A 57,671-nucleotide genomic window follows, 5' to 3' on the forward strand; every position below is an offset into this window, starting at 1 on the left:
CCGCCCTGACTCGTGCTTCTGCCTCTGCCTTTGCTCGTGCTTCTGCTTCGGCCTTGGCCCGTGCTTCCTCTTCTGCTTTAGCTTGAGCTTCTGCTTCGGCCCTGGCTCGTGCTTCCTCTTCTGCCCTGGCCCGTGCTTCCTCTTCCGCCTTGGCCTTTGCTTCCTCTTCCGCCTTGGCCTTTGCTTCTTCTTGTAATGCTAATTCATTTTCTCGAGCTTTTTTATTATTTTTTTTAATCGATCTGTATTCAGACTGCATATCCCGCTCAGGCTTATTTAATTTGGGCTGGATAATATACATAAATGGTTTTTGATCCTGAGGTCCCTTCTCGGTGCTCATGCCAAATCCCTCCTGGTGTGTATTCTCACATCAATATCATGATTCTACTCACTATCCTTATGAAGGAAACACCAGAAATATGACAAACAGAAGGCGTGAATTCATATAGTAAACACTGTGTTTGTGTTATTAGAAAAAGAAATGGCCCCACTCCCTTAGAAAGTCAGCAAAAAAGAAAAAGAGAGGCGTTATCACCTCTCGTTCCATTTTCTATAAAAGCCTGTTCAATTCTTCAACTAGTCCTTCAAATACTTTCAATGCATTATTGACTGACTCTCCTGTTTCCAGAACTACTCCTGTTTTTCGCAATAACTCGAGCGGATAATCCGAACCCCCGCTTTTTAGGAAGGACAAATAATTCTCCAGCGTTTCCGAATCACCGTTCAGCAGCCGATCCGCAATATCGATAGCGGATGTAAAGCCAGTTGCATATTTATATACATAAAAAGGACGATAGAAGTGTGGAATACGAGACCATCCATACTTCACTTCATCATCGAAAACAAGAGATTCACCATTATATTGCCTAAACAAGGATTCATATATTTTATTGAATTCCTCTGCATTCAGCGGCTGTCCGGCTTCTGCTTTCTCATGGGTTATTTTTTCAAACTCAGCAAACATAACCTGAGTAAAAAACGTACCCCTAAATTGGTCAATAAAATGGTTAAGCAGATACGCCTTCATTTCCTGATCTTCCGTTTGTTTAAGCAGGTATCGAATTAATAAAACTTCATTTACAGTCGAAGCGACCTCAGCCACAAAAATCGAATATCTGGCTGAGATATACGGCTGATGCTTATTGCTGTAATAACTATGAGCTGCGTGGCCTAGCTCGTGAACAAGGGTAAACAAGCTGTCAAGATCATCCTGGTGATTCAGCAATACATAGGGATGGACACCATACACTCCAATATTGTAGGCACCCGACCTTTTCCCCTTTGTCTCACGCACGTCAATTATCCGGCCATTTTTGAATTCCTTTAAGAGAGAGATGTATTCCTCTCCCAGCGGCTGCAAAGCAGATAGCATTGTACTGTATGCCTCTTCATAGGAAATCTCTTTCTTTTGTCCTGGAATGAGAGGCACGCTCATGTCATAAGCCCGAAGTTCTCCCACTCCAAGCCTCTTTTTTCTCATTTCCAGATAATTGGCCATGCCTTTAAGGTGCTCCTTAGCAGAAGAGATTAAGTTTTCATAAACAGATACAGGGACTTTATCGCCGAACAAACCTCTTTCCAGAGCTGATGGATACCCTCTTAGCCTTGAAGTTGTAACATTGTTTTTAATGGAAGCAGATAGCGTAGAAGCAATCGTATTTTTCAGCTGGAGATAAGGCTTGTAATATGCCTTATAAGCTTCTTTGCGCTTTTCACGGTCTTCATCCTCAATCAGTTTGGAATACATACCTCTGGTTAGCTGGACTTTGCGGCCATCATCATCGGTTACTTCCCCAAATTCTATATCCGCATTATTGATCATCCCGAATGTATTTCTTGGCGCTGATAGTGCTTCGCCCAAATGAGAAAGAATTTCCTCCTGTTCCTTCGACAGTACATGTTTCTTATACCTGAATGAATCCAGAAGGTCTTCTTCAAAATATTTCAAACCATCTTCTGCGGCAATATAGCCTTTTAGTTTATCTTCATCCATTTCCAATAGAAAAGGCATAAAGAAGGACATAGCAGTGCTCAGTTTTGTTCCTAATTGCTGTGATCGTTGGAGCAATGCCTGCGAACTGGATACCCGAGTATCCTCATCATTAAGCAGCATCGTATAGATCTGGAGATGGCTGAATGTTTGGCTAACCTTTTCAGTTAGTGTTAAATAATTGAGCAGTGAATGTGCGTCCTTTATGTTCCCTTCGAATTGACGGATTTTATCTACTTGCCTGGAAACCTCTTCATAGTCCTTTTCCCAAGCCTCTAAATCCGAATAAATATCTGACAAATTCCATTTCTCCGAAGCCTGAACATCGTCCCTTGTCTTTGGTTGAGCCATATACGATAAACTCCTTTGCAATGTGGGTGAAATTACCTTTTTCTATTATACCTAACATCTTTCGAAAACCATTGTTTAAGGATTTTTTTACAAAAACGAATAAGTATTATTTACTTTTATAACGAATTGTGTTATAATAAAATCTTTATTTTGACTAACCATCATTAATGTAATAACCTATACATAGAATCTCATTAATAAGACCCCGCAACAGAAAAAATATTCTTCTGACCTATTAATGCCCAACTGGCTATTTAAATTTATAGGTAAGTTATCCTTTTATGATACCCTGACATACTAAGGTTACGCTGTATAGAGCTTAAATCTTAACTGAAGATGTTCCATTAGAGATGCTTTCATACTTTAAAAAATACCTACAGAGTATTATCTTTTTTGCCTTTTTAATAAACTTCTCTTACTATGTATGAAGTTTTCTGATTAAAAATGAGTAAGGGAAATGCAAACTTGAGTGAAATTTTTATACAATAATAAAAACGCCGGGAAAATAAATTCCGGCGCTTCTAATTTATCTGCTCTTATCCCATCACGTGATATCCGGAGTCCACATGAATGTTTTCACCCGTTATACCGCGTGCAAGGTCGCTGAATAAGAATAGAGCTGTATCGCCGACTTCTTCAGGCGTTGTGGTCCGGCGAAGCGGTGCTCTTTCTTCAATCTGCTTTAAGATGGAGTTAAAGTCGCTTATTCCTTTAGCAGATAGCGTTCGAATTGGACCGGCAGAAATGGAATTTACCCGGATTCCGAATTTGCCAAGGTCGCTCGCTAAGTATCTTACGCTGGCCTCAAGTGAAGCCTTTGCCACACCCATGACATTGTAATTAGGGAGCACACGTTCTCCTCCAAGATATGTTAGGGTTACAATGCTGCTTCCTTCCGCCATTATCTCTTTTGCGCCCTTTGCAACAGCAGTCAAGGAGTACGAGCTGATATTATGGGCAAGCAAAAAGCCATCCCGTGTTGTGTTCATATAGTCGCCTTCCAGCTCTTCTTTATTGGCAAAAGCGATACAGTGAGCTATCCCGTGAATGGACCCTGCTATTTCCTTAATCGATGCAAAGCACTTTTCGATATCTTCATCATTTGTAACATCACATGGCAATACAGGGGATGTTGTGCCCTCTAAAGATTCCGCAAGTTCCCGGACGCTTTTCTCCAGGCGTTCTCCAGCATATGTAAAAATTAAATTAGCACCCGCATTGTGGAGAGAACGAGCAATTCCCCACGCGATACTGCGTTTATTTGCTACACCCATTACAACAAATGTTTTTCCTTCTAAAGAAAAAGTCATTAGATTGATGCCCTCCTGTTTAACACAAGTTATTAGTACCTAGTACTAAATCTATTATAAACAAAAAGGCTGTATTAAAAAAGCTTAATTTCATATTCATGTTCTTTTCAATACAATCAGTTTCAGGAAACAGCAGCATCTTTTCTGTAAGCTTTACATTTACTTGTTAATACTCATTCTAACAACATGGGACATGGTATACTATTCGAAAACGAAAAGCGGGGATTTAAGATGGTTTTTCCTGAGCTAGAAACAAAGCGGCTCCACCTGATCGAAATAATAGAGGCTAACGCAATGGCTTTATATAATATTTTTTCCTTAGATGAGGTTACAAGGTTTTACGGTCTGGATAATCTTACATCCATTAAAGAGGCATTCCATATTATTGAATCATTTAAAAATAACTTTCACAGTAAACGTGGCATTCGCTGGGGTATCATCCATAAACAAACGGATCAATTTATAGGGACGGTGGGTATAAACAACTGGAGCTCTCCAAACAAACGTGCAGAAATTGGCTATGAGCTGCACCCTCATTTTTGGAGAAACGGATACACAACGGAAGCAGTCAGCAAGATTCTGTCGTACGCCTTTAATGACCTAGGACTACAGCGGATCGGCGCTGTCGTTTATCCAGAAAATATTGCCTCAGCCAATATGCTTAAAAAAATAGGATTTCAGCATGAAGGACTGTTAAGGGATTATATCTACCAGGGTGGACGTTCTCATGAAGTTAATGTTTTTTCCCTATTGAAGAAAGAATTTCTGGAATCTTCCATAAAAAAGGCTGGCTCACAAAAATGAGCCAGCCCTTTCTGCTTTACCATTTTTTTAATGCAAATAGCTCATGAACATAGTGGCCATCCCAAAGTAAATTAAAATACTAATGATATCATTTATCGTGGTTATGAAAGGCCCGGATGCGACAGCAGGGTCGACTTTCATTTTATGCATAATAAGCGGAACCAAAGAGCCTGCAAGTGTTGCCACGATGAGCGTTATAAGAATAGATAATCCCACAAGGAAACCCAGAAACCAATCCCCGTGCCAGAAGTATACAACAATAGTGATGAGTACACCACATGTGGCACCGGTTATGAGGCCTGTACCCGCTTCCCGGATAATCAGCTTCCACTTGCTTCCGTCATCGAGTTCACCTGTTGCAATTCCGCGCACGGCCACGGCTAGAGCCTGAGTTCCAGTATTTCCGGCCATGCCGGCTATTAGCGGGATAAATACAGCCAAAATCGCCTTTTGGTTAAGTGTTTCTTCAAACCGGCCAATTAGGCTGGCTGTCAGCATGCCAAGAAAAAGGAGAATCACCAGCCAAGGCAAACGTTTCTTTGCCGCAGCGAATGGTCCTTTATCTACCCGGTCCATATCGGAAACACCGGCCAGTTTGGAATAGTCGTCTGAAGCTTCCTCTTCCATTACGTCAATGATATCATCGACTGTGATAATTCCAAGAAGATGGTCTTGAAAATCGACAACCGGAACAGCGAGGAAATTATAATCTCTCATTAACCTGGCAACTTCCTCCTGATCTTCGCTGACAGAAACAGATACGACACGGTCGTTCATAACCTCAAGTATCATCGTATCATCGTCTGCCACAATTAGATCCCTTAAAGATATAACGCCAACAAGCTTTTTCTCCTCATCCACTACATATATATAATAAATAGTTTCCGCCTCAGGTGCTTCTTTTTTCAGTATATACATAGCTGACCGGACTGTCTGATTAGCTTCAATGGCAATAAACTCTGTAGTCATGATACTTCCGGCAGTGTATTCTTCATAGTGGAGCAGCTCTTTAATTTCCTGAGCCGCTTCATTATCCATGATCGTCAGATAGCTTACAGCCTGATCTTTATCAAGTTCATTTAATACGTCAACCGCATCATCGGTGTACATTTCTGAGAGCATGTCTGCAACATACGCTGGAGCCATTTCAGACAGGATATCTTCGTAATCTTCTTCTTCATTTTCGATATTTTCAAAAAGGGCGGCCATCTCTTCCGGCGACAGATATAGATATACTTTAGCCCTTACATTCTTATCCAACATCGTAAAAAACTGTGCCTGGTCGTATGGATGCATATCCAAAAACTCTTCACGGAACAGTTCGATATGTTCATTTTCAAGAGATTTGATCAGCAGGTCAGAATTGTAATTATTCCTTTCATGCTCCCTTTGTTCTGTCATCAGATGCCCCCCTCCCTACAACACTATTTTATATAAGCTGCTGCCGTTCCCATAATCCCATTCATCATTATCCTTCAAGCCGGCCGTTATGACAAGACAGGCAAGTTTTCCAATTTCTCATGGTTTCACTTTGTTTAATAGTGATACTATCATTCGTACCCGTAAATACTAAAACGTATGCGAATATATCTTTTTAAGTAATGCTCTGCTTCATTTCAAAATGTTATCATGGGTTAAACGTGTTTATACTGTCAACAAGTATGATGGAAAGCTGTAAGGGGGGAAAGACAATTTGAAATTGGATATTATCGGAGACATCCACGGATGTTATCAGGAATTATATGATTTGACTGTAAAACTGGGTTATTCATGGGAGTCAGGCTTACCCTTCCATCCGGATGGAAGGAAGCTTGCGTTCGTTGGTGATTTAACCGATCGGGGGCCTGAATCCCTTAAAGTAGTAGACGTTGTATATCGGCTGGCTGTTGAGCAAAATAATGCTTTCTATGTGCCAGGAAACCATTGCAACAAACTGTACCGCTTTTTCCTGGGCAGAAATGTCCAGATTACACACGGGCTTGAAACCACCGTTGCGGAGTATGGAAGCCTATCAGTTCGGGAACAGAAAAAAGTAAATAAAATGTTCAGGGACCTCTATGAATCTGCGCCCCTTTACCGTATCCTTGATAATCGCAAGCTTATCATTGCCCATGCGGGAATTAGGGCCGATTTTATAGGGAACACCTCGTCAAAGGTAAAAACGTTCGTGCTGTACGGAGATATTACAGGAGCAACGAATCCGGACGGAACTCCGGAACGAAGGGATTGGGCCCTTGCCTATAAAGGGAACACCTGGGTTGTATACGGGCATACGCCTGTAAAGGAACCTCGCAAAATTAATAACACCTATAATATTGATACAGGCTGCGTTTTTGGCGGCAAACTCACGGCACTTCGGTACCCAGAATTCGAAATTGCAGATGTACCCTCCTCCATGCCGTTCGTGCCTGAAAAATTTCGTTCCTTTGAAGAAAAATAAATATGTTTCATTAATAACGTATTCCCGTTACCATCAATTCGTTATTACACTCGTCCATTAATCCCTGCAAAATGAAGGAAAAGGGCGTATTCACGAAACAAAAGCGCAAGCGCCCTGAATGAAGAAGGACATAAGGTCTCCAGGTCCTCACAAAGCTGCCGCTTTGTTTCGTGCGATTTATCGGCAGCCGTAGCTGTCCATGTCCTGTGGCAACGTCGGCACTGGCAGTCGTATGCGTCGTGGATTTATTTTACTACGTAAAAAAAATTGCTTTATTTTTACTGCGTAAAAAAAAGTTGCTGGGCGCTGGAGCTAGAGATAGACATTCTACTTTAGTTATCCACAACTCTTACCTTACTATTTCCAAAACAGAAAGGGCTGAACTGCCATTGGATAATTCAACTGGCGTTCAGCCTTTGGTTTCAAGGTTTGGATAATAATTCACGAATATCTTGCGGAAGCGGTTCAGTTAACGTAATCAGATCATTCGTAATGGGATGAGTAAAGGAAAGCTGGCAGCAATGCAAAGCTTGCCTGGCTATTTCTTCATTACTGCCCCCATATAAATCATCACCGCATAGCGGATGTCCGGCATAAGCCATATGGACTCGAATCTGATGTGTTCTGCCGGTCCGCAGTTGAAGCCCTATATGCGTCCGAGATTCCAGGCGGGAAATAACAGTAAATTCCGTGCAGGCATATTTGCCGTCCATTCGGACCTCGCGCTCGATGATACTTGTTGGTTTCCTTCCTATCGGTACCTCAATAATTCCCTTATCGGCTTCAAGGTTCCCATGCACGATCGCTTCATAACGCCTCTGCACCAGCCCTTTTTTTTGCTGCTCACTTAGGAGATGATGAATATGTCTATGCTTGGCTATCAGAAGCAATCCTGATGTGTCCCTATCGAGGCGGGTAACAATATGTACGGTGGAAGAAAGCCCTTTTGCCAGATAATATCCTGCCAGTGCGTTGGCAAGGCTTTCTGATGGATGCTCCCGAGAAGGGATCGTATTCATAAAGGGCGGTTTTACGACTGCAAGTACGTAATCGTCCTCATATTTAATAGTTAGCGGAATGGTTTGCGGTATAAGGCCTTCACTCGGCTGCTCCGGCGGGAATGTAAGCCTGATTCGGTCACCTGCTTGAATCGGATGCCGGACAGTCACTTCCCTCTCATTCACTTCTATCCGTCCGCCCTTAAATTTTATGTCTGTTAAAGCACTCCGCGATACGCTATTTTCCTGAAGAAAACTGCGCAGCAATATTCCTTCGTACTTAGCGTCAGCAGTCCATTCAAGCTGAAATGAGTGCTGAAGATGTTTGCCCTTCATAGTCTCCATTCCCTTTAATTAGAAATAAATGAATCATGGACGCGCTTCCAAAACGGGAAGGGCCTAAAGCGGGCAAAACGAATTTTTTCATCGGCTACCCTATATTGTATCGATTTGACATCCTTGTGAAGGAGAGTCAAATGGTCAACTGTAATCTGAAAATCAACGTTATTGACCGGTTTAAGCATACAGGTATGATGAGCCGGCAAAATGAGCGGAGATCCGACGGTCCTAAAAACCCGATTATTGATCGAAGCCATCTCTGCCAGCTGAAGTGCATCAATAGCAGGATGAATGATCGCTCCGCCTAGCGCCTTATTATAGGCAGTGCTTCCTGATGGAGTAGACATGCAAAGCCCATCCCCGCGGAAGGTTTCAAAATGCTGGCCTCGGATTTCCACGTCCATTACAAGAGTCCCTTCAACGCTTTTAACCGTCGATTCATTCAAAGCCAAATAACGTGTTTCCCGGCCTCCATGCTGATAACGGACGATACTTTCGAGAAGAGGATATTCAACAATTTGAAAGGGAGTTTTGGCCAGGGCGATTACTAATTTTTCAATTTCATCGGGTGTCCAGTCTGCATAAAAGCCCAGATGGCCAGTATGTACTCCGACAAATGCCGTCTTATCCAGCCTGTTTTTATAGCGGTGGAAAGCATAAAGCAGAGTCCCGTCACCTCCGACAGAGACGACAATATCAGGCTGGTCCTCATCATATTCCAGATTAAAATCTAATAAATACGTTCGCATCTTATGCATAAGGGTATTAGATTTGGAATCTCCCTTTGAAGTGATAGCAAATTTCATTTCGTCCCTCCTTTAAGTCAAAAATCCGGATTATCCTTTTTAGTTGTAAAAATCCGCTGTGCTTCCTGTATTTCATGGCGTATTTTAGACATTTCCTCATCGAGATGAAAAGCGGCCTCAGCGGCACCCTTCAGCCTAAGCCGGATGTCTTCAGGAAATTGGCCCTTATACTTATAATTTAAAGAGTGTTCAACAGTCGCCCAAAAATTCATCGCCAGCGTACGAATTTGGATTTCCGCCAAAATCTTTTTTTCGCCATGTATAGTCTGGACCGGATAGCTGATAACGACATGATAGGAACGATACCCGCTCGCTTTCTTGTGTGAAATATAATTCCGCTCCTCGACTATCTCAAAATCATTTCTATTGCGAAGGAGCTCCACCACCCTGCGAATGTCATCAACAAATTGGCACATCATCCTTAATCCCGCAATATCCTGCATTTCCGTATCCAATTTATCGAGCGGTATATTTTTTTGCGCAGCTTTATCAAGTATGCTTACCACGGGCTTCACTCTGCCAGTCACAAACTCTATAGGGGAATGGATGTGATCACGCTCGAATTGTGTTCTCATTCCTTTAAGTTTCACTTTCAGCTCTTCAACTGCCTGCTTGTAAGGAGCTAAAAAATCATCCCAATGCACCATTGTTTCGACACCTGCCAACGAAGCTAAACTGAACACAAGAGGTACACTAGCATTAAGCATGCCTCTTTCCGAACAGCTTAAAGCTTATGTAGTATTAAAATATTTTTCTATCAAAAACTTGCCGCTCCAAGCGATCATACAAAATGCCAAAGGACTGGACACTTAACTGTATTCTGCTTATGCGGAGGGATTACGATATTACGGACGAATTTTAAAATTCACTCTCCGCAAAAAAAATCTCTTCCACTCTTTTTACTAGTTCTTCACCATAGTTGCCGTTTCCTTTTATATTTTCAATCAAATATTCCAGCTCGCTGTGGATTCCGATAAGCTCCAGCTGTGTACCTCCGGAGACAGCAACGACGCTGCTGTTTTCTCTTAATGCCACATTAAGCTCCGGCCAGATTGCTTCCGGCAAAGAAATATATATATAATCTTCGTCATCTTCTGTAATATAAATAAATGATAAGCCATCGGAATCTACCAATAACTGACCTTTCGGTTTTAGTACTGATAAGTCGGTTTCATTGCCTGGCACAAGAGCAAGCTCACTTCCTCGCCATTCTGCTTTGGCAATCGTAACTTTTTGCTTCATTTAAACAACCTCCTGTTTTAACGCTTTTATTTTATCATAACTGTGCCAACATGCATAAACTTTGGGAAATAAAGGGACAAATCTTTCAATGAAAGGATGATCGGGTTTGAATCAGGAATTAGAAATAGAATTTAAAAACATGCTGACAAAAGAAGAATTTGAGAAAATATCGGCCTTTTTTAAGCTCAAGGACGAAAGCTTTGCTTTTCAGGAAAACCATTACTTTGACACAAGTAACTTTTCGTTAAGAGATAAAGGGTGCGCCCTGCGGATCCGCCACAAAAAAGGACAATACATATTGACCTTAAAACAGCCGGCAAAGGAAGGATTGCTTGAAACCAATGAACCTTTAGCGGCTGAAATGGCTTTAAACATGCTTCAAGGAGCCCCGATTCCAGGTGGCACAATAAAAGAATTAATTTCCAAAATGGACATTGTCCCGGAAAACATCGAATATTTCGGGATGCTCGCTACAAATAGGGTGGAAATCAATTATCAGGGCGGTTTGCTTGCTGTGGACCACAGCATCTATCTTGGAAAAGAGGATTTTGAGCTTGAATATGAAGCCAAAAGCTTTCAGCAGGGCAAAGGAATTTTTGAACATTTGTTGAAAGTGCTTGAAATTCCCATCCGAAAAACCGAAAATAAGGTTAGGCGTTTCTACAAGCAAAAATACGCAGGCAAATGAACTGCGATTTATTGGTATGTTAACTATTCAACATTTACTTCTGACTATCATGTTTATGTGACTTAACAATATACCTTGAGGTGGAAAAAATTGAAAATACAGGATTATACAGTGGCGTTCGAGCTTCAGGCACTACAGGGGCTTACCGGCTCAAAGCCTTCCGGGGAAGCGAGCCAAACAAATCCGTTTCAGTCAATGCTGCGCGAACTAATGAGCGGAGATAAAGCTGAGGAGCTTGCATCATCACTTGGAAGTGTTTTGGATGAAATTACAGAGATGGGTTTAATTGCTGATGAAGAGGCAAAAAAACCTGCTCCTTTAAGCTTGATCCCTTCCCTGCCTCCCGCGTCTTTAACTTTTTCAAAAGGCCATTCAGGCGGTGAAGGTATTGAATCTTTGATTGAACAGGCAGCGGATGTATACAAGCTACCTGCAAAATTAATTAAATCGGTAATTAAACAGGAATCCAATTTCAATCCGAACGCAGCAAGCCATGCGGGTGCCTCCGGGCTTATGCAGCTTATGCCTGCAACAGCACAAGGACTTGGAGTAAAAAATATCTTTGACCCGCTTGAGAACATAATGGGCGGCAGCAAATATCTTCGCCAAATGATGGACAAGTATAACGGCAGTATAGAAATGGCTCTCGCTGCCTATAATGCAGGTCCCGGAAATGTAGATAAATATGGAGGGATCCCTCCTTTCAAGGAAACACAAAAATACGTTCAAAAAGTAATGAATTATTTTCATAGCTGACTTAGCACCACGAACTGCCACCAAGCAGGTTAATCCCTTAAATTATTTAAGGTTTAACCTGCTTTTTATTTTCCCCGGCCTTAATAGTTGTTTAAAATGGTACGAAAATCCCAGGAAAAAGCTAGATGTTTGAGATATTGTCCTTCCATTGATAAAATAAAATTACCAACTAACTTAAAAAGGGAGTAATCAGCATGACAATGGGTAACCCTACACCTTATGAAGCAATCGGAAAAGAAAGATTAAATCAATTAATCGACCTTTTTTACTCCAAAGTTAGCAAGCATCCTGACCTGATTGAAATATTCCCAGAAGATTTAACCGAAACAGCCAGAAAACAAAAACAATTTATGACCCAGTACTTAGGCGGTCCATCACTATATACGAATGAACACGGACATCCGATGTTGCGTGCCAGGCACATTCCTTTTGAGATCACACCAAAACGTTCCGAAGCGTGGCTTTCCTGTATGATGGAGGCAATGGATGAAATTGGCCTCGATGGAGAAATACGTGAATTCTTTTACCATCGCCTCGTTTTAACGGCGCAGCACATGATCAACTCACCGGACGCCAGCGGGAAAGGAGTAGACCTTTGAGCTCTCAAAAGCCGGTTTTCAATGTTTCGGATTGGATTCAATCACAACATTGCTACGGGACAGGAACAAAACCTATTGAGATTTATATCTTTATTGATCCTCTATGCCCCGAATGCTGGGCAATGGAGCCAATATTAAAAAAACTTCAGATCGAATATGGACGTTTCTTTAGCATCAAGCATGTTTTAAGCGGAAAACTGGCTTCTTTAAATCCGCGCAACAATAAAAGCTATGAAACCATGGCACAGGTTTGGGAAAAAACAGCCAGTAGATCCGGAATGTCATGTGACGGTAATTTATGGCTTGAAAATCCGATTTCAGCCCCTTACAGTGCTTCAATCGCCATTAAGGCCGCTGAACTGCAAGGCAGAAAGCTGGCTATCCGATTTTTGCGGAAGCTTCAGGAGCTTGTATTTCTGGAAAAAGAAGATATTTCTGATATGAATGTTTTGAAGGAATGTGCAAAAAAGGTCGATCTTGACGTCGAGGAATTTCTGAATGACATGAATTCAGCCAGCGCTGCAAAAGGGTTTCAATGTGATCTGAAAATCACATCGGAAATGGACGTAAGTGAAATCCCGACGCTGGTTTTTTTTAGCCAGTTTATTGAAGAAGAAGGAATAAAGGTATCAGGTGTCTATCCTTATGAGGTCTATGTACAGATTCTCAGAGAAATGTTGAATGAGAGTCCCACACCGGCTGAGCCTCCCTCTCTGGAAGCATTTATGTCCACCTTTAAACTTGTTGCCACCAAGGAAATATCCGTTGTATATAATATGAACAAAGAAGAAGTCGAGCGTGAAATGAAGAAGCTTGTATTAAAGCAGGTTGTAGAGAAAATTCCCGCAAAATTCGGGACCTTCTGGAAGTATATCGAAAAATAAATTTGCGGTACCGCTTTGAAATGAAAGTCCAGTTTCAGAGCAAAAGCGCAAGCGCCCTGACAGAAGAAGGAAATCGCCACATCCTGACAACTCGAGAATTTTATTATTTCCTAGATCAATGAGAAAACCCCTTGCCTGAAATGAAGCAAGGGGTTTTCCTATATTAAATACGAACAAAGGGGATGGGTTAAAGCTTTCACGAGATCAAACAAAGGGGTATATGTTTAGTTTGTGATTAACTTCACATCCATAATATCAAACAACCTTAATCACATCAATAACTTTGTGTGTTTTTTCACAATATTGTCAAAATCAGTGATTAAAGCCGAGCCCTATACATATTGTGTATATAAAAGGTTTCGGAGGTAAATATGAAAAAGATTCATATAGCCTTGGTCGCTGCAATTTTATTGGGTGCATTATTCATTCAGCTCCTTGGTTTGATGGAATTAATTCCATTGTATATAAGCTCACCCATCCTCTTTGTCACATTGTTTGTAATCGTGGTTTTAATTAATAGCCGTAACCGGTTTAAAGGATTTTGAAAGGCGAAAGTGTCTGGTCAGTTTAGAAGCACATTGCTAAGGTAGCCACTTTCTCATAAAGCTGCCGCTTTGTTTTGTGCGATGTATCGCTACCGTAGCGTTCCTTGTCCTGTACGTCGGGGCTTTAGTTTACTCCGTAAAAAAGTTGTTGGGCGCTGAGTTAAAAGAGTTAAGCATTCTTATTTAACAAAAGGCCAGTCCGGGTACATGTTGTACCGTGAGACTGGCCTTTTGTACTAGGATTCAAGCACCTGTAAACGGCGGCTAAACCGCTGAAATCCATCACTTTTTAATTCATTCCGATGCCCGATTAGCACATGTCCACACGTCTGGGAAACTTTTACTTTTGTTGGCTTATAACCGACATTCCATCAATTAATTTGTCCCGAATCTAGAATGCCATGTCCAAAATGGTGATTAATTTAGCCGTTGATTTTATTTAGTAAACGAATTAGGGCACGGTTTCAACGCGCCCTAAAGAAACTATACTTATAGAAGCTGTTCCATTTCAGTTAATTTTTCTTCGAATACTTTGAGTGCTTCCCTGATTGGGTCAGCCTCTGTCATGTCGACTCCCGCTTTTTTCAGTACTTCGATAGGATAATCAGAGCTTCCTGCCCTAAGGAATTCCAGATATCTGTCAACTGCCGGTTTGCCTTCTTCGAGGATCTGCTTGCTTAACGCTGTTGCTGCACTGAATCCTGTCGCATATTGGTAAACATAGTAGTTGTAATAGAAATGCGGAATCCTTGACCACTCAAGCCCGATTTCTTCATCAATAACCACGTCATTGCCAAAATATTTTTTATTGAGTTCATAATATTCCTTCGTCAATAAATCAGGGGTTAGTGCTTCCCCATTTTGAGCTTTTTGGTGTATCATATGCTCGAACTCGGCGAACATAGTTTGACGGAACACAGTACCTCTGAAGCCTTCTAAATAATGGTTCAGTAAATATATCCGCTTCTTTTCATCCTCCATTGTGTTCAATAGGTAATCATTCAACAAGTTTTCATTGCAGGTCGAAGCAACTTCAGCTACAAAGATTGAATAATTACCATAAGGAAATGGCTGTGTCGCTCTAGTAAAATAGCTATGGACAGAATGTCCGAATTCATGTGCCAGGGTGAACAGATTATTAACATTATCCTGCCAGTTCATTAGGATATATGGGTTTGTGCCGTAAGCGCCAGAAGAATAGGCTCCGCTTCGTTTTCCTTTGTTTTCATGTACATCTACCCAACGGTTTTCAAATCCAGATTGGAGCACTTTATTATAATCCTCGCCAAGCGGTGCAAGTCCTTTAAGGATCAGTTCCTTTGCCTCTTCATAAGGAATCTCCATTTTAACTTCTTTAACTAAAGGAGTATATAAATCATACATATGGAGTTCGTCGACTCCAAGGACGCGCTTCCGAAGAGCTACATAGCGATGCAAAAGATGGAGATGTTCATTGATAGTATTAACAAGATTATCATATACACTCTCCGGAATATTATTGTCACTAAGTGCAGCATGTCTGGCAGAATTATACTTGCGGACGCTTGCATAAAAGTTATCCTTTTTTACAGTACCTGCTAAAGTGCTAGCAAAAGTATTTCGGTACTTCCCATAGGTATGGTAAACCGCTTTAAACGCTTCTTCTCGTACACGGCGGTCTCCACTCTCAAGAAAGCGGATATAACGACCATGAGTAATTTCCACCCTGTTTCCATTTTCATCCTTAATGGTTGGGAACTCAAGATCAGCATTGTTCAGCATACCAAAAGTATTGCTGGATGCATTCATTGCCTCAGAGGCCTGGGCCAGAAGCGCTTCCTGTTCCGCTGATAAAATATGCGGGCGTTGAAGGCTTATTTCCTCTAACGCATGTCTATACAGCTCAAGCTCAGCCTTTTCCTTTAAAAACCGCTCAATTGTCGCTTCTTCTATAGAAAGCAGCTCCGGAACAATATAGGAAAATCCGCTGGCTGCCTGGGAATAAAGATTTTTTGCGCGGTCATCAAGACCTTGATAGTAGGAATTTGCTGTATCCTGATCGTAACGCATATGGGAATATGTATAAAGCCTACCAAGGCGCTCCATTACTTTATCCTGAAATTGAAGTGCGGCAAACAGCTTTTCAGCGCTTTCACCAAGTGTCCCTTTAAAGGATTCAGCCTTAGAGATTTCCGTTTTTATTTCATTAAACTCCTTTTCCCAATCATCATCTGTTGAAAAAATATCCTCAAGCCTCCAGGTTTCTTCGACTGGTACTTCACTCCGTGCAGGCAAAGCCTTTACAACTGATTTCTGTTCCATATAATAATCCCTCCGTTTATTATTTTTGCCAACAGCCATCACCGAAACAATGGGAAGTAATCAGAAAAGTTACGGTCCCCGCATTGCCAATGATCTTTTAGAATCAAATGCCATCTTCGGAAAAACTCCTGTTGCTCTTGCTTTGTTTCCAGTATAGTAAAATCTTTTCTTTTTCTCCAGGCGGAACCACTGATCTTCTCCAAATAACCGGCCGTATCAAGCAGTTTAAGATAGTCCATTGCAGGAATCCACGCATTCACTTCATCCAATAAAGGCAAACTCCTTAGCCGGATATCTCCTCTTTTAATATGCCTTGAAACGCATTTTTTGACTACACCCGCCGTAACGATTCCATTTACCGGCACATTTATTAAAGCGCCCAGATAGATTAAGAACTGCCATTGGATGGCCGCTGTTTCAATCATATGCGACCCGCAAACAGGTATTCCTATTTCAGCAGGTAATGACGCCACTGATAGCCCATTAGCATACAGTTTCAATAGAAAAGGATTTTTAATGGAACCATGGTTGACCATTGAAGCACACCAGCTCTCACGGTTTCTCCACCATTCATAAAACCAATTAGGAGTTTGCAATTTAAGATTCATTTTTGGGGGTAAGCGATCAAGGAGAAAAGCAGCTGATTCTCCAAGCCATTTTCTAGGTGAGAAAGCTACTATATTTCTGCGGATGATAAGAAGATTTTCGAGAGGACAATAGGTGAGGAGAAAAGGGGCTGCTGTGGAGCCACACAGAAATAGAGATTGAAAAGCATTCATATTAAAATTGGTCCTCGAATTAGAATCCATACTTTTTTCTGATAACAGCCAAACAGGGCTAATTCCGGCTCTCCGATAGGAATTTGTCCGTTTCTCAAACTCAGCCTGGCTGATGGAGGAACATTGGAATTCAACAGCGTATGTTACTTCTCCTATCACCGCTAAAATATCCGCTCTTTGACGAATCCCGGGCAGATAGGATTCCAGTTCAGCGCTAATGCCTCTAGACAGGAGCCAGCTAAACAGCTTTCTTTTTCCAAGTAAATGGTACTGGGATTCAGGTTCAGAAGCTGCCGTGCATTCGATGCTGCTTTTGTGTGCAAAGTGAGGAATTTTAATGGAGCCAGCCTTGAGGATTAGGTCGCCATCACAGCAGGGACAAAAGAATTTCCTTTTCCTTATTGTATGAAGCATCTCGAAATCGGCCGTTATCGGAAGGGTAAACATGCTGCCTGATGCATCCTTTGCTGTTAACAAAATATCATCTCCTTTTCTATATAAGATTCTATAGTCGTTTTCAAAATCCTTTAGAGTGAAAAAATTTCACCTTAACGGAGATGTTAGGGAGTTGAAGTTTAATAATACAGTGAAGATGGACCTTAATTTCCATGAATTTTCCGTGGTAATAGAATATTTTTATGTAGATTTTTTGCGTTAAAAGCCATGAACGTTTTTTAAAATTTGTACAATCTCTAACCTGAATATTCAGTCATAAAAAAGCCGCTTGCTGCCTAAGCAGCAATACGGTCTATAATAACGGAGATAGCAGCCTGCAGGTCGATTCCATGACCTTTAAGCCCAAATTCCGCTTACTGAATGTTTCAATATGAAGCTCCCGCGAAACTAGCAGATCGTTCAGGTAATCACTTACGAGAGTCTGTGTACTTCCAGTTTTGTATAAGAACGCATTTACCTCGAAGTTCAAGTGGAAACTCCTCATGTCCATGTTAGAGGTACCTATTGATGCTAGCTCATTGTCGACAATGATGATCTTGCTGTGCATAAAGCCTTCCTTGTATTCAAAAATTCTGACACCCGCTGCAAGCAGCTCCGGAAAATAGGAGCGTGAAGCGTGAAATACTATACGCTTATCAGGGTTGCGCGGCACCAGCAGCCGGACATCGACCCCACTTAGTGCCGTTACCTTTAATGCTTGGAAAATATCCTCATCTGGGATGAAATATGGAGAAGCGATCCAGACAGACTCCTTTGCTGATGTAATCATAGAGAAAAAGATACTTTTGATTACACTCCATTCATTGTCCGGCCCGCCGGCAATCATTTGGACGCCGCCTTGGCTATGGTCAATTGGTACACTAGGCGACAGATATTCATCTGTTAGAAAACTATGGTCCGTACTGTAATACCAATCCTGCAGGAAAATGAGCTGGAGCGTCCTCACTGCCTCGCCTTTGGCCATCAAATGTGTATCGCGCCAAAATCCAAAATGCTTGTCTCTTCCCAAGTACTCGTCCCCGATGTTTAAACCGCCAACAAATCCAACGGAACAGTCAATCACAATGATTTTGCGATGATTGCGGAAATTAAATTTGTTATTTAAAAACGGCAGCCGTACGGGTCCGAAAGCAACGATTTCAACGCCGGCATTTCGCAGGTCGTTAATATATCCCTTTGTAAGTGTCCAGGCACCTACCGCATCATATAAGAATCTGACTTTAACACCATTGCGGGCCCTTTCGATCAAAACTTTTTTTATATCACGACCAATCTGGTCATCACGGACAATATAATATTCAAGATGAATGTGATGCTTTGCTTTCTTTAATTCGTTGAGGATATGGGAAAATGTTTCATCGCCGTTCGTTAAAACTTTTGTCTCCGTTGCAAAGGAAATCGGACTTTGTCCCAGCCGCTGCGCGAGCCTGAAGAGCTTCTGCTGATGCTCACCCATCCCACTGATTTTTTCTTTGCTAACATCGCGCTCACCTTCAATACTTAGATAGGCTTGCTTGTCCAAAAAGTATTTTTTACGAAACATTTTTTCTTTTCGGAAATTCTTTCCAAAAAGGAAATAAAAAATAAATCCAAGCAGCGGAAAGGCCCCGAAAACAATCAGCCATGTCAGCGTCTGTGTCGGATGCCTGTTTTCAAGGAAGATCACAAAACCAATAATAACAAGAGAAAAAGTCAGGATAATACTAAAATAACCGACTAATCCCCCATTTATTTCCTCTTTAAAAAAGGTCCAAACTCCAAATAACAGAATAACAAATAAGAGAATACGTACAGTATTTTTCATAATCCACCTCAAGGCATGCCATCTAGTTACATGTTGATATACCCATAAACACCACAAGTCTACCCTTTTTACCGTTATCCTCCTAAAAAAGGATGCTTTATAACGAAACATCCGACTTAAGCACACTTTAGTAAAAAAACTAGAAAAACCTTGCCGGAGTAATGTAAGACAAGGTTTTTTAAGGGACGCATTCCATAAACCGTTTCTCTTTTAATGGACGTCCGGTTATATTAAGAAAAGTATTTGCGTGTTGTTCCAAATACATCAGATTCCATGACAGTTTTTCCATATTCCTCAAGAAAGTGTACGGTGAGATGCGATTCTTGGCTATACTCCAAAAGGATACTAAGCACATCGTCAATCTCATCTTCCTCAATCTCATCTTCATTAAACTCAACATATAGATAATACTTATTTTCAAAAGCAAACAACTTGGTATTGAGTTCGTCTAAACCATTACGGTTGCTGAGGGCAATCAAATCTTCAAAATCATTAAATACTGTAATGAATTCCAATGTGCCATCCTCAAATTGAATGCCACTTGACTCACTATGCTTTGTCTGAAAATGCTGATCCAGAAGAGATTCAATCTTTTCATCGACTGGCAGGTCCTTAAGCTTTTCTTCTGTCAACGGCAGCTCAAGCTTTTGGCCGTCCCTTGAAAGCTGCGCCTTAGTAACCAGTACTTCAAGCCCTTTGTCGAGTGCCTGAACCTGGATCCATAACGGACCTTCAACCATGAATTCCTCTTCCTGATGTACTTCATCCATCATTTCCCAGAAAAGTTCTTCACTTCTTTCGCGGTTATACCAGATCTCCTCGCGGTCGAATCCTCTTTCCTCTATATCGATATAAGAAATATAAAATTTAACAGTATCATCATTAATACGTTCAATTTCCATGCTGTCTCTCTCCCTTCTGCCTGGTTTTGAAGGGATAATTACCCCCGAACAATTTAAAATTGCTCTTTCTTTATCTTTACCCCTGCGAGCTATATCATAATCACATACGATGTGTAAATAATTGTATAGTAAGGTACACTTTTATTTTATGACAAAATTCTGAAATAGGGAAATAAAAGTGACGATGTTTAGAAAAACAATTGTTTGCCTAATATTCCATTCATTTTACTGAAAAATAAAGCTTATTGCAAATTATTAGGCCTATAGAATTATGTTAGTTGAAGAAGCTAAATACAAGTAAAAATCCCTGCCAGTATCCTGACAAGGATTGAAATTTAATTGACCATACGCTGTGCTTCTCTTAGCTGGAAAGTACGGACTTTACGAGGAAGGAATCTTCTGATTTCATCTTCGTTATATCCTACTTGAAGTCTTTTTTCATCAAGAATAATGGGTCTTCTGAGCAGTCCAGGATTATCCTTGATAATTTTGTAAAGCTCTTGTAATGGAAGAGACTCCAGGTTTACATTAAGCTTTTGGAATGTCTTTGAACGAGTTGAGATAATTTCATCTGTTCCGTCCTCAGTCATACGAAGGATTTCTTTTATCTCTTCAATTGAAAGCGGCTCAGAAAAAATATTTCTTTCTGAATAGCTAATTTCATGTTCTTCAAGCCATGCTTTTGCTTTCCTGCAAGAGGTACAGCTCGGTGAAGTATATAATGTTACCATGAATCACTCACACTCCCTTAGTATAGAATCGGCGATCTATGATGGGAAAACGAATTTGTCTTTTTAAGTATCCATCTTACTTTATTACTTTGAAATTACTTTAAATAAGAAATTTCTATTATTATTATACACTAAATCTCCATTTATGAATACCCTTTTTAAAAAATGTAAAAAAGCAGGTACATCAAGCATTAATTCGACAATAACACATAGCCGGGAGTTTATGTAACACCTTTTTCGAAAGTGCTGCAATTGAAAATAATAGCCTTACTTTCTCATTTACATGACACTTTAGAACTTTAACCTTTTAGCCGTATTAAGTTACCTTTCTTTGTTTACCCGTTTTAACACCACCTAAACCCGAGAATTATCAATATAAGAAATTCTCCTTTCCTTTAAAAATTCCTCTATTCGCATTAAAAAGTTTCACTTTCCTTCCAACTCGTATTTTTATAAAATAAATATATAAGGGATTTGTTACTAATTGGGATGCTTTAGCATCCAAGGAGGGGTATACGGTGGGTGGATATATTGCTGATGTAACCATGGTGGCCTTGCTTATCATTGCCTTTACAGCTGTTATGGGAGTCGTAACGAACGGAATTGGCGAAAAGCTTTTTGGGGGCAAAAAGTATACTGAATTTACAGAACCATCCGAGCGTGTCCAGACTGGCTGGAAAAGCGTAGGGGGCAAAAAAAAGTAACACCCAAGCATACATATGCAAGAGAAATCTAAGAATAGAAAAGGGGCCGACCCAAAAGTTTTTATACTTTTGCGTAAGCCCTTTATGACTGAAAAAGAAAGAAACCCTTTTTACAAGTGCCATGACATCGCCTTGTCACAGTAAACGTTTCACTTATCAGTGTTTCAGTTAACAGGTACTTGTACTTTTCTTATTTACGGAGTGTAATCAACATTCGCTGTGTACTTATTCGCAGCGTTCCAAAGCAGATATTCCTTTATCCCATTATCATTTAAAGCCTTAATTTGCGCCTCTACCTCCACTTTGCCATATTTCCTGTAATTGCCGCTGCCAAGATAGCTTGCTGTAAAGTCCTGGATCCACGGGCGTGAAATTGGAGGTGTCTTTAGCTGTGCCAGCTTTTGCTTTTCCAGCCTGGCGTATGCATTTACGAGCTTATATGGCTCCAAATCAGGCTTAGCAATGCTAAAATATGAGGTCCAGTGGCTTGGATAAATCATTGAAGAAATAACATCTACATTTTCAGAGATTTTCGAGAAATTTTGCCCAATCCCCGGCGCTTCCGGCAATGTAGCTGTATAACCAAATATATCAACTGACACCTTTACTCCATATGGCTTCAGCTTTTCACGGGCATATCCCACAAAATCAGTTACAGCTTTAACGCGCTTTTGGATATTGTCCATTTTAATATTCGCGTAATCACCCATAGTGTATGTAAGAATCTTATCCCTTTTTTCAAAACCTTCCGGAAAACGCACATAATCAAATTGGATTTCTTGAAAGCCCATTTTTGCTGCCTCGATCGCTATTCCTACATTATAGTCCCACACTTCTTTCAAGAATGGATTAACAAATGATTCTCCCCTGCCATTAACCCATACCTTGCTTCCCTCCTTATAAGACCATTGAGGTTTGGCTTTAGCAAGATAGGTATCTTTAAAAACAACGATTCTTGCAATCGGGTAAATTTGCTTTTGTTCAAGTGTCTTTAGCATTTCACTCGGATTCTTTATGTAATTTTTACCGATTCCCGAGTAAGGAGACTTAGGATCCTCAGGTTTATATGTTATATTTCCCCAATCATCTTTAATGTCTATTACCATAGCATTCAAATCATTTTTCCCTATATAATCGACAAGCTTGGAAAATTTGCTGCCCCCAGCCGAATGGCCTGTAACATATAACCCTCTGATCGCGTCGGGATACTTAAATGTTAAACCTGAATCATATTTAAACCGCGGCATCATTTCCGGCAATGTTTTCACTGCTAATACCATTTGCTTCTGGCCATGTTCCGATGTTTTAAGACTTTCCTCCGCATGGACGGGCATACCTGTCCCTAATAGCAAACAAGAAGCTGCTAATGCCCGCAATACCCATTTTTTCACACCGTGCATCCGTTGTCCTCCCATTTTGTATCTTGTAATCTACTAATCCTCTGGCCATTCCAACACTGCCTTACAACCACCAAATACACTGCTATGTTTCTACCCTTAATGATAATTGAATATACCTGCCGCCACAATTTTATTTAGAAATCCCTGCCCTTTTAGCGACACCGCTATTAATCCCAGCCAGACTTTTTGAGTACTGCTTGTAAACATCTCTTCAAAGTTATGAAAAGAAAAACGACCTCCCAAATTAGAGGTCGTTTTTCTTTTAATTTGCATATTGCTTCTTAAGCTGCTGGGCTTCTTTTTCTGAACAAAGCACCAAATGTCCGGGCGTAATTTCGCGCATTTGCACGTCATCACTTTCAGTATAGTTGTGTACACTTGGATTATAGGTAACTCTTTTTCTTGTCCGTTCACTTTCCGGATCTGGAAGAGGAATTGCTGATAACAAGGACTGAGTATATGGATGCATAGGTCTTTCATATAGTTCATCACTTGTTGTCAGTTCTACCAGCTTGCCGAAATACATAACACCAATTCGGTCACTGATGTACTTCACCATGGAAAGGTCATGGGCGATAAATAAGTAAGTCAGCCCCTTTTCCTTTTGAAGCTGTTTCATCAGGTTGACCACCTGTGCCTGGATCGAAACGTCAAGTGCAGAAATAGGTTCATCTGCAATGATAAATTCAGGCTGTACCGCAAGAGCCCTGGCAATCCCAATACGCTGGCGCTGTCCTCCTGAAAATTCATGTGGATAGCGGTTCGCATGTTCTCTATTTAATCCAACTGTTTCCAGAAGGTTATATACACGTTCCATTCGATCTTGAGGAGACTTGGCTAGGCCGTGAATATCAATCCCTTCAGCGATGACATCGGATACTTTCATCCGAGGGTTCAATGATGCATATGGATCCTGGAAAATCATTTGCATTTTCCGGTTAAATTCCATTAACTCGCTTTTTGATTTCTTGCCATGAACGTTTTCTCCGTTAAAAATTACTTCTCCATCTGTTGCATTATACAAACGGATAATCGTGCGGCCAGTCGTTGATTTTCCGCAGCCGGATTCTCCAACAAGCCCAAGAGTTTCCCCTTTATAAATATCAAATGATATATTATCAACAGCCTTTACCATGGAAGGCTTGCCAACATTAAAATATTGTTTCAAATTTTTGATTTCCAGCAGCTTTTCTTTTTGTTCCATACTATTTGACCTCCTTGCCTGCAGGGAACTGTCTCATTCTTCGCTTAACAGCTTCCGGCGGCTCTACCTTTGGAGCGTCCGGGTGAAGCAGCCAGGTTGCGGCATAATGTGTATCCGACACTTTAAACATCGGAGGCTGTTCTTCCAGATCAATTTGCATTGCATATTGATTTCTTGGCGCAAAAGCATCGCCCTTTGGAGGATGCAGCAGATTCGGCGGTGTACCCGGAATAGCATACAGCTCCTCGTCCTTAGCATCAAGGCTTGGCATTGAGCTGATTAAGCCCCATGTGTACGGATGCTGCGGATTATAGAATATTTCATCAACCGTTCCAATCTCCACTATCTTTCCGCCATACATAACAGCTACCCGGTCAGCCACGTTCGCTACTACCCCAAGATCGTGTGTGATGAAAATAATGGACGTATCAATTTTTTTCTGTAGATCCTTCATCAATTCCAAAATTTGAGCCTGAATTGTTACATCCAGCGCTGTTGTTGGTTCATCGGCAATCAATACTTTTGGATTGCAGGCAAGAGCGATTGCAATAACAACCCTTTGTCTCATACCGCCAGAAAATTGGTGCGGATACTGTTCAAACCGTTTCTCAGGCTGTGGAATCCCTACAAGACGAAGCAATTCAATCGCTCTTTCCTTCGCAGCCGATTTACTCATGTTCTGGTGCCGGACAATCGGCTCCATAATTTGTTTGCCAATTTTAATGGTCGGGTTAAGAGATGTCATCGGATCCTGGAATATCATAGAAATATCTTTTCCACGGATTTTCTGCATCTGCTTATCGCTCAGCTTAGCCAGATCTTTTCCATTAAACAGCATCTGTCCGCCTTTAATCTCCGAATTCCCCGGCGGCAATAGCCTCATGATTGATTTCGTTGTAACAGATTTTCCGGAACCGGATTCTCCTACAATCGCCAATGTTTCTCCTTTATATAAATCAAAATCAACACCGCGGATGGCTTTTACCTCTCCGGCAAACGTATGAAAGGAGATATTTAAATCTTTGACTTCTAAAATCTTTTCCACTAAATCCACCTACCCTCTTAATCTCGCATTTTTGGATCCAGGGCATCCCGTAATCCGTCCGCAAGCATATTGAATGCTACCATGATAACACTGATTACAATCGCTGGAATGATCATTTCATGCGGATGCAAACGCAATACTTTGTATCCTTCGTCGATGAGTGTTCCAAGTGATGCATTAGGAGCCTGAAGTCCCAATCCGATAAAGCTCAAAAAGGCTTCAAAGAAAATGGCGTTTGGAATAGTAAACATCGTGTTGATGATGATAACACCTGCCAAATTGGGCAAAAGATGCTTAAAGATAATTCTGCCGTCAGAGTTCCCCAGCGTCTTGGAAGCCAGAACAAATTCCTGCTCCCTCAGTTTTAGTGTCTGGGCACGAACAACACGGGACATACCAACCCAGCCCGTAATCGACATGGCTATAGTGATGGACAATATCCCCGGTTCCAGCACCAGAATCATCAGGATAACGACAACCAATGTGGGTATTCCGATCAGTACCTCGGTAATCCGCTGCATTACATTATCCAGACGGCCTCCATAATATCCAGAAATTGCTCCATAGGCTACACCGATGATCATATCGATTATCGCCGCTAAAAAGGCGATATATAAGGATACCTGGGTACCTTTCCAAAGGCGGGTAAAGAGGTCACGGCCCAGAGGATCCGTACCAAACCAATAATATTCGTCTACTTTTTTCTGCTCATACGGATTGATGACATTGCCGTTTGGCAGTTTCTTTTCTCCGTCAAATGGCAGCCAGCTCACGTTTTCCAGCCCAGGAATCTTTGGCGGAAGGTTTGCATGAGCAACATTTTGCGTGTCATACTCCCTGCCGCTGATAAGCGGTCCCAAAAAGGCCATAATGATTAACAGAACCATGACCACAAGGCTGACCACGGCCGCTTTGTTTTTGCGCACGCGCATCCAGGCATCCTGCCAGAAGCTTAGGCTGGGCTTGTTGATCTCTTCGCTTTTAGAAGAGTCAAGAATGGCGGGTGCGAATTTTTCTTTTGGTAGTTTTTCGAGATTCGATGCCATTACTTTTTCCCTCCTGCAAGCCTGATACGCGGATCAATGACTCCATATAAAATATCTACGATTAAGATGATAACAACAAACAATGCAGCAAAAAACAGGTTTGTACCCATGATGACATTATAATCGTTCACCGAAATCGATTTAACGAATTGCTCCCCGATTCCTGGTATTGCAAAAATTCTCTCGACAACGAGTGAACCGGTCATCATGGAAGCCGTTAACGGGCCCAAAACCGTGACGAGCGGAATCAAGGCATTTCGTAATGCGTGTTTAAATGCTATGTCAAAATAGCTTGCACCCTTTGCTTTTGCAAGAGTGATATAGTCAGAACCTAGAATTTCAATCATTTCAGTCCTCATAAAACGGGCCGCGATAGCTACTGGGAACATCATTAGCGCAATTGTTGGCAGAACTGTGTATTCAGGTCCCTTCCAGAAAAGAACAGGGAACCATCCTAATTTAACGGCTACAAAGAATTGCAGCAGACCAGCAAATACAAAGTTAGGAATGGCCTTTCCAATTACAGCAAGGAACGTGGAGCTATAGTCCACCCATGTATTTTGCCTTAAAGCTGCAAATACCCCTAGAATCATACCAATAATGGAGCCAATAATCATTGCTTGCAGGCCAAGGTGGATGGATGGCCCAATCCGATTGGCAAGCAAATCACTTACTGGCGTATTCCCGAATTGAAAGGCGATCCCAAGGTCACCTTGTACCAGATTGCCTAAATATTTTACGTATTGGACGGCTACAGGCTCATCCAGTCCATACTTTGCTTTCATAATTGCCATCTGTGCAGGGCTAAGCTTATTTGCACTGGCAAACGGCGTTCCGGGGATTAGCTTCATGAGGAAAAATGTCAAAGACGCAATGACAAAAAGGGTAACTAACATATAGAGTATCCGTTTAACCAAATATCTTGTCATACTGCCCACCTCCTAAAAATATTAAAAAGTTTGACAGTTTCCTTACAGGGAAAAAGAGAGTATATCTATGAAATATACTCTCTTTTCATCTTCTAAACTATTAATTATTTAGAAAAGAAAAACTGTCTTATTATTACTCTGCGGCAACTGAAGTCCACTTGTAGCAGTAATCCGGACCATAATCGTATGCAGCTACATCCTTAACTTTTGTAGCCATAAGCTGTGCGCTGTTACGCTGGTAAATCGGTGCGATTGCAGCATCTTGCTCAAGAAGGATCTTTTCAGCCTGCAATAATGATTTATAATACTCCTCTGGCTTTCCACCAAGTTGAGTAAGTGAAGTTTTGATAAGCTTATCATATTCTGGGTTAGAGTAGCCCATTCTGTTGCTTCCGCCGCCAGTAACAAACAGATCAGAGAATGTCATTGGGTCACGGAAGTCAGGACCCCATCCAGCAACTTGCAAATCATAGTCTTGCGCGTTGTCACGCTCTAAGCGGACTGCGAAAGGAACACTTTCAACCTTTAGTGTTAAACCTGGAAGATTCTTTTCCAATTGGTTCTTGAAGTATTCAGCTGTCTTCTTGGCATTTTCTGTGTCGTCCCCAAGGAAACGCACTTCTAGTTCTTTAATTCCAAGCTCTTTTAAGCCTTTTTCCCAAGAAGCTTTAGCAGCTTCTGCATCGTACTTAATCAAATCGCCATTAACTTCTCGCCAGTCTTTTCCGCTTACCGGATCAGTAACAAATTCTTTTGGCATTTGTCCATTAGCAGGAAGGGAGCCATTGTTCAGTACGCTTGCAACAAATGCTTCTTTATCAAAGCCTTGCGCAATTGCACGACGGATATTTACATTTTGGAATGCTTTGTTACCAGCACTGTCGCCTGTTTGATTCATTTTCAACCAGAAAACTGTCTTTTCCAATTTGTTAACCAGACGGTCATCGCCTTGGTATTGTTGAACAAGGTCAGAAGAAAGCTTAGCTGTAATATCAACTTCACCAGCTTCAAATGCGTTTACAGCTGAAGCAGGATCTTTTACTGAGTTGAAAGTCATTTTTGTTAATTTTACTGCATCTATATCCCAGTAGTTTTCGTTCTTTTCAAGAACCCACTCAGTGTCTGATGGGCCATCCCAATCAGTCATCACAAACGGTCCATTGTAAAGAAGGTTGTCTTTATTAGTAGCATACGCTTCGCCTTTTTCCTTCACGAACTTTTCGTTGATCGGGTAGAAAGTAGGGAAGGCGAACAGATCAGCCCAGTATGGGATCGGCTGTTCGAAAGTCACTTCCAATGTCTTGTCATCTTTCGCAACTACACCTAAAGATTTAACATCGTAAGGTTTTGGCGGTTCAGCAGAAGCTGCATCAGTGATTGCCTGTGCACCTTTAATTTTTCCACTCATCATGTACGGGCCATATGGAGAAGCGGTTTTAGGATCGATCGCACGCTGCCATGCATACACGAAATCATGTGCAGTGATTGGGTCACCATTAGACCACTTAGCATCTCTTATTTTAAAAGTATATACAGTTTGGTCATCGCTGATAGTTGGTTCGCCATCAGAAAGCGCAGGAACTGGCTTATTGTCTTGGTCAAGACGGTATAAACCTTCACCTACATTGTTTATGTAAGTGAAACTTGTAGATCCTTCAGCCAATGAAGTATCCATTGTTGGAATTTCAGATTGATCAAAGGCTTTGATTTCCTGAGCCACATCGCCAGCATTTCCACCTTTGCCGTTACCCTCATCCGTTTTACTAGACTTATCACCGCTGCATGCAGCAAGAAATAAGCTGAAAACAAGTGTGAGAATTAAAAGCAAAGAAAATTTTGACTTTTTCAAATTCAGACACCCCTTCTTTGTTTTAAAAAATTACTACAAGGACTATTATACAAGTTTTCAGATATTTGTATATAAACTTTTTTAAAAAAATTTACATACCTGTAACGAAATCCTGTTATTACAATTAAAAAAATTTTGTTTTTTTTACAAAAGATCCTTTCATTTCAAGTATTTCACGCTTTAAGGCGTTACAGTCCTAATCAAATATTTACCAATCCGAAATAGCGAATGGGCAAAATATCACTACGCTATATTCCACTAAATTCCAGTCGATTCCTATTCTTATATAGCATATGAAGGGCGGGACTGTATTTTCTCTATTTTTTTCTGTATACTACTTTTCATAATAGCAAAAGATGTCAAAAATTATCAATAAGAGAGGTTTTCCATATTGATAAAAGTCACAGCATGGACAGGGATATGGATTGTTGTAGCAATAACTGCTTCACTAATTCTATACAAAAGTATTTCCCTTATACATTTCATCGATATTATGTTTTACATCTCAGGGGCTTTGCTGATGTTCTCCCTTTTAACGATGGTAGTTCGAAAAGGTTTCTTTGATACCATGTTTTATAGCTTTAGGAAGGTTTTCGGTCCGCAAAAAATAGGCGGTAATTTAGAAGAGGAAGAAATCCCTCTTCTGTCTAACTTAATAGGATTCGAATACTTACGGACGTTCATGGTGGGATTAGCGCTTTTGGCCGTCATGCTGGCGGCCTTGTTCATTTATTACTTACGATAGAAACGGGAGAAATGTAAATGGCTGTTTGAAAAAATAATTAGCAGTGGAGCCTCCATTCATTTATTATTAAAATGATATGGACGCGTAATGAATTTCATATGAACGCATTGGAGTGTGACTTGTAGTTGAAACGGATTTTTTCAGGCATACAGCCTACAGGCTCTGTAACATTAGGTAATTATATCGGAGCAATGAAACAATTTATTGACCTTCAGCATGAATATGACTGCTTTTTCTGCATCGTCGACCAGCACGCCATCACTGTGCCTCAGGACAGGCTTGAGCTTAGGAAAAATATACGCAGCCTTGCTGCTCTGTACCTGGCAATTGGAATTGACCCTGAAAAAGCGACGATCTTTATTCAATCAGAGGTCCCAGCTCATGCCCAGGCTGGCTGGATTATGCAATGCAATTCCTATATAGGCGAACTCGAGAGGATGACGCAGTTTAAAGATAAGTCAGCTGGCAAGGACGGAGTGTCCTCCGGATTACTGACCTATCCGCCATTAATGGCAGCGGACATTCTGTTGTATCAAACTGATCTTGTTCCTGTCGGCGAAGACCAAAAGCAGCATCTGGAGCTGACAAGGGACCTGGCAGAAAGATTCAATAAAAAATACAATGATATCTTTAAAATACCTGATATCCGCTTGCCTAAATACGGTGCCAGAGTAATGTCGCTGCAGGAGCCAGCCAAAAAAATGAGCAAGAGCGATCCAAATCTTAAATCTTTCATCACACTTTTGGATGATCCAAAGCAAATCGAAAAGAAAATAAAAAGTGCCGTAACCGATTCAGAGGGTATTGTAAAATATGATAAAGATCAAAAACCGGGTGTTTCCAACCTCTTGTCTATCTTTTCGATCTTCAGCGGCAAATCGATTGAAGAACTTGAATCGAAATACGAAGGAAAAGGATATGGTGATTTTAAGGCTGATTTAGCACAAGTAGTCCTGGAGGAAATTACCCCTATTCAGGAACGCTATTACAGCATACTTGAATCTTCCGAACTAGATGAGATCCTTGACCGTGGTGCGGAAAGAGCAAATATCGAAGCAAATAAAATGGTTCGAAAAATGATGAATGCAGTTGGTTTAGGAAGAAAAAGATAATAAACAGAACAAAAGCGCAAGCGCACTGGTTAGCCCCGACAGAGTTGTGACGGCTTTTGGTCACAATACAGCATAAGCCAATCGCTTTTTGCCCTTCCAAAGCGATTGGCTTATGACCAGGGTTGTGACAGCCTTTAGTCACAACATTCGAGGGTGGGCGCTGGCGCTAGAGATAGACACAGTTACTTTCGTGATCCACAATTCTTACCTTTTTATAAGTTCCTATTAAAAGCGTAAAAGGAATGAGGCTCCGGCCCCATTCCTTTTTTGTGTTTACTGGCTGTACTTAATCGGCTTGGGTGATAATTTTTCGAGTCAGCTCTGATCGTGATACTTTTCTATTCCAATTTATTAGTCTGAAATACTGAATTATTTGTACAAATCCTTTTTTTGTCCAAAACAGAGGATAGTTTTCATTTTATGCAGCTAAATTGAAAAGGGCCGACTTTATCGTGCCCGCTCTAAATTCTGTATCCTTGCTAAATGGGAAAAGGAGTGTCCACTAAGTGACTAGTGGGCACCCCCCTTCTGAGTAAAATCCATAAGGTTGACTTTCAATTTACTTATTCCTTTTATGTCAGTTAAAGTGTGGAAGTACTGTCCCCAACTTCCATTTCCCACAGCTTTTCAAAAAATGGCTGCCCTTTCACAAGGTTTTCACAAAGCTGAATATGTTTACCTGACCATCCTTCTTTTGCTTTCTCGTAAAGTTCTTTCCAAGCCTGTTCGAAGTCAAGGTCTTGAATATAAGCATATTTTTCTGGTGCCCATTCAGTGTACCAATAACGGATTTCGGCTGTGTTTTTTGACGTAAACAGTCCATCGAGCGCCATAAAAAGGAGCTGCTTTAATTGGCGTTCCTTACGCGTTAATCCGTTCATTAATTCCGGTGATGGCGATAAAATGTGATATTCTTTTTCGGTTGAAGAGTCTTCAGAGAATTCATAGTCAGCCAGAGGATGGTTTTCGACCATTTCATATACCAGTTGTTCCTGCCGCGGGATAAGCCTGCTTTTGCGGATAGGGATATGATAACCAATAGTATCCACTGCCAATATACCGACACCGTCTGTAATGACAAAGCAATAATCCAATTGGGTCCGTTCATGATTTTTTCTGGAATATGCCTTTTGAAAAACGTCATTCAGGAGCTTTTCCGGCAATTCAAGCAAATCGTTTTCAATGTAATGAAATAAAGGAGATGAAACGTATAGTAGCGGCACCTGGTCGAGCAGTTCAATACCATCTTCCTTTCTCCATTCATGAAAGTGGCATACATTGTAACCATTTTCTTCTCCCTCGAACCAATTCACCCAGACATCATGGAGATATAGCATCATTTAACCCCTCACTTACATATAACTGTTTGTCCATCAGTATAGGCAGGACAGGCTGATTTTATTCCTGTATTTACTAATTCCGACATATTTAATACTCCTGCCTTCTTTTCTTGGCCATATGGAACTAAAGAGGATTTCACTATGCATCCGGTCGAATCTCTAACCACTGGATTTTGCTTCCCGCTCACATACACTATATGAATTAGAGCTCAAAATATGTGACTTGCACAGGTTTGAAGGAACTTTTCCGCTAGCTTTTCATTTGTTGTTGGGCCAGTGAATATTACTACGTATTGTGCTGATTAAAATTCTTTAAGTAAACTTCTGCCAAGGTTTGAAACGAATCAAGCCCCTTTATTTCCTTACAACTGTTTACAATCCTATATCCGGTACAGTATCCAAGCATAAAAGGTTTTCCGTTCGCACCATAAAGAAGTTCGTCATGCATTGAGTCATTTTTTTTGATGTTAATATGATCTTTCAAATATCTCTCATATAGTTTCCGAACTGTTCTGTCACTGTATAATGAAGTCCATCTGGCCAAATATGCCGGACCAACATAGGTTTCTACAGCTTGCTCAGCAAGGCCTTCCAATACCATAGCATCGAGTAGCGTAAAATCCTCTTCCCTCTTTTTAGATTTGTTCAACCGGCAAACATGGTGATATTCATGGACGAAAAGGGCTTCAAGCTCTTTTTCCGGAATTCCCGGATTTATAAATAAGAATAGTTTATCCTTAAAGGCTAATCCGGATTTATCTTCAGTTCTTCTGCTAAATAACCCTTTGGGCTGCAATGGGAAAATAAAAACAGGTACATCTGGCCCTTTCCATTTTTCCTGGTAAGATTTAAGGTATTCGCTTATTTTTCCCCAAACATTCTTTTTCAGCAGACCTTCCAGCCGACTTTTTATCCCGTATCCCTCAATATACATTCCATAATTTCGTAAATATGCATAAAGTCTTCGAGGGTTTTCCTCATTAAGCAGCTCCCGAAAATGGCCACAGACCTCCTCTTGGGTAACAACTTCTTTTTTCAGCCACTCAAAAGTGTTAATGACAGCCATTTCAAACACCTCATTTTAGTAAGTGGTCTATTATATGCGCATTGGGAAATAAAGGGCTTCAAAAATGAACATTTTGAGTATTTTTTTTCGTCCATAACCTGGATAAAAGCGAGCGCCCTGGCACAAGGAACGCCGAGTAAAGTCTGGCACATCCTCACAAAGCTGCCGCTTTGTTTCGTGTGATGTATCGCTGCCGAAGCGTTCCTTGTACTGTGCCAAACGCCGATGCCAGCACATCCGTACAGAGGAAGAACGGATATAATCGCGACGTCCTCCCAAAGCTACCGCTTTTTTCATGGGATGTATCACAGTCGAAGTGTTCATTGTCATGCCATCGGGCTTTATTTTACTCGTAATAAAAGTTGCTGCACTCAGGAGCTTGTGAAGACACTCTCTTTTTTCAAAAACTATTACCTTCTTATATATTTACTTCCATAGTAAAAAAGCCTTACCGCTCCAGCAAGGGAGTGATAAGGCTAATTTGAGAAAATCATTTACTCATATTTTTTAAAAACAATTGTGGCATTATGGCCGCCAAAACCAAGCGAATTGCTCATTGCCCCTGTAATTTCCTTTTTGCGTGCTTCGTTCGCAACATAATCAAGATCACAATCGGGATCTGCTTCTCTTAAATTAATAGTTGGAGGCATGATGCCATCCCGCATCGCCTGTAGCGTAAAGATAGCCTCGACTCCGCCGGCTGCTCCAAGCAGGTGTCCTGTCATTGATTTCGTCGAACTCATACCAATATTATAGGCATGATCGCCAAACACTTTTTTCACTGCAAGTGTTTCAAATTTATCGTTATAAGGCGTGCTAGTTCCATGTGCATTGACATATTGAATGTCTTCAGGTTTCATTCCCGCATCATTTAAAGCCATTGCCATTGCTCTCGCTCCGCCTTCACCTTCTGGCGCTGGAGCTGTGATATGATAAGCATCCCCGGTTGCACCGTAGCCAACGATTTCGGCATAGATTTTAGCTCCCCGATTTAATGCATGTTCAAGCTCCTCAAGCACAACGATACCAGCGCCCTCCCCGATTACAAAACCATCCCGGTTCTTATCAAACGGACGGCTTGCCGTTTCAGGATCCGGATTTGTTGAAAGGGCTGTATTTGCACAGAATCCGGCTACAGACATTTTAGTAATGGGGGCTTCGGCACCGCCGCTCACCATGACATCTGCATCTCCCCGCTGGATGACTTTAAATGCATCACCAATTGAGTTTGTACCAGTAGCACATGCTGTGACCGTACAGGAATTAACTCCGCGTGCTCCCAGCATGATCGATACCTGGCCCGTTGCCATATCAGGGATGATCATCGGCACAAAGAAAGGGCTTACCCGCTTATAACCGCGGTTCAAGAAGATTTCATACTGGTTTTCAAACGTTTCCATCCCGCCAATCCCGGAACCGATCCAAACCCCTATCCGATCCGAATTCTCATCGGTAATTTCGAGATTCGCATCCTTGACAGCCATCATGGAAGCAGCCACTGCATAATGCGTGAACCGGTCCATTTTACGGGCATCCTTCCGGTCAATATACTTTTCTACATCGAAGTCTTTAAGCTCCGCTGCCACTTTTGCAGGATATTCATCCTTATTAAGCCTTGTAAGCGGCCCGACGCCTGATTTACCTTCAATAATGGCGGCCCATGTTGTCTCCGCATCATTTCCCAAAGGAGTAACTGACCCTATCCCTGTAACTACTACTCGACGGTTATTCATTTATTCCCTTCTTCCTTTCGTATGCTGAATTTTTGCGAAATCATTATTTACCCCATCTAAGTGCGATTGAACCCCAAACCAGGCCTGCCCCGAAGCCAACCATAACAATCAAATCATTATCTTTAATCTTGCCCGCTTCCAATTCTTCTACAATAGAAATTGGAATGGACGCTGCTGAAGTGTTTCCATATTTATGGACTGTTTTAGACATTTTTTCAACTGGCAGCTCCAGACGCTCCCTGGATGCTTCCATTATCCGGATATTTGCCTGATGTGGAATAAGCATATCCACGTCTTCTTTCTTAAGTCCTGCTTTTTCAAGCACATTAACGCAAGACTCCCCCATTTGACGGACAGCAAATTTAAAAACCTCTCTGCCGTTCATCTTCAGGTGATCCTTAAAATATAAATGGCCACCGCCTGATCCATCAGATCCAAGCTCAAAGGAAAGAATCCCTTTACCATCTGAAACCGGGCCCATTATAGCTGCACCCGCCCCATCACCAAACAGGACGGCAGTATTGCGGTCATTCCAATCAGTGATTTTGGAAAGTTTCTCTACTCCAATGATCAGGACAGTTTTGTAAGCGCCCGACTGGATAAACTGTCCTGCCGTTATCATACCATACATAAAACCGGCACACGCTGCGCTTAAGTCCATGGCAGCTGCTTTTTTGGCACCAAGTTTATCCTGCAGCACGCAAGCCACTGAAGGAAATGGCTGATCAGGCGTTACAGTAGAGACCAGAATCATATCAATATCTTCTGGATTGATTTTAGCATTTTCAATCGCCTTCAAAGCAGCTTGGTAGGCCATCTCGGATGTATCCATATCGTCGCCAGCAATTCGGCGTTCTTCAATTCCGGTCCGTGTTCTAATCCATTCATCCGAAGTGTCCAATACTTTCTCCAGATCTGCATTGGTCACAATATTCTCGGGCAAACAGCGGCCCATGCCCCAAATCCCAGCATTCATACTCAGGCAACCCCTTTATTGTTAATATAAAATTCTATTCCAAAGATATTATTATCAATTATTATGACTTGGTACTAATTTTACCTAAATTTATTCTTTGATGCAACTCATTAATCTGACAAGAGCGGAGAGACAAGTGTCCATTCATCTTCATCCCTAGTGTCATATTCTATTAAAAAAGTTTTGGAGTGTGGAAAAAATGTTATTCAAGGACAGGAATGAAAAAAGGCATCAAGACCGGCTGTCGCAAATGATGTTTGGCACCAGAAGACAAATGAAAAAAGAATCAGATATCCAAAGTTTAATAGCTAATGTGGATTACATGGAACTAATGGAGCATGTTGATACAATTATGAAATCCTATTCGGAATTTAAGCCCTTCATTAACAAGATCAACCCGATGATTGGTCGTTTTCTTAAAAAATAATCCGACTTTGACATTAAGACCTTTATATTTTTCTTTTCTTAATCTAAAAAAAACTTGCCATGCTGGCTGCAATGGCAAGTTTTTTTTAAGTATAACTATTTTAACAAGTAGAGGTGTCTAGCTACAGCGCCCAGCCCCTCGAATGTTGTGACCAAAGGCCGTCACAACCCTGATCATAAGCCAATCACTTCGGAAGGCAAAAAGCGCCTTCTGTCAGCGTTTGTCTTATGCTTGTCAGAGGCCCACAGGATGTGGGTCAGAACGGCGAAGACATGCGGACGTGGCGAATTTAGTCGTTCTTCCTCTAAAACCGGGCGCTTTCGCTTTTCTATGGTGTCTAGCTACAGCGCCCAGCCCCTCGAATGTTGTGACCAAAGGCCGTCACAACCCTGATCATAAGCCAAGCACTTCGGAAGGCAAAAAGCGCCTTCTGTCAGCGCTTGTCTTATGCTTGTCAGGGCTGATCAGGGCGCTTTCGCTTTTCTTTTTTATTCATTTTCTTTTAATGCGTCCTCTTTTCCTAGCTCATAAGCCTCGGTCATTACTTTTTGGAAAAGCTCCAGGAAGGGCTGCATCATCTCCATCGAAAATTCGATGCCTGCTTCGTCCATTTTTGCTTTTGCTTCAGGAAAATACTTCATTGCAATCGTCATAAACTCCATCATTTTATCCTGGTTCATAGATATCGCTCCTCTTTATTCATTTGGCAGCTTTCCTGTTTCTATATACCTTTTAATATGCTTGTCCATTTTCTTTTGGAAAGCTTTATCAACAGAAGGACTATACTCCCCCATTGATATTACACCATCTTGAAAATCAAAATACAAATTTCCTGATTTTAATTCATTTTCATTGAATTTTTGGGCAGCCAATTCATAAAGGCTGTCGACATGCTGGACAGTACTTGTCAAAACAGTCGATTCTCCGAGATCCTTCTGATCCGAGACAAACCCGATTGCATACAAACCTTTTTCCTTTATTTTTTCAATAACAGGAACATTAAAGCCATCACCGGCCGGATATACTACGTCGACCCCATTCTTCATCATTTCATGCAGCATTTGGAGCGCTTTTTCAGAGTTGTCCCAGTTATTCACATATCGAATATCAACCTCTGCATTCTCAACCTGATACTCGGCTCCTTCATAAAAACCTTCCACCTCTGGCTGCCACTCAAAAGCCGCAATGACGCCCACTTTTTTTGTTTTTGACATTTCGGCAGCTACCATTCCTCCAAAAAAGCCCATCGCATTGGCTTCAAAGCGGAGGCTTGTGGTGTTCGGTTCCCTTGCATCCCCGTTAAAGCTAACAAAATGGATATTTTTATAATCACTTGCCAATTCATTAAAAATTTCCGAATAATCACTTCCATGACCAATAATTAAGTTGACGCCTTTTTCTTTAAAGTCTTTAACAGCCTGTTCTACAATAATATTAGAATTCATTCCTTCTTTATAGAAAACATCAATTCCGAAGTCCGACTGAATCTTCAGCAATCCTTTATAGCCTTCCGTTCCCCACACCTGATCATGGATGGTTTCAGGCACAAGCAGTCCCACTTTTTCAAGTTTCCCATTGTTCATTGGCTTTGCACAGCCGCCAAGCAACAAGATAAACACAATGAGAACTGCACCAAATTTCTTGAACATGATCCGCAACTCCTTCAAAAATGCAACCTGTCCTTCAATTAGGATAACAGGTAATCGTTTCCCTTTCAAAAAGCAGGTAAAAAGACTCTCTTTTAAAAAAAGAGAGAAATTTTCTTTCATTCTACTTGGATGAAATACGATTTAAAAAGCTATTTATTCGTTCTTGCCATCTCTTAAGGAATCGAGGAACTGACGGTACTCTTTTTGAATCTGTATACCCTCTTCTGGTGTGGTTTTATTGCTGATTAAATAGCAGTAGTCACCACTATTGATTTGCATGTCGCCAATTATACTTACACTGGAAAGCTGCTTTTCAGAAAACAGCTGTTTAGCGCACGTGAGCCACTGGTCCTTTTTTCGGCTTTTCACTATTATTCTTTCTTCCGGAACAGCCAGAATTTCGTTCAATTCGCTAAGAATATCTAAAATATGGACTGCATCATCAGTATATTCTTCTTGAAATGCTTGGGCGACTGCTTGCGCTGATTTCCCTCTTATCCCTGCTTCAAATGACATGTTTTCAGGCTGAAATGGGCCATAGATGGTTGGCAAATAAATACATTTTTCAGCCACTTCTTCAAGCTTTTCTGCTAGTTCCTGTCCGAAAGAATCTTCTTTTCTTGAGTTACCTTGCATGATTGGCAAAAAAAATAGAATTCGAGGCAGTTTTGTCCCCAGCAGTTTCCACTTCTGAACTAGTCTTTGTATTTCAGTATAAATATCACCGTATTTGCTGCCTTTCTTAATATAATCATAGATGGAAATATAAATGATTGAATCTTCCGTAATTGAATCGAGCATGGTCAATTGTTCCAAATAAGAAAAGTTTGCATTTCTGCCAATTTCCATCATTTTTTGCTCCACTTCATCCGCTAGGCTCCCATCAAGGGTTGTCCCGATTACTTCCAGTCCATCCTCCAATAGGAGCTTGCTAACGTGAAATCCAAGAAATTCATAAGCACCTATTACAATCGCATCGGCCATTGTATAACCTCCTGCGGTTCCTATCTTCAGGAACCTTTCTCTTTCTCGTCAGCTTTGCTGTATCGTATGCATCAACTTTTGCGATTATCCTTACTTTATAAACTGTTTTCAAATTTCTTAAAAAAACGGGAGGCTTCCTCTGCTGTTTTATATCGTTTTTCGGGCATCAAATATTGCATTTCAAATACTGTGCCTCTCTTTAAAGATCTCTGTTCCATTATTTTATAAAGCTGCACTGGAGCAGTTTCTCCTCCGCCGAAAATATGAATGATTTTTAAAGGGACATTTCCCCTCCATTCAATCCAATTCGAGTGATGTATCTTCTCTTCCATTTCCCTGATTTTAAGGCCATGGGCAGATGATGCTTCCTCGATCCACTTTTTATAAAAAACCCTGTTATGCTTTTCTTTTTCCATACTGGCCTTTAGAGAAAGAATGGGGTTTATAAATACGGCTGAACGAATGCTTCCGGGCAATAGCTCAATTAGTTTCAAAGCAGTCAAGGCACCCATCCCTTCTGCCAAAATATGAATTTTTTCATTTACAATCTCATTCCTCATAATGAAATGATATAGGCACTGAGCCAAATAAGCTGCCTTGGAACTGCCCCAATTTGCTCCATACAGGTTGGACGAAAATAGTGTATATCCTTTCCTCTTTAAATGTTGGACGATTTGAAGCCTTCCTGGATGCCTGGACCAAAACGCGCCGCTGCTGTCGACATAATGGGTGCGATCTCCAAGGACAATAACAGAAAAACCACTTGGCTGACTTGGGTAATAGATTATATTCCATTGTCCGTCCATTTGAAATGTGCGTTCCATTAGTAGTTGAACTCCTTTTTTGGTAATCCTCATATTAATGTATGAAGGTTCTCCTTAAGAGAGAGGGATTTTGCCCACTTCCAATGATTTTTAGTATCACGCGGTAGATTTGACAGCTCTGTGAAGACAGAATTACTTGAATTACAAAAAATACATGGAATTTTATTTTCTCCAATTTTTTTATGTGGTAATATAATAATGATTGCAAGGGAACGAGGTGATTATCGGTGAAGTATTTTTGGACCTTTTTCTGGACCTTTTTATTAGTGCAAATGCTTACATATGTTGTAGGCTCGATGATTGGAGTAGATTTCAATCTTCAAACCGGTACTATTTTATCTGTTGTTACAACAATCTTAATTTTAATCATTCCGACTATTATTCCAAATGACCCTGTTCATAAAGGAAGTCACTAACGGAAAAGCGTGAGCGGCCTGCTTAGTAGAGGAAGAACGGTGTCGCCACATCCTGTGGCAACGCTGTTCTGACCCCTGTCGCGACACATCGCATGAAACAAAGCTGCTGAAGTGTCAATTCATTACTTTCACATTAAAAACCTTGTCCAAAGAAGACAAGGTTTTTTTGCTGTTTTTTATGGCTTCTGGCTAATGATTATTTCTTCATTTTCCAATCCAATCATTACCGTTCCGTTATCTTTAATATTTCCTGCAACAAGCTCTCTGGCTAATTTGGTTTCTATATGCTTTTGGAGGAATCGTTTTAGCGGCCGGGCACCATACACCGGATCATAGCCATTCCTGGCAATATAATTGCGGGCATTCTCTTCCATGAGAAGAGTTATGTTTTTCTCCTTGAGCCTTTTTTGCAGCTCAAGAACCATTTTATCCACTATACGGCTAATTTCCCCTTGTGATAAAGGCTTGAATAGTACTATATCATCAATTCTATTCAAAAATTCAGGGCGGAAATGGTGCCTTAGCTCATAAAATACCTTATCTGCTGCTTCATTACTGATTCCTCCTTCGGAATTCCTTCCCTCAAGAAGGTGCCGGGAACCGATATTGGAAGTCATGATAATCACGGTATTTTTACAATTGATGGTCCTGCCATGGGAGTCAGTAATCCTTCCCTCGTCAAGCATTTGCAGGAGGAGGTTAAACACCTCTGGATGCGCCTTTTCAATCTCATCCAATAAGATGACCGAGTATGGCTGTCTTCTCACTGCTTCCGTGAGCTGACCTCCCTCTTCATAGCCAACATATCCGGGAGGGGCACCGATCAGGCGGGAAACTGAATGCTTTTCCATATATTCCGACATATCTATCCGAATGATATGCTCTTCACTGTCAAATAGGGATTCAGCCAGCGCTTTGACTAGCTCTGTTTTGCCAACCCCCGTTGGTCCTAGAAAGATGAATGAGCCAATTGGTTTATTCGGATCTTTAATTCCGGCACGTGCCCGCAATACGGCATCCGCTACAAGCTCAACAGCTTCATCCTGCCCGACAACACGCTTTCTAAGCGTACTAGCAAGCCGAAGCAGTTTCTCCCGCTCTCCTTCCACAAGCTTAACAACGGGGATTCCAGTCCATCTTGCAACAATAGAGGCGATTTCCTCATCTGTTACTTCCTCTCGCAGCAGAGCCGAATCTGATCGTGCTTTTTCAATTTCTTCTTCCATTTCTCGGAGTTCCCGTTCAATCAATGGTATTTTGCCGTGGCGAAGCTCAGCTGCACGGTTTAAATCATATTCGTTTTCGGCCTTTTCCAGCTCCCGGCGAAGACGTTCTAAATTTTCCCGTTTGTCCTGTACACTCTGAAGCGCAGCTTTTTCCATTTGCCATTGAGCTTTCATACTGTGTGCGCTATCACGCAAATCACCAAGCTCTTTCTGTAAAGCTTTCAGCCGCTCTCTGCTTCGTTCATCAGATTCGTTATTCAAGGCTGCTTCTTCTATTTCGAGCTGCATCACTTTTCTTGTGATTTCATCCAGCTCGGTTGGCATAGAATCAATTTCCGTCCGGATCATTGCGCAGGCTTCATCGACAAGATCAATCGCTTTATCAGGGAGAAACCGTTCTGTGATATAGCGGTTCGATAAAACGGCAGCAGCTACAAGAGCCCTGTCATGGATACGTACTCCATGGTGAATCTCAAACCGTTCCTTCAGTCCTCTAAGAACTGACACTGTGTCCTCAACATTCGGTTCCTGCACTAACACCTGCTGAAAACGCCTTTCAAGAGCAGCATCTTTTTCAATATATTGGCGGTATTCATCTAGGGTAGTCGCTCCAATACAATGAAGCTCTCCCCTGGCGAGCATTGGCTTCAGCATATTTCCAGCATCTAGAGCTCCATCCGTCCTGCCTGCGCCTACTATTGTATGAATCTCATCTATAAAGAGAATAATTCTCCCTTCACTTTTGCTGACCTCGGTCAAGACAGCCTTTAGCCGCTCCTCAAATTCCCCGCGAAATTTTGCCCCTGCAACAAGGGAACTCATATCCAGCGAGAAAATCGTTTTATCCTTCAGCCCATCTGGGACATCCTTTCTGACAATCCGTTGAGCCAAGCCTTCCACGATAGCCGTTTTCCCAACCCCGGGCTCTCCAATGAGTACTGGATTGTTTTTCGTTTTTCTTGATAATATCCTGATGACGTTCCTTATTTCGGTGTCACGCCCAATAACGGGATCAAGTTTACCTGTTTTTACTTCTTCCACTAAGTCCCGGCCATATTTCTTTAATGCTTCATAAGTACTTTCAGGATTTTGGCTAGTCACCCTTTGATTCCCCCTAATCTCCTTAATTATTTTGCTGGCAGCCTGATAAGTTAGCTTTTTTTTCTCCAGTTTTTTTGATACAGGATGTACTGTATCCTTTAAAACTGCAAGCAGAATATGTTCTACAGATAAATATTCATCATTCAAGTGATTTTTTTCTTTTTCAGCCCTTTCTAGCAGCTGATGCAGGGATTGTGATATATAAAGCTTGGGTTCGTTATTTTCCTCTATAGTAACTTCTGGCAGTTTTTTTAGTTCACTCTTTAAAAGGTCCTCCAGTTCGCCAGAAGGCAAGTTGACTTCTGATATCAGCCTTATTAGCAACCCGTCGTTGTGCCGGATGAGCGCCTGCAATAAATGAAACTCTGTTAACAGTTGATGGCCATGTTTAAGAGCCTTTTTTTGAGAATGGACAAACGCCTCTTGCAATTTTCCAGTCATGTTTTCCATATCCATAATCATAGCCTCCATTAATTAATTTGATAGAGCCGTTTTCTCTATAAAAAAGGAATGATTATTTGACCTTTTTTGACCTTTTTATATTATACAATTTTTAACTATTTAGTAAAGAAATATGTAGCATACTCCTCATTATTTTAGCCAATAAAAACAAAAAAACCTGTCTGTACAATTCTGATTCTCAATCAGTACATGTGCACAGCAAGGTTTTTCAGAAAAACATTTATTAGAAATACTTTATTTAATCTAAATTTCGCTGCTGATGATGGTAAGTCCAAATCCGGTTATGATTAGTATTCTCCGGAAATCTGTCACCCGCACTTAATTTAACCATTTTAGGGCTTGAAACACTGCTTCCAGTCTCGCCAATTTCAATATAGACTCCATTATTTGGAGCCTTTTGGCCTGCTTTAAATTGATGATTTTGTCCCATGTAAACATCCTCCTCTACAACTGTACCCTTATTTTTACCTGAGGAGGGGATGTTCATGTAAGGAAAGCGTAAGGGTCCTTAAAAAAAGGAACATCGGCTACCGGCACTTCCTATACCTTTACCCGCGCGCGAGCACATCCTTGTAAATCTTTCTTATAATAAAAAAGTCTGTATGGCAGGTGCCATACAGACCGATTTATCACTATCTTATTAAGCCATCAAATCCACGAGGATTGCCTTTTGGGCATGAAGCCTATTTCCTGCCTGATGGAACACCGCTGAATGCGGCCCGTCAATGATTTCTGCTGTTACCTCTTCTTCCCTGTGGGCAGGAAGGCAGTGAAGGAAAATATAATCTTCCTTTGCATATTTTACAAGTTCACTGTTGATTTGGTAATCCTTAAAGGCCCTTAGGCGGACCTCATTTTCTGCCTCCTGGCCCATTGATGTCCAGACATCGGAATAAATAATATCGGCATTCTTAACGGCATCTTTAGGGTCGCGGAATACTTCCGATTTACAGCCTGACTGTTCAGCAGCCTCCTTGGCAAGCTCTACGACCTGGCTATTTGGTTCGTAGCCTTCCGGACAGCCAACTGCAAAGTCCATCCCTGTTTTCGCACAAGCCATCATAAGAGAATGAGCCATATTATTCCCATCCCCCACATAAGCCATCTTCAGCCCTTTAAGAGTTCCCTTAATTTCATGGATTGTCAGTAAATCCGCCATCGCTTGGCATGGATGAGAGAGGTCAGTCAATCCATTAATGACCGGGATGCTGGCTTCTGCAGCCAACTCTGTTACCTTTTCATGTTCAAAAGTCCGGATCATAATCCCATCTACATATTGTGACAATACCTTAGCAGTATCAGAAACTGTTTCTCCCCTGCCGAGCTGGATATCATTGCTGCTTAAGAAAAGAGCATGGCCCCCGAGCTGCAGCATTCCAACTTCAAAGGATACCCTTGTACGGGTAGAGGACTTTTCAAAAATCATGCCAAGTGTTTTGCCTTGAAGAGGCTTGTATTGTTCGCCTAGTGAATGTGTAGCTTTAATTTGCTCAGCCAGCTTTAAAAGTTTAGTGATTTTTTCCCCTGATATATCTGTTATAGACAGAAAATCCTTCTGCTGAAGTATTTTGGCTGATGGAATTGCTGCAGTGGTCATACGTACATCACGCCCTTTGGTTGTTTTTGCTGCCACTCCTGAAGAGGAAACACGTTTAGTTCCCCTGTGTGTACAGTTTGCAGGTAAGCCTCAAAGGTTTCCGGCTCTGAAAATGCAAGCAGGCGGTACTTTGCTGAAGTAAGGCGTAATTGCTTATCTTCCTCTGAATTCCCAAAGGCTAATACAATTGAACCATTGCCACCCTCAAGCCAGCCTTCAAAGTCCTGATTTTCAATATGCAGGCCTGCACTGGTTATCTGTTCCTGCATTGCCCCGGTTTTTTCAGCCGAGGATGCGGACATATATAAACCGGTTTTGCCTTGCCATTGTCTGCGGTGACTGTGGAATACTTTAGCCATAGTCTCGTGTATTCCAACGCCAATAGCAATTCCTTCACCTGTCGATTTCATTTCCGGCCCAATTTTTGAATCCATCCCGCTTAGTGCAAAGGTAGAAAATACTGGATACTTAACGACTGTAAACGGAATTTCCTCCATAAGCCCTGTATGTGAGAAGATATTCGACACTGTATATTTCCCAAGCAATATTTTTGTCGCAATTTGGACGAGTGGCACACCGGTAATTTTGCTTATTATCGGTACGGTTCTGCTCGCTCTTGGGTTTACCTCAAGAACATAAACAGTTTCACCATCAATGACAAACTGAATGTTCATTAACCCCTTGTAATCAATTTCACTGACGATTTTTTCAGAATACTGAACCAATTTTTCTTTTACTTCTGCTGAAAGTGTTTGTGCTGGCAGAATCGCCATGCTGTCGCCTGAATGCACACCGGCACGTTCTACATGCTCAGCAATCAGTGGAATATAGACATTCTTTCCATCTGCTACCAGATCAATTTCAGCTTCCTTAGCTGGGAGGTAAGAATCGATCAGAACCGGAAATGAAAGTTCGTTTCCGGTCTTTAATCTCGCAAGAAGGCTGGATTCATCCTTGAATATTTCCATTCCTTGTCCGCCAATTACGTAAGAAGGGCGCAGGAGGACTGGATAACCGATAGCATCCGCCTTTTCAAGCAGCTGTGATTCACTTTCCGCCATCGTACCAGGGATATGCGGGATGTTCAGCCTTTCCAGCAGCTGATAAAAACGTTCGCGATCTTCAAGCTGATCGACAGTATCACAGGATGTACCAAGCAAGTTAACTCCAAGGGATTCCAATTGGTCAGCAAGATTTAGCGCTGTCTGGCCGCCAAATTGTACGATAACATCTGTAATTCCCTCAGCTTCAATCACATTCATGACGTACTCCAGGGTAAGAGGCTCAAAGTATAGACGATCAGCTGTTGCATAATCAGTGCTTACTGTTTCTGGATTATTATTAATCAGAATGGTTTCAATGCCTTCTTGTTTCAGTGCATAAACACTGTGCACTGAGCAATAATCGAATTCAATCCCCTGGCCAATGCGTATTGGCCCGCTTCCTATAATCAGAACCTTTTGTTTATCTGATGCAATCTGCTCATTTTCTCCAAAATAAGTCGAATAAAAATAATTGGTAAACGAAGCGAATTCCGCAGCACAGGTATCAACAGTTTTATATACTGCACTTACTCCAAGGCTAATTCTGTGTTGGCGGACCTGCTCTTCTGTTACCTCCCAAACGGACGCTAAATAACGGTCCGAGAAGCCCTTTTCCTTATAGATCTGCATTTCCGCTTTGGAAACCTTGGATAAGCTTGAAGCGGCAATCTCTTTTTCAAGTGACACAAGTCCAGCAAAACAATGAAGATAAAAATAGTCAATTATAGTTGCTTCATGGATTGTCTTGGGAGTTACACCCCTTCTAAGAAGCTCAAATATTGTAAAGATCCTTTCATCTGTAGCTTCTGTCATTAGCTTCCAAAGCTCTTCATCTGTTTTACTGCGAAGGGCAGGCAACTGCAGCCCTGCTGTTTTTAATTCCAGCGAATCGACTGCTTTTTGAAGGGCTCCTTCCAAATTACGGTGAAGGGCCATTACTTCACCTGTTGCCTTCATCTGCGTACCCAGTTTTCTATTTGCAGCAGTGAACTTATCAAACGGCCAGCGCGGGAATTTGACCGCAACATAGTCTAGTGCTGGTTCAAAGCTTGAATAGGTGCTTTGTGTAACTGGATTTTTCAGTTCAGATAAATGATAGCCAACTGCAAGCTTTGCAGCAATACGGGCAATGGGATAACCTGTTGCCTTAGAAGCGAGCGCTGAGGAACGGCTCACACGCGGATTCACTTCTATCAAGTAATATTGCTTACTATTTGGGTCTAGTGCAAATTGAATATTGCAGCCGCCAATGATGCCAAGGGCGGAAATAATCTTAATAGATGCAGAGCGCAGCATATGATATTCATCATCTGTAAGTGTCTGGGACGGTGCCACAACAATTGAATCACCGGTATGAATCCCAACCGGATCTATGTTTTCCATATTGCAGATAGTAATACAGGTACCATTGCTGTCGCGCATTACTTCGTATTCAATTTCCTTATAGCCCGCAATGCTTCGTTCTATGAGGCACTGTGTAATCGGGCTTTCCTGGAGGCCGCCCCTGACAAGTTCCTTAAAGACATCCATTGTCTGTGCGATACCGCCGCCAGTGCCGCCAAGGGTATAAGCGGGGCGAACTATGATTGGAAAACCGATCTTTTCAGCGAATTGTACAGCATCGCCTAGTGAATGGACAATTTTGCTTTCCGGAACTGGTTCATTGATCTCCATCATCAGTTCACGGAACAGCTCCCTGTCCTCCCCTTTTTTTATAGAGTCTATCGGTGTGCCAAGCAATTTCACCCCATATTTTTCAAGGGTGCCAGCCTCATGCAGCTGATAAGCAAGATTTAAGCCGGTCTGCCCGCCTAAAGTTGCCAATAAACCATCAGGCCGCTCCTTTTCAATAATTTTTTCCAGAACATCATGTGTGAGCGGTTCAAAATAAACGACATCCGCATTTAAATCGTCTGTCATAATTGTTGCAGGGTTATTGTTCACTAGAACTACCTTATAGCCTTCCTCTTTTAAGGCCACACAGGCTTGTGTGCCTGCATAATCAAATTCTGCGGCCTGCCCGATTACTATTGGACCTGACCCGATGACTAGGATTGTTTTGATTGATTGATCTTTAGGCATAGACTTTATCTCTCCAACTTGTGTCTTTTACTGTTTGCAAAAATTCTTCGAATAGGTTCATGCTCTCTGCCGGACCCGGGTTAGCCTCCGGATGGTACTGGGCAGTTAAAATTGGCAGGCTCTTATGGGCAAGGCCTTCTACAGAACCGTCATTTACATTGCGGAAACGGACGGATAACGGTGTCCCTTTCAGACTCTCTTCTTCAATTTCATAGCTGTGGTTCTGAGAACTCATAAATACACGCTTAGTTTGAACATCTACAACTGGCTGATTTGCTCCTCTATGGCCGAACAGCATTTTTCTTGTGTTACCTCCAAATGCAAGGGCAGTCAGCTGGTGGCCAAGGCAAATTGCCATTGTCGGGAAAGTGCTAAGAATTGCTGTGATATTTCCGATCAAATGGTTAAGCTGTTTCGGATCTCCAGGTCCGTTGGACAACATTACTCCATCCGGAGAAAGTGATTTAACTTTTTCAAAAGAGGTATCGTAAGGGACAACGGTCACCTTACAGTCTTTTTTTAGCAGGGAATCCAGAATCGATTTTTTGTATCCAAAATCCATCAGAACAATGTGGTATTTCCCTTTTCCATATGTTACAGCCTCTTTAGAAGAGACCTTTGGGACTGTCTCGTTCAACTCCTGTGAATCCAGGAGAGAAGGATCCGGTTTCTCAGATAAACTAAGGACGGATGCCATGGAGCCTTCCTTTCGAATCTGCTTAACAAGTGCCCTTGTGTCCACTCCTCCGAGCATTGGTATCCCCCATGAGTCCAGGTATTCCTTTAAGGAGGATTGTGCCTGGAAATGCGAATAATGCATATTTCCCTCGTAGACTATAACACCGGCCACATGCGGTTTTTTGCTTTCAAAGTCTACGGGGTTGATTCCATAATTACCGATAAGGGGGTAAGTAAAGACAACAATTTGCCCTTTATAAGAGGGATCTGTCAATACTTCTTGGTAACCTGTCATGCCAGTAAAAAAGACGACTTCCCCTGAGATATCCTTTTCTATGTGATTTGTAATGTATTCTCCTTCAAAGGAATTACCATTTACTAAGTGTATATAGCCTTTCATATTTCCACCTCTACAATGAATATTTATTTACATTTTAGGATTTTTATTCATTTTTGTCCATAAATATCAACCTTAATGGCTGATCGCTACTTGTTTCATAGCAGCCAGGGCAATCATGTTAACTGCAGCGTCGCTTTCATGCTTTTCCACAGTAAGCGGCGGCAGTAATCGAAGGACATTCTGTCCTGCCGATAGTGCCAGCATTCCTTCTTCCTGGAGGGAAACCAAAAACGGTGCTACTTCAATTGTTAATTGAATTCCAATCATGAGCCCTTTGCTTCTGATTTCAGATATGAACGGAAACTCTTGCAGTTTACCTTCTAATTGCTGGACTAGATATTGGCTATTTTCTTCTACTTTTTCAAAAAATCCCGGTTTTTTTAGTTCATTCAATGTAGCTTTGGCAGCAGACATGCTGACAGGGTTTCCTCCAAATGTAGAACCATGGCTGCCTGGTCCGAAAAACTGATTAAGATTTTGCTTGCCAAGCATGGCTCCGACAGGCAATCCATTTCCAAGACCCTTGGCTGCTGTGATAATATCCGGCTCGACATCATAATGCTGAAAGGAAAATGCTTTGCCTGTTCTGCCTATTCCAGTTTGAATCTCGTCAATAATCAGCAAGGCACCGGTCTGTTTGCATATAGTTTGAATTGCATGAAGGAATTCTTTTGATGCTATATGGATTCCGCCTTCACCCTGGATTATTTCCAGCATGATGGCAGCGGTATTTTCATCTACGGCTTTTTTCACAGCTTCTGGATCATTGAATTCAATGTATTCAAAACTTTCCAGCATAATTCCATAGCCTATTCTTACTTTTTCCTGGCCGGTAGCAGCCATGGTCGCGAAAGTTCGGCCATGAAAGGATTGTTGGCAGGTTACAATTTTTGAACGGCCTGTAGCCTTCCTTGCCAGCTTAATAGCAGCTTCATTTGCCTCGGCCCCGCTATTGCAGAAGAATACCTTATCTAAGCCTGACAGTTCCGTCAGAAGGGCTGCAGTTTCCTCCTGAAGTGAACTTTGAAACAGGTTTGAAGTATGCCAGTACCGATCGAGCTGTTTTTGTACCGCCTGCTGTATGGCTGGATGCCGGTGCCCTAAATTCAAGACCCCTATACCGGATGTAAAGTCCAGATACTTTTTTCCTTCGGTGCTGTTCAGCCAGCATCCTTGAGCTGATTCAGGTTCTATAGTCCATCTTTGGTAGGTTTGAAAAAGTGCGCTCAATTCAATACCCCTCTTCTTTTACAAATTTCGTTCCGATAAATTCACCATCTTTAAAAAATCGTTCCGTGCCGCTCACAATCATGACATCATTTACACCCTGATCTAGGACAGCAAGAGCTGTCTTTACCTTTGGAATCATGCCGCCATAAATTGTTCCGTTCCTAATATACGATTCTGTCTCGGTTTTTGTTAAACTTTTCTGGATTTTTTTCTCAATCAGGACTCCTTTAACATCCGTTACAAACAGGCACATTTTTGAATTCATTGCCTTTGCTGCTGCTCCGGCAGCCATATCGGCATTTACATTTGCCTTTTTCCCTGGCCCTGTTGAGGAAATAGGTGTCAGGACCGGTGTTATCCCTTTTTCCAGCAAAGAATTTAGAACTCCTGTATTGACACTTTTGACCTCACCAACTGCTCCGAGTGCCGCTTCGTCAATCAATTCAGCTTGAAAAATACCACAGTCTGACCCATTTAATCCAATAGCTGGTATCCCATGGCTCTCCAGTTTTTCCACCAAGCTTCTGTTCGTCTTGCCTGACAAAATTAGCTCCGCGATCCCCAAAACCTCTGCTGACGTTTTTCTAAGTCCATTTATAAAGACCGGTTCAATGCCTTCTTTTGATAGCATCTCATTGATATCTGGACCTCCGCCATGTACAAAAACAAGGCTGTAACCCCTAGACTTCAATTCATTTAAACTTTCAAAAAAAGTGTCAGATAGATCATTTATGATGCTTCCTCCGCATTTTACCGTCAGAATGTTATTCATTATCTCTCTCCTAAGTCCGATAGCTGGCATTGATTTTAACATAATCGTAAGTCAGGTCGCAGCCCCATGCTGTGCCTTCCTTATCTCCTTCTTCAAGGAACACATTAATCACTATATTGTCCTGGTCAAGATATGCTTTTGCCTTTTCTTCAGAGAATGCAATTGGACGTCCATGCTCCAGGAGTGAAATGTCACCGAATGAAATGCTTACTTTGTCAGGGTTAAATTCCACACCGCTTCTGCCCATTGCTCCAATGATTCGTCCCCAGTTAGCATCTGAACCGTAAACGGCTGTCTTCACAAGGTTAGAACCGATGATTGTCTTTGCAATCTGACGAGCTTCCTTTTTCGTCCCCATCCCCTGGACGTTCACTTCAATTAGTTTAGTCGCCCCTTCTCCATCTTTGGCAATTTGCTTTGCCAAGTCTTCACATGTCGTTCTCAGCAATGATAAAAAGAGCTCCCAATTCGGGTGTTCCGCATTCAGCGGTTCATTACCGGCCGCTCCATTTGCCATTACTAATACCATATCATTTGTGGAAGTATCTCCATCAACAGTAATCTGATTAAAAGTCTCATCCGTTACTGCTGATAATGCAGCCTGCAAATCAGCCGGCTCGATGGCCGCATCGGTTGTAATGAACCCAAGCATGGTTGCCATATTAGGGTGTATCATCCCAGAACCCTTTGCGGCACCGCCCATTTTTACTTTTTTATTATCTATCTCTGCTTCATATGCGCAGTTTTTAGTAACTGTATCAGTTGTCAGGATGGCTACTTCAAAATCACTTGCACTTGTCGCATCATTGTTTGGAGCCATTGCCTGGATTCCCTGTTTTATTTTATCCATCTGCATATATTCACCAATTACTCCGGTAGAAGCCACCGCTACATAATGGGGTGGGATAGTGAATTTTTTGGCTGCCGCCTCTCTCATTTCATAGGCATCTGCCAGTCCCTGTTCACCGGTACATGCATTGGCACAGGCGCTGTTAACAACGACCGCCTGGATTTTGCCTTCTTTAGAGATACTTTCTCGGGTGACAGCAAGCGGGGCTGCCTGAAAGGTATTCAATGTATATACAGCAGCACAGGATGCCGGAACTTCGGAAATTACAGTTCCCATATCCTTTTTGGAATACCGCAAGCCTGCGTGTACTCCGGCTGCATTATACCCTTTTGGGGATAAGATATTTCCTGATTTTATATGTTGGATATTTTCAACCGGATTCATTATTTTCATGTTCTGCCTCCCGAGTTATGGATATAGAGGTGCTTGCATCAGCCCTGCTGATGGATCTGCACCAATAAGAATATTTGCATTTTGGACAGCCTGCCCAGCTGCCCCCTTCATTAAATTGTCAATAACCGATACGATTGTAGCCTTATTAGTCCGCTCATCAAATGCTACGCCGATATCACAAAAGTTGGAACCATATACCTGTTTGGTACAAGGAAAATGGGCTTCTGGCTGAATTCGGACAAACGGCTGGTTTTCATAGGCTGTTTTATATAAATCTAGCAATTCATGTGTAGTAGTTTTCCGCTTCAATTTCACATACATCGTCGCCATAATGCCTCGAGTCATAGGTACAAGGTGGGTATTGAAAGAAACTGGGTCAATTTCTCCTGCCCACTCCCCAAGCTGTTGTTCAATTTCCGGAATATGCTGGTGCTGGTGCACTTTATATATTTTGAAATTATCATTCATATCACTGAAATGAGTTACTGCTGTAGGGGATTTTCCGGCACCTGACACGCCTGATTTTGCATCCACAATAATATCGCTTGTTATAGCGAGCCCTTCCATGAATAAAGGAGCCAGGCCTAGAAGAGTAGCAGTCGGATAACAGCCGGGATTCGCAATTACACTTGCTTTCTCAATTTCCTTCTGATTCCACTCGGACAATCCATAAACTGCCTCATTTAAGATTTTTGCCGGTGCAGAAGCTCCTTTATACCATTTTTCATATTCTCCTGTTTTCTTTAACCTGAGATCGCCTGATAAGTCGATGAGCTTAACACCAAGATCATGAAAGCTCGGTGCCAATTCCTTTGATATCCCCGTAGGTGTTGCTAGAAACACAATATCGGCAGTTTTTGCAATTTTTTCAGGATCAATTTCTTCGAGTATATATGGAAGATGTGCTAAATGATTGCTTTCTGCCCCAATGGGGACCCCTGCCATTGATGATGTATGGAGCGACTCTAAATGAAAATGCGGGTGATGAGTTAACAGCCTGATTAATTCCAGTCCTCCATAACCTGAAGCCCCAATAATTGACACTTTCAAATGAAACCCACTCCTTTTTTGCTGATCGAAAAAGCAATTGATATTTTTACTGGCTTTATTTTCCCAGAATCTTATTGTAAACCATTATAGAATTGAATAAAAATAAAATCAATTGTATTTTTATAAATAATTTAGCATTCTGAATTTTTTTATTCTCCAACAAGCATTCCCAGGTAGGATTTTCCCTGTTGACTGATTATTTTTTTAGAAGATGCTGTAAACTTGTGATGAAATTTGGTAAAAACTATGGGTTCATAAGTCTACTCTTTATGTTTATATCGTTCTATTCAAAATTGACTTAAAATAACTGCTATTGATTAAAAATCAATACCTTATGTATCTGGTAATCTCAAGGATAGAAGGAAAGTTAAAAAATGATTACGTGTGCCTGGGATAATTCCGATAAGCCCTGGAGCTGATCCATACCTGGATTAGAAGGTTCAAACTATGCACACACAGCTATAGGTTCTATGGTTTAAGTTTGACATTATAAAGTAGAGGATTGCGATGCTGTGATGTAAATCACCAAGTGTCTCCTCGCTATTATTATTAATATATAAAGGATGCCTAAAAGGGGAAAACCATCACCATCACCTATCCGTAACGAAGTACATTTCTAAGAGATACTGTTAACTTACCAAAGGCCATCATTTTATTGTAACGATTTCTGCGTCAAAAAGGCCTCTGCATCTGCTGCAGAGGCCCTCCTTTATCCGCCAATATAGGACATTTCAATTTTTCCATCATGCTTTATTTTGCCTTCCGTTCTTTCATCAGAATAACGATCGCGGCGATGGTTCCAGATTTCGATAATATGATTCCTTATCGCCTCATCACTGAGGTCTGAACGGACAAGCGATTTTATGTCATGCCCGTTTCCATTGAACAGGCAAGTATACAAATCTCCCTTTGCAGACAAGCGGGCACGGGTACAGCTGCCACAAAAGGATTCAGATACGGATGTAATAAATCCAACCTCTGTATCCGTACCTGCATAGCGGTACCGCTGGGCTACCTCTCCAAAATAATCCTGCTCCATCGGTTCAAACTCGAATTCCTGCTGCAGAAGCGCAAGAATATCATTCTTTGTAATAACATTATCAAGATGCCAGCCGTTAGTACTGCCAACATCCATAAATTCAATATATCGCAGCTGAAGCCCCTCTTCTTTGCAGAACCTGGCCATCGGCAAGATCTGGGAGTCGTTTAGCCCCTTTTTGGCTACCATATTTACCTTGACGCCAAGACCTGCCTCTCTTGCAGCAAAGATGCCTTCAAGCACTGGCTTGGTTCCAACATTCCTCCCGTTAATTTTCTTAAATAACTCATCATCCATGCTATCAAGGCTAACATTTACCCGATTCAAACCTGCCTCTTTCAGCTCTTTTGAATATTTCTTTAAAAAGATGCCATTTGTGGTTAATCCAATATCCTCGATTCCATCTATCTTTGATAATTGTGACACTAAATAAGGCAAATTCTTTCGCAATAACGGCTCCCCGCCTGTAAGCCTGATCTTTTTTACCCCGAGGACTGCAAAGATTTTGGCCAATCTTTCAATTTCTTCATATGATAAAAGCTCTTCTCTCGGGAGGAATTTAAAACTTTCGTTAAAAATCTCCGCCGGCATGCAATATTGGCACCTGAAATTACAGCGGTCAATAACAGAAATACGTAAATCCCTCAGCGGCCGTTCCAAGGCATCGGTAACTTTTATCGGGTCCATACTAGTCCCTCCCAAGGTTTTTTAGTTTATATATTTTGTTCCCTTTATATGAGAATGTATGATTTAATTTACTTTCAAGGATGAAGCTCTATTCTCCTGTAAGAATCTGATTTTCACTCAATTATATATCATTACCCGAGATTTACAAGATTCATTACATGAATCTTAACAGAGCTTAGTCTTTTCCGTAAAAAATTATCACAGTTTACACTATGTTCATAAAGAAAACATAATTAGTTTTAAATAACATCCTTTCACTGGTGCAATTTCCTTATAATAATCACATCAGCTTAAATTATGCATGTTATTAAAACAAACTCATTCAATTACAATAAGTAAAATACAGTTAAAGGACAGGAGCTTTTGCTAAGGAATCTGAGGTAACCCTATTTTCAGAGCAGCCTAAGTATAAGTTGAGGGTGAAATGGCTATTTTTAACCGTGATGTATTGGAAAAGGAGTTATTTTCAAATCCCTCGCTTGCTTTTGAATTCATGAAGTGAATGAGCGAACACTTTCTCAAATCTCAAACAAAGTTTCGCGATCTTGTTCTAAATGGCAAAAAAGGGGCCCTTTACTCCACTTTAATTAGAATCACTAATAGCTATGGCCTACAAGTTCCTGAAGGCATCTTAATTTATATTCCGCTGACCAATCATGGCCAACTTTTGTGCCACCTCGAGGGAAAGCATTAACAGAATGCTGAAAGATTTAAAACGGGATAAAATACTGTCATTCAAGAGAGGAAAAATTAGGATACATGATTTACAGGTTCTAAAGGATGAAATTGGCTGTGAAAATTGTTCGTTAATTTATTGCAGTATTAAATAAAAAACTGCAGAGGCTTAATGAAAAACTGGGATTCTATAGGCGATTTAGAATATTGTATTAATTTACTGCTATAGATATGATAAACCTTGTCATCATTAACATGTTGATAAGGTTTTTTGTTTGGAATAAGAGAGGTGACGCTGTGCCTCATGCCGTTATGAAGCGGCAATTCAAGTTCTTTAAGATGCTTTATTATTTAAAAGCGTGAGTCAGCGAGGGACGCGTGCACTGAAATGATCCTTTATTTCCTCGTTTGGCCATTTTGGCTGAATGCCTATTGGAAGATTTAAAACTTCCTTTGTTTTTCGCGGTTGCATCAATGATGGCTTTAGAGTTATTGAGGGATAATTACCTTAATCCGCTTCTCTTATAAACAAGCCACAGCAGATGCTATGTGAAATAACTCACACATTTTGTTTTTTGTTGCATACTTGGTCTGAATGGTGAAGGAAGTTGTATATCGTAAAAACAGAGGCTTTGCGGGTGCGTAAAACATTTTTAGCTGATGCTATATGGGTACGGACCTTTTCCAACAGTTTTATAGCTTAAAACATGGGCTTTTGGATCATTTTTGAAGACTTATGAGTCCATGTAAAAAACAGGAATAATTATCATCAACTTTGAGGGTATTATCATCAGCTATTTTATCGATATCATCATTTTACTGCGTACCAAATAACTCATAAATTTGTTTGAAATTTTTATCGTCAACTATCGAAATTTATCGGCAACATTCGATTTTTATCAGCGACTTCCCATTTTTATCAGCGACTTCCCATTTTTATCATCGACTTCGGTGATTTATCGTCAATTTCGATTTCCCGACAAACCGCGACAAAATTACAACTGCCCGGGATCCCCGGTTATTGGCAGCGCCTAACATATTCATTCAAAGAGGGTGTCCCAGCGACACCCTCTTCAACTTTAACTTTTACTTCTTCATAATCGGCAGCCAATTTCAATAATAAATATGGCTGCCAAGCTGCTGATTTTTCCTCCAGTAAGGCGGCCTCCAATTCCATAATGGTCTACGCAAGTCCGGCCTCTTCCAGTTCTTTTAAAGGGAGAAAGATTAGCGATTCATCTGTTAGAGTGGGCACGCCGGAATTCATGCGGCTTTACGGCTGCTGCTTTAGAAGCGTAAAGGGCGTTTCCAGTACTGCTCCGCCCAGATCGCTGTCTCCTTTTGCCAAACTGATTAGAGCTTAACCGTTTCCTATCTGATTCCTAAAGCAATTTTAGCGTATCGTGACATACGGTCCTTTGACCACGGCGGATTCCAGACGATATTTACGTCAGTTTCCTTTACTTCCGGGATGTCATCAAGCACAGTCTTCACTTGGTCCACGATCGTGCCTGCAAGCGGGCATCCCATGGCTGTCAATGTCATAGTGACAGTCGTAAGGCCCTGTTCGTCCATATCAACATCATAGACAAGGCCAAGATTTACGATATCAATCCCGAGTTCCGGGTCAATAACTTGTTCCAAAGCACCCAAAATATTGTCTTTTAAATCCTGATCCATCAACCTCACTCCTTTTATTTTTATAGTAACAGACTAATGTTCTCTGTTTAAGTATTTTGCACATCTGGAGCCATATGCCTAGTGAACCATTCTGCGGTTTTGAGAACCCCTTCCCTGCTCACTTTATGTCCAGCCCTTTTATCTCTTATAAATGAGAGTTTATCTTTAGATTGCTCATAAACAGGCAACAATGATTCATATAATTCAAAAGCATGCTGAATAGGAACCACATTGTCGTTTTCTGCATGCCAGAACATGATTGGCCTGCCCGCAATTTTTTCTGGCTGGAGGCTGAGATCAAATTTTCCTAATTGGTTCAGCTGCCTTTGGATTTCTTCTTCCGTTAACGTTAACCCATAGCGCATTTTTGCTATTTCATCAATCTGTAGTTTGGCAAGCTTCACATAAGCCGGATTCCCCATTAAGCTTACGGCTGCTGTGATCCAGTCATAAACTGCCAATGAGCCGAGTGTAATGATGCCGCCCAGCGAGGTTCCTGCAACCCCAATTTTTCCGTTTTCAATCAAGCCGC

General features: G+C 41.4%; 51 protein-coding genes and 1 pseudogene (1 of these 52 running past the window's edge). 13 read left to right on the forward strand and 39 right to left on the reverse strand.

Annotated elements, in window-relative coordinates; all coding sequences use genetic code 11:
• From D0469_RS12980 to fabI, 3 genes are all read right to left on the reverse strand, one after another.
• The coding region (locus tag D0469_RS12980) for a hypothetical protein (protein ID WP_407675742.1) at window positions 1–340 on the reverse strand (340 nt) is incomplete at its 3' end.
• Between the two features lie 210 nt (window positions 341–550).
• Window positions 551–2,341 (reverse strand): oligoendopeptidase F, encoded by a 1,791-nt coding sequence (pepF, locus tag D0469_RS12985; protein WP_117327171.1) that lies wholly within the window; start codon window positions 2,339–2,341, stop codon window positions 551–553.
• Window positions 2,342–2,877: 536 nt separating this feature from the next.
• Complete coding sequence (gene fabI / locus D0469_RS12990; protein WP_117327172.1) at window positions 2,878–3,651, reverse strand: enoyl-ACP reductase FabI; 774 nt, start codon at window positions 3,649–3,651, stop codon at window positions 2,878–2,880.
• 231 nt (window positions 3,652–3,882) lie between these two features.
• On the opposite strand from fabI, the gene D0469_RS12995 reads away from it, so the two are divergent.
• Complete coding sequence (locus D0469_RS12995) at window positions 3,883–4,455, forward strand: GNAT family N-acetyltransferase (protein WP_117327173.1); 573 nt, start codon at window positions 3,883–3,885, stop codon at window positions 4,453–4,455.
• A 27-nt stretch (window positions 4,456–4,482) separates the two neighbouring features.
• Here D0469_RS12995 and mgtE read toward each other — a convergent pair whose 3' ends face one another.
• The gene (mgtE, locus tag D0469_RS13000; RefSeq protein ID WP_117327174.1) at window positions 4,483–5,856 is read right to left on the reverse strand and encodes a magnesium transporter; all 1,374 of its coding nucleotides are present in this window, start codon (window positions 5,854–5,856) and stop codon (window positions 4,483–4,485) included.
• Window positions 5,857–6,148: 292 nt separating this feature from the next.
• Here mgtE and prpE point away from each other — a divergent pair, with 292 nt between their 5' ends.
• Complete coding sequence (gene prpE, locus D0469_RS13005) at window positions 6,149–6,895, forward strand: bis(5'-nucleosyl)-tetraphosphatase PrpE (protein ID WP_117327175.1); 747 nt, start codon at window positions 6,149–6,151, stop codon at window positions 6,893–6,895.
• A 422-nt stretch (window positions 6,896–7,317) separates the two neighbouring features.
• On the opposite strand, the gene D0469_RS13015 is transcribed toward prpE, so the two are convergent.
• The 4 genes from D0469_RS13015 to D0469_RS13030 form a co-directional block, all read right to left on the reverse strand.
• Window positions 7,318–8,229 (reverse strand): RluA family pseudouridine synthase, encoded by a 912-nt coding sequence (locus D0469_RS13015; RefSeq protein WP_117327177.1) that lies wholly within the window; start codon window positions 8,227–8,229, stop codon window positions 7,318–7,320.
• Window positions 8,230–8,243: 14 nt separating this feature from the next.
• The gene (locus tag D0469_RS13020; RefSeq protein ID WP_117327178.1) at window positions 8,244–9,038 is read right to left on the reverse strand and encodes an NAD kinase; all 795 of its coding nucleotides are present in this window, start codon (window positions 9,036–9,038) and stop codon (window positions 8,244–8,246) included.
• A gap of 17 nt (window positions 9,039–9,055) precedes the next feature.
• Window positions 9,056–9,685, reverse strand: a complete 630-nt coding sequence (locus D0469_RS13025) for a GTP pyrophosphokinase (RefSeq protein ID WP_117327179.1) — start codon at window positions 9,683–9,685, stop codon at window positions 9,056–9,058.
• A 211-nt stretch (window positions 9,686–9,896) separates the two neighbouring features.
• The gene (locus tag D0469_RS13030; RefSeq protein WP_117327180.1) at window positions 9,897–10,280 is read right to left on the reverse strand and encodes a UPF0738 family protein; all 384 of its coding nucleotides are present in this window, start codon (window positions 10,278–10,280) and stop codon (window positions 9,897–9,899) included.
• 106 nt (window positions 10,281–10,386) lie between these two features.
• On the opposite strand from D0469_RS13030, the gene D0469_RS13035 reads away from it, so the two are divergent.
• The 5 genes from D0469_RS13035 to D0469_RS21375 all read left to right on the forward strand — a co-directional run bounded on the left by D0469_RS13035 (window position 10,387) and on the right by D0469_RS21375 (window position 13,752).
• Window positions 10,387–10,968, forward strand: a complete 582-nt coding sequence (locus D0469_RS13035; RefSeq protein WP_117327181.1) for a CYTH domain-containing protein — start codon at window positions 10,387–10,389, stop codon at window positions 10,966–10,968.
• A gap of 90 nt (window positions 10,969–11,058) precedes the next feature.
• Window positions 11,059–11,724 carry a lytic transglycosylase domain-containing protein gene (locus D0469_RS22005; RefSeq protein WP_325048956.1) on the forward strand — a complete coding sequence of 222 codons (666 nt, stop codon included), beginning with the start codon at window positions 11,059–11,061 and terminating at the stop codon, window positions 11,722–11,724.
• Between the two features lie 194 nt (window positions 11,725–11,918).
• Complete coding sequence (locus tag D0469_RS13045; RefSeq protein WP_233523050.1) at window positions 11,919–12,323, forward strand: globin domain-containing protein; 405 nt, start codon at window positions 11,919–11,921, stop codon at window positions 12,321–12,323.
• Window positions 12,320–13,207: a ClpXP adapter SpxH family protein gene (locus D0469_RS13050; protein WP_117327182.1), complete on the forward strand. Its 888-nt coding sequence runs from the start codon at window positions 12,320–12,322 to the stop codon at window positions 13,205–13,207. Before D0469_RS13045 ends, D0469_RS13050 begins: the two co-directional genes overlap by 4 nt.
• A gap of 371 nt (window positions 13,208–13,578) precedes the next feature.
• Window positions 13,579–13,752, forward strand: coding sequence for a hypothetical protein (locus D0469_RS21375; RefSeq protein WP_199478516.1), 174 nt, complete (start codon window positions 13,579–13,581; stop codon window positions 13,750–13,752).
• 489 nt (window positions 13,753–14,241) lie between these two features.
• Here the strand turns inward: D0469_RS21375 and pepF (D0469_RS13055) are convergent, their stop codons facing one another.
• The 5 genes from pepF (D0469_RS13055) to spxA form a co-directional block, all read right to left on the reverse strand.
• Complete coding sequence (gene pepF, locus D0469_RS13055) at window positions 14,242–16,053, reverse strand: oligoendopeptidase F (RefSeq protein ID WP_117327183.1); 1,812 nt, start codon at window positions 16,051–16,053, stop codon at window positions 14,242–14,244.
• 38 nt (window positions 16,054–16,091) lie between these two features.
• A complete protein-coding gene (locus tag D0469_RS13060) occupies window positions 16,092–17,309 on the reverse strand; it encodes a competence protein CoiA (RefSeq protein WP_117327184.1) in 1,218 nt (405 codons plus the stop codon).
• A gap of 271 nt (window positions 17,310–17,580) precedes the next feature.
• On the reverse strand, window positions 17,581–19,092 hold the full coding sequence (gene cls, locus D0469_RS13065) for a cardiolipin synthase (RefSeq protein WP_117327185.1): 1,512 nt from the start codon (window positions 19,090–19,092) through the stop codon (window positions 17,581–17,583).
• Window positions 19,093–19,322: 230 nt separating this feature from the next.
• Window positions 19,323–19,994, reverse strand: coding sequence for an adaptor protein MecA (gene mecA / locus D0469_RS13070; protein WP_117327186.1), 672 nt, complete (start codon window positions 19,992–19,994; stop codon window positions 19,323–19,325).
• Between the two features lie 335 nt (window positions 19,995–20,329).
• Entirely contained in the window at window positions 20,330–20,725 is a 396-nt protein-coding gene (gene spxA, locus D0469_RS13075) for a transcriptional regulator SpxA (RefSeq protein ID WP_117327187.1), read from the reverse strand.
• Window positions 20,726–21,243: 518 nt separating this feature from the next.
• Between spxA and D0469_RS13080 the strand changes: the two genes are divergently transcribed.
• A complete protein-coding gene (locus D0469_RS13080) occupies window positions 21,244–21,429 on the forward strand; it encodes a hypothetical protein (protein ID WP_117327188.1) in 186 nt (61 codons plus the stop codon).
• A gap of 194 nt (window positions 21,430–21,623) precedes the next feature.
• Here D0469_RS13080 and D0469_RS13085 read toward each other — a convergent pair whose 3' ends face one another.
• From D0469_RS13085 to D0469_RS13110, 6 genes are all read right to left on the reverse strand, one after another.
• Window positions 21,624–22,763, reverse strand: a complete 1,140-nt coding sequence (locus tag D0469_RS13085) for a putative glycoside hydrolase (RefSeq protein WP_233523052.1) — start codon at window positions 22,761–22,763, stop codon at window positions 21,624–21,626.
• Between the two features lie 328 nt (window positions 22,764–23,091).
• Entirely contained in the window at window positions 23,092–24,033 is a 942-nt protein-coding gene (locus D0469_RS13090) for an ABC transporter ATP-binding protein (RefSeq protein ID WP_117327190.1), read from the reverse strand.
• A gap of 1 nt (window position 24,034) precedes the next feature.
• Window positions 24,035–25,078, reverse strand: a complete 1,044-nt coding sequence (locus tag D0469_RS13095; protein WP_117327191.1) for an ABC transporter ATP-binding protein — start codon at window positions 25,076–25,078, stop codon at window positions 24,035–24,037.
• Between the two features lie 17 nt (window positions 25,079–25,095).
• Window positions 25,096–26,124: an oligopeptide ABC transporter permease gene (gene opp3C, locus D0469_RS13100; protein ID WP_117327192.1), complete on the reverse strand. Its 1,029-nt coding sequence runs from the start codon at window positions 26,122–26,124 to the stop codon at window positions 25,096–25,098.
• Window positions 26,124–27,053 (reverse strand): oligopeptide ABC transporter permease, encoded by a 930-nt coding sequence (opp3b, locus tag D0469_RS13105; RefSeq protein ID WP_117327193.1) that lies wholly within the window; start codon window positions 27,051–27,053, stop codon window positions 26,124–26,126. The genes opp3C and opp3b overlap by 1 nt, the downstream gene beginning before the upstream one ends.
• A gap of 133 nt (window positions 27,054–27,186) precedes the next feature.
• The gene (locus D0469_RS13110; RefSeq protein WP_117327194.1) at window positions 27,187–28,902 is read right to left on the reverse strand and encodes a peptide ABC transporter substrate-binding protein; all 1,716 of its coding nucleotides are present in this window, start codon (window positions 28,900–28,902) and stop codon (window positions 27,187–27,189) included.
• 391 nt (window positions 28,903–29,293) lie between these two features.
• On the opposite strand from D0469_RS13110, the gene D0469_RS13115 reads away from it, so the two are divergent.
• Both D0469_RS13115 and trpS read left to right on the forward strand, forming a co-directional pair.
• Complete coding sequence (locus tag D0469_RS13115) at window positions 29,294–29,647, forward strand: DUF3899 domain-containing protein (protein ID WP_117327195.1); 354 nt, start codon at window positions 29,294–29,296, stop codon at window positions 29,645–29,647.
• Between the two features lie 125 nt (window positions 29,648–29,772).
• Window positions 29,773–30,759 carry a tryptophan--tRNA ligase gene (gene trpS, locus D0469_RS13120; protein WP_117327196.1) on the forward strand — a complete coding sequence of 329 codons (987 nt, stop codon included), beginning with the start codon at window positions 29,773–29,775 and terminating at the stop codon, window positions 30,757–30,759.
• 581 nt (window positions 30,760–31,340) lie between these two features.
• On the opposite strand, the gene D0469_RS13125 is transcribed toward trpS, so the two are convergent.
• The 4 genes from D0469_RS13125 to D0469_RS13140 form a co-directional block, all read right to left on the reverse strand.
• Window positions 31,341–32,096 carry a YjbA family protein gene (locus tag D0469_RS13125; RefSeq protein WP_117327197.1) on the reverse strand — a complete coding sequence of 252 codons (756 nt, stop codon included), beginning with the start codon at window positions 32,094–32,096 and terminating at the stop codon, window positions 31,341–31,343.
• A gap of 289 nt (window positions 32,097–32,385) precedes the next feature.
• A complete protein-coding gene (locus tag D0469_RS13130; RefSeq protein ID WP_117327198.1) occupies window positions 32,386–33,165 on the reverse strand; it encodes a DUF2268 domain-containing protein in 780 nt (259 codons plus the stop codon).
• Window positions 33,166–33,659: 494 nt separating this feature from the next.
• Window positions 33,660–34,898, reverse strand: a complete 1,239-nt coding sequence (gene fabF, locus D0469_RS13135) for a beta-ketoacyl-ACP synthase II (protein ID WP_117327199.1) — start codon at window positions 34,896–34,898, stop codon at window positions 33,660–33,662.
• 43 nt (window positions 34,899–34,941) lie between these two features.
• On the reverse strand, window positions 34,942–35,874 hold the full coding sequence (locus D0469_RS13140) for a beta-ketoacyl-ACP synthase III (protein ID WP_117327200.1): 933 nt from the start codon (window positions 35,872–35,874) through the stop codon (window positions 34,942–34,944).
• 199 nt (window positions 35,875–36,073) lie between these two features.
• Here D0469_RS13140 and D0469_RS13145 point away from each other — a divergent pair, with 199 nt between their 5' ends.
• Window positions 36,074–36,301 (forward strand): hypothetical protein, encoded by a 228-nt coding sequence (locus tag D0469_RS13145; protein ID WP_117327201.1) that lies wholly within the window; start codon window positions 36,074–36,076, stop codon window positions 36,299–36,301.
• Between the two features lie 488 nt (window positions 36,302–36,789).
• Here the strand turns inward: D0469_RS13145 and D0469_RS13150 are convergent, their stop codons facing one another.
• The 4 genes from D0469_RS13150 to D0469_RS13165 form a co-directional block, all read right to left on the reverse strand.
• Window positions 36,790–36,981 (reverse strand): ComZ family protein, encoded by a 192-nt coding sequence (locus D0469_RS13150; RefSeq protein WP_117327202.1) that lies wholly within the window; start codon window positions 36,979–36,981, stop codon window positions 36,790–36,792.
• Window positions 36,982–36,996: 15 nt separating this feature from the next.
• Window positions 36,997–37,950 (reverse strand): BMP family ABC transporter substrate-binding protein, encoded by a 954-nt coding sequence (locus D0469_RS13155; protein ID WP_117327203.1) that lies wholly within the window; start codon window positions 37,948–37,950, stop codon window positions 36,997–36,999.
• Window positions 37,951–38,103: 153 nt separating this feature from the next.
• Complete coding sequence (locus D0469_RS13160; protein ID WP_117327204.1) at window positions 38,104–38,934, reverse strand: type 1 periplasmic-binding domain-containing protein; 831 nt, start codon at window positions 38,932–38,934, stop codon at window positions 38,104–38,106.
• A 95-nt stretch (window positions 38,935–39,029) separates the two neighbouring features.
• Window positions 39,030–39,758: an alpha/beta fold hydrolase gene (locus tag D0469_RS13165; protein WP_117327205.1), complete on the reverse strand. Its 729-nt coding sequence runs from the start codon at window positions 39,756–39,758 to the stop codon at window positions 39,030–39,032.
• A gap of 227 nt (window positions 39,759–39,985) precedes the next feature.
• On the opposite strand from D0469_RS13165, the gene D0469_RS13170 reads away from it, so the two are divergent.
• The gene (locus D0469_RS13170; RefSeq protein WP_117327206.1) at window positions 39,986–40,174 is read left to right on the forward strand and encodes a YjzD family protein; all 189 of its coding nucleotides are present in this window, start codon (window positions 39,986–39,988) and stop codon (window positions 40,172–40,174) included.
• Window positions 40,175–40,350: 176 nt separating this feature from the next.
• On the opposite strand, the gene clpB is transcribed toward D0469_RS13170, so the two are convergent.
• From clpB to moaA, 10 genes are all read right to left on the reverse strand, one after another.
• A complete protein-coding gene (gene clpB / locus D0469_RS13175; RefSeq protein WP_117327207.1) occupies window positions 40,351–42,957 on the reverse strand; it encodes an ATP-dependent chaperone ClpB in 2,607 nt (868 codons plus the stop codon).
• 244 nt (window positions 42,958–43,201) lie between these two features.
• Entirely contained in the window at window positions 43,202–43,393 is a 192-nt protein-coding gene (locus tag D0469_RS13180; RefSeq protein ID WP_101596881.1) for a YjzC family protein, read from the reverse strand.
• A 210-nt stretch (window positions 43,394–43,603) separates the two neighbouring features.
• Entirely contained in the window at window positions 43,604–44,560 is a 957-nt protein-coding gene (argF, locus tag D0469_RS13185; RefSeq protein ID WP_117327208.1) for an ornithine carbamoyltransferase, read from the reverse strand.
• A complete protein-coding gene (locus D0469_RS13190; RefSeq protein ID WP_117327209.1) occupies window positions 44,557–47,685 on the reverse strand; it encodes a carbamoyl phosphate synthase large subunit in 3,129 nt (1,042 codons plus the stop codon). Before D0469_RS13190 ends, argF begins: the two co-directional genes overlap by 4 nt.
• Window positions 47,678–48,763, reverse strand: a complete 1,086-nt coding sequence (locus D0469_RS13195) for a carbamoyl phosphate synthase small subunit (RefSeq protein ID WP_117327210.1) — start codon at window positions 48,761–48,763, stop codon at window positions 47,678–47,680. The genes D0469_RS13190 and D0469_RS13195 overlap by 8 nt, the downstream gene beginning before the upstream one ends.
• A 72-nt stretch (window positions 48,764–48,835) precedes the next feature.
• Window positions 48,836–49,993, reverse strand: coding sequence for an acetylornithine transaminase (locus D0469_RS13200; RefSeq protein WP_117327211.1), 1,158 nt, complete (start codon window positions 49,991–49,993; stop codon window positions 48,836–48,838).
• Window position 49,994: 1 nt separating this feature from the next.
• Window positions 49,995–50,765, reverse strand: a complete 771-nt coding sequence (argB, locus tag D0469_RS13205; RefSeq protein WP_117327212.1) for an acetylglutamate kinase — start codon at window positions 50,763–50,765, stop codon at window positions 49,995–49,997.
• A 10-nt stretch (window positions 50,766–50,775) separates the two neighbouring features.
• Window positions 50,776–52,008 carry a bifunctional ornithine acetyltransferase/N-acetylglutamate synthase gene (argJ, locus tag D0469_RS13210; RefSeq protein ID WP_117327213.1) on the reverse strand — a complete coding sequence of 411 codons (1,233 nt, stop codon included), beginning with the start codon at window positions 52,006–52,008 and terminating at the stop codon, window positions 50,776–50,778.
• A gap of 15 nt (window positions 52,009–52,023) precedes the next feature.
• Entirely contained in the window at window positions 52,024–53,058 is a 1,035-nt protein-coding gene (gene argC, locus D0469_RS13215; protein ID WP_117327214.1) for an N-acetyl-gamma-glutamyl-phosphate reductase, read from the reverse strand.
• Between the two features lie 709 nt (window positions 53,059–53,767).
• On the reverse strand, window positions 53,768–54,784 hold the full coding sequence (moaA, locus tag D0469_RS13220; RefSeq protein WP_117327215.1) for a GTP 3',8-cyclase MoaA: 1,017 nt from the start codon (window positions 54,782–54,784) through the stop codon (window positions 53,768–53,770).
• Window positions 54,785–55,205: 421 nt separating this feature from the next.
• Here moaA and D0469_RS13225 point away from each other — a divergent pair.
• Window positions 55,206–55,614, forward strand: a pseudogene (locus D0469_RS13225) (Crp/Fnr family transcriptional regulator); the annotation flags it as partial.
• A 1,216-nt stretch (window positions 55,615–56,830) separates the two neighbouring features.
• On the opposite strand, the gene D0469_RS13230 reads toward D0469_RS13225, so the two are convergent.
• On the reverse strand, window positions 56,831–57,139 hold the full coding sequence (locus D0469_RS13230) for a metal-sulfur cluster assembly factor (protein WP_117327216.1): 309 nt from the start codon (window positions 57,137–57,139) through the stop codon (window positions 56,831–56,833).
• A 47-nt stretch (window positions 57,140–57,186) separates the two neighbouring features.
• A protein-coding gene (locus D0469_RS13235; RefSeq protein WP_117327217.1) for a prolyl oligopeptidase family serine peptidase crosses the window boundary here: on the reverse strand, window positions 57,187–57,671 show its 3' portion. The gene runs 304 nt beyond the window's last position; 485 of the gene's 789 nt are visible here — the last part of the coding sequence; its start codon lies beyond the right edge, outside the window; the stop codon is at window positions 57,187–57,189.

The organism is Peribacillus saganii, from assembly GCF_003429095.1.
Classification (GTDB): domain Bacteria; phylum Bacillota; class Bacilli; order Bacillales; family DSM-1321; genus Peribacillus; species Peribacillus saganii.

Coding starts and splice junctions, on each gene's coding strand:
- D0469_RS12995 (WP_117327173.1), top strand. CDS start 3,883: ATGGTTTTTCCTGAGCTAGAAACAAAGCGGCTCCACCTGATCGAAATA.
- D0469_RS13020 (WP_117327178.1), bottom strand. CDS start 9,038: ATGAAATTTGCTATCACTTCAAAGGGAGATTCCAAATCTAATACCCTT.
- D0469_RS13140 (WP_117327200.1), bottom strand. CDS start 35,874: ATGAATGCTGGGATTTGGGGCATGGGCCGCTGTTTGCCCGAGAATATT.
- clpB (WP_117327207.1), bottom strand. CDS start 42,957: ATGGATATGGAAAACATGACTGGAAAATTGCAAGAGGCGTTTGTCCAT.
- pepF (WP_117327183.1), bottom strand. CDS start 16,053: ATGGAACAGAAATCAGTTGTAAAGGCTTTGCCTGCACGGAGTGAAGTA.
- D0469_RS13155 (WP_117327203.1), bottom strand. CDS start 37,950: ATGTTCAAGAAATTTGGTGCAGTTCTCATTGTGTTTATCTTGTTGCTT.
- D0469_RS13085 (WP_233523052.1), bottom strand. CDS start 22,763: ATGCCCGTCCATGCGGAGGAAAGTCTTAAAACATCGGAACATGGCCAG.
- mgtE (WP_117327174.1), bottom strand. CDS start 5,856: ATGACAGAACAAAGGGAGCATGAAAGGAATAATTACAATTCTGACCTG.
- spxA (WP_117327187.1), bottom strand. CDS start 20,725: ATGGTAACATTATATACTTCACCGAGCTGTACCTCTTGCAGGAAAGCA.
- fabI (WP_117327172.1), bottom strand. CDS start 3,651: ATGACTTTTTCTTTAGAAGGAAAAACATTTGTTGTAATGGGTGTAGCA.
- opp3b (WP_117327193.1), bottom strand. CDS start 27,053: ATGACAAGATATTTGGTTAAACGGATACTCTATATGTTAGTTACCCTT.
- D0469_RS13150 (WP_117327202.1), bottom strand. CDS start 36,981: ATGAACCAGGATAAAATGATGGAGTTTATGACGATTGCAATGAAGTAT.
- D0469_RS13160 (WP_117327204.1), bottom strand. CDS start 38,934: ATGGCCGATGCGATTGTAATAGGTGCTTATGAATTTCTTGGATTTCAC.
- D0469_RS21375 (WP_199478516.1), top strand. CDS start 13,579: ATGAAAAAGATTCATATAGCCTTGGTCGCTGCAATTTTATTGGGTGCA.
- argB (WP_117327212.1), bottom strand. CDS start 50,765: ATGAATAACATTCTGACGGTAAAATGCGGAGGAAGCATCATAAATGAT.
- mecA (WP_117327186.1), bottom strand. CDS start 19,994: ATGGAAATTGAACGTATTAATGATGATACTGTTAAATTTTATATTTCT.
- fabF (WP_117327199.1), bottom strand. CDS start 34,898: ATGAATAACCGTCGAGTAGTAGTTACAGGGATAGGGTCAGTTACTCCT.
- pepF (WP_117327171.1), bottom strand. CDS start 2,341: ATGGCTCAACCAAAGACAAGGGACGATGTTCAGGCTTCGGAGAAATGG.
- D0469_RS13015 (WP_117327177.1), bottom strand. CDS start 8,229: ATGAAGGGCAAACATCTTCAGCACTCATTTCAGCTTGAATGGACTGCT.
- opp3C (WP_117327192.1), bottom strand. CDS start 26,124: ATGGCATCGAATCTCGAAAAACTACCAAAAGAAAAATTCGCACCCGCC.
- cls (WP_117327185.1), bottom strand. CDS start 19,092: ATGAAAAATACTGTACGTATTCTCTTATTTGTTATTCTGTTATTTGGA.
- D0469_RS13090 (WP_117327190.1), bottom strand. CDS start 24,033: ATGGAACAAAAAGAAAAGCTGCTGGAAATCAAAAATTTGAAACAATAT.
- argJ (WP_117327213.1), bottom strand. CDS start 52,008: ATGAAAATAATGAATCCGGTTGAAAATATCCAACATATAAAATCAGGA.
- D0469_RS13045 (WP_233523050.1), top strand. CDS start 11,919: ATGACAATGGGTAACCCTACACCTTATGAAGCAATCGGAAAAGAAAGA.
- D0469_RS13030 (WP_117327180.1), bottom strand. CDS start 10,280: ATGAAGCAAAAAGTTACGATTGCCAAAGCAGAATGGCGAGGAAGTGAG.
- D0469_RS13125 (WP_117327197.1), bottom strand. CDS start 32,096: ATGCTATATCTCCATGATGTCTGGGTGAATTGGTTCGAGGGAGAAGAA.
- D0469_RS13195 (WP_117327210.1), bottom strand. CDS start 48,763: ATGAAAGGCTATATACACTTAGTAAATGGTAATTCCTTTGAAGGAGAA.
- argF (WP_117327208.1), bottom strand. CDS start 44,560: ATGACCACTGCAGCAATTCCATCAGCCAAAATACTTCAGCAGAAGGAT.
- D0469_RS13145 (WP_117327201.1), top strand. CDS start 36,074: ATGTTATTCAAGGACAGGAATGAAAAAAGGCATCAAGACCGGCTGTCG.
- D0469_RS13230 (WP_117327216.1), bottom strand. CDS start 57,139: ATGGATCAGGATTTAAAAGACAATATTTTGGGTGCTTTGGAACAAGTT.
- D0469_RS13165 (WP_117327205.1), bottom strand. CDS start 39,758: ATGGAACGCACATTTCAAATGGACGGACAATGGAATATAATCTATTAC.
- D0469_RS13025 (WP_117327179.1), bottom strand. CDS start 9,685: ATGGTGCATTGGGATGATTTTTTAGCTCCTTACAAGCAGGCAGTTGAA.
- D0469_RS13190 (WP_117327209.1), bottom strand. CDS start 47,685: ATGCCTAAAGATCAATCAATCAAAACAATCCTAGTCATCGGGTCAGGT.
- moaA (WP_117327215.1), bottom strand. CDS start 54,784: ATGGACCCGATAAAAGTTACCGATGCCTTGGAACGGCCGCTGAGGGAT.
- D0469_RS13180 (WP_101596881.1), bottom strand. CDS start 43,393: ATGGGACAAAATCATCAATTTAAAGCAGGCCAAAAGGCTCCAAATAAT.
- D0469_RS13130 (WP_117327198.1), bottom strand. CDS start 33,165: ATGGCTGTCATTAACACTTTTGAGTGGCTGAAAAAAGAAGTTGTTACC.